General features: G+C 45.1%; 51 protein-coding genes (2 of these 51 cut by a window edge). 28 read left to right on the top strand and 23 right to left on the bottom strand.

The genetic code is table 11. The features are described 5' to 3' along the window. Both OCU46_RS00835 and OCU46_RS00830 read left to right on the top strand, forming a co-directional pair. On the top strand, positions 1-1,543 hold the 3' portion of the coding sequence (locus OCU46_RS00835; RefSeq protein ID WP_141272731.1) for a sodium:solute symporter family protein. Its footprint begins 185 nt before the window's first position; the window shows 1,543 of its 1,728 coding nt (coding positions 186-1,728); the start codon falls outside the window, past its left edge; its stop codon occupies positions 1,541-1,543. Positions 1,544-1,669: 126 nt separating this feature from the next. Beyond that, a complete protein-coding gene (locus OCU46_RS00830; protein ID WP_141272729.1) occupies positions 1,670-2,152 on the top strand; it encodes a hypothetical protein in 483 nt (160 codons plus the stop codon). On the opposite strand, the gene OCU46_RS00825 is transcribed toward OCU46_RS00830, so the two are convergent. Then, entirely contained in the window at positions 2,122-5,589 is a 3,468-nt protein-coding gene (locus tag OCU46_RS00825) for a hybrid sensor histidine kinase/response regulator (RefSeq protein WP_141272727.1), read from the bottom strand. The two genes, OCU46_RS00830 and OCU46_RS00825, sit on opposite strands and share 31 nt — an antisense overlap. Before the next feature lie 112 nt (positions 5,590-5,701). Beyond that, on the bottom strand, positions 5,702-6,886 hold the full coding sequence (locus OCU46_RS00820) for a 3-phenylpropionate MFS transporter (protein WP_141272725.1): 1,185 nt from the start codon (positions 6,884-6,886) through the stop codon (positions 5,702-5,704). Positions 6,887-7,059: 173 nt separating this feature from the next. On the opposite strand from OCU46_RS00820, the gene OCU46_RS00815 reads away from it, so the two are divergent. The 9 genes from OCU46_RS00815 to fis all read left to right on the top strand — a co-directional run bounded on the left by OCU46_RS00815 (position 7,060) and on the right by fis (position 16,800). Further along, on the top strand, positions 7,060-8,880 hold the full coding sequence (locus tag OCU46_RS00815; protein ID WP_141272723.1) for a DUF294 nucleotidyltransferase-like domain-containing protein: 1,821 nt from the start codon (positions 7,060-7,062) through the stop codon (positions 8,878-8,880). Positions 8,881-8,882: 2 nt separating this feature from the next. Then, positions 8,883-9,515 (top strand): 3'-5' exonuclease, encoded by a 633-nt coding sequence (locus OCU46_RS00810; protein WP_141272721.1) that lies wholly within the window; start codon positions 8,883-8,885, stop codon positions 9,513-9,515. Between the two features lie 192 nt (positions 9,516-9,707). Continuing rightward, positions 9,708-11,657 (top strand): acetate--CoA ligase, encoded by a 1,950-nt coding sequence (gene acs, locus OCU46_RS00805; protein ID WP_141272719.1) that lies wholly within the window; start codon positions 9,708-9,710, stop codon positions 11,655-11,657. 365 nt (positions 11,658-12,022) lie between these two features. Continuing rightward, the gene (aroQ, locus tag OCU46_RS00800) at positions 12,023-12,472 is read left to right on the top strand and encodes a type II 3-dehydroquinate dehydratase (protein ID WP_141272717.1); all 450 of its coding nucleotides are present in this window, start codon (positions 12,023-12,025) and stop codon (positions 12,470-12,472) included. Between the two features lie 54 nt (positions 12,473-12,526). Continuing rightward, positions 12,527-12,985 carry an acetyl-CoA carboxylase biotin carboxyl carrier protein gene (accB, locus tag OCU46_RS00795; RefSeq protein WP_141272715.1) on the top strand — a complete coding sequence of 153 codons (459 nt, stop codon included), beginning with the start codon at positions 12,527-12,529 and terminating at the stop codon, positions 12,983-12,985. A gap of 14 nt (positions 12,986-12,999) precedes the next feature. Further along, positions 13,000-14,343 carry an acetyl-CoA carboxylase biotin carboxylase subunit gene (gene accC / locus OCU46_RS00790; protein WP_141272713.1) on the top strand — a complete coding sequence of 448 codons (1,344 nt, stop codon included), beginning with the start codon at positions 13,000-13,002 and terminating at the stop codon, positions 14,341-14,343. Positions 14,344-14,470: 127 nt separating this feature from the next. After that, positions 14,471-15,361: a 50S ribosomal protein L11 methyltransferase gene (gene prmA, locus OCU46_RS00785; protein ID WP_141272711.1), complete on the top strand. Its 891-nt coding sequence runs from the start codon at positions 14,471-14,473 to the stop codon at positions 15,359-15,361. Between the two features lie 131 nt (positions 15,362-15,492). After that, positions 15,493-16,458, top strand: coding sequence for a tRNA dihydrouridine synthase DusB (gene dusB, locus OCU46_RS00780; protein ID WP_141272709.1), 966 nt, complete (start codon positions 15,493-15,495; stop codon positions 16,456-16,458). Between the two features lie 45 nt (positions 16,459-16,503). Beyond that, complete coding sequence (fis, locus tag OCU46_RS00775) at positions 16,504-16,800, top strand: DNA-binding transcriptional regulator Fis (RefSeq protein ID WP_017027299.1); 297 nt, start codon at positions 16,504-16,506, stop codon at positions 16,798-16,800. A 466-nt stretch (positions 16,801-17,266) separates the two neighbouring features. On the opposite strand, the gene yddG is transcribed toward fis, so the two are convergent. The 4 genes from yddG to zntR all read right to left on the bottom strand — a co-directional run bounded on the left by yddG (position 17,267) and on the right by zntR (position 20,398). Then, positions 17,267-18,145, bottom strand: a complete 879-nt coding sequence (gene yddG, locus OCU46_RS00770) for an aromatic amino acid DMT transporter YddG (RefSeq protein ID WP_208733571.1) — start codon at positions 18,143-18,145, stop codon at positions 17,267-17,269. A 106-nt stretch (positions 18,146-18,251) separates the two neighbouring features. Continuing rightward, complete coding sequence (locus OCU46_RS00765) at positions 18,252-18,662, bottom strand: hypothetical protein (RefSeq protein ID WP_141272705.1); 411 nt, start codon at positions 18,660-18,662, stop codon at positions 18,252-18,254. 204 nt (positions 18,663-18,866) lie between these two features. Further along, positions 18,867-19,973, bottom strand: coding sequence for an SO_0444 family Cu/Zn efflux transporter (locus tag OCU46_RS00760; protein WP_141272703.1), 1,107 nt, complete (start codon positions 19,971-19,973; stop codon positions 18,867-18,869). Then, the gene (gene zntR / locus OCU46_RS00755) at positions 19,973-20,398 is read right to left on the bottom strand and encodes a Zn(2+)-responsive transcriptional regulator (protein WP_244311450.1); all 426 of its coding nucleotides are present in this window, start codon (positions 20,396-20,398) and stop codon (positions 19,973-19,975) included. The genes OCU46_RS00760 and zntR overlap by 1 nt, the downstream gene beginning before the upstream one ends. Before the next feature lie 436 nt (positions 20,399-20,834). Here zntR and purH point away from each other — a divergent pair, with 436 nt between their 5' ends. The 4 genes from purH (at position 20,835) to OCU46_RS00735 (ending at position 25,273) form a co-directional block, all read left to right on the top strand. After that, entirely contained in the window at positions 20,835-22,427 is a 1,593-nt protein-coding gene (gene purH, locus OCU46_RS00750) for a bifunctional phosphoribosylaminoimidazolecarboxamide formyltransferase/IMP cyclohydrolase (RefSeq protein WP_141272699.1), read from the top strand. An 87-nt stretch (positions 22,428-22,514) separates the two neighbouring features. Next, positions 22,515-23,804 (top strand): phosphoribosylamine--glycine ligase, encoded by a 1,290-nt coding sequence (gene purD / locus OCU46_RS00745; RefSeq protein ID WP_141272697.1) that lies wholly within the window; start codon positions 22,515-22,517, stop codon positions 23,802-23,804. A 176-nt stretch (positions 23,805-23,980) separates the two neighbouring features. After that, positions 23,981-24,799 carry a helix-turn-helix domain-containing protein gene (locus tag OCU46_RS00740; RefSeq protein ID WP_244311449.1) on the top strand — a complete coding sequence of 273 codons (819 nt, stop codon included), beginning with the start codon at positions 23,981-23,983 and terminating at the stop codon, positions 24,797-24,799. 126 nt (positions 24,800-24,925) lie between these two features. After that, a complete protein-coding gene (locus OCU46_RS00735) occupies positions 24,926-25,273 on the top strand; it encodes a helix-turn-helix transcriptional regulator (protein ID WP_141272693.1) in 348 nt (115 codons plus the stop codon). Positions 25,274-25,290: 17 nt separating this feature from the next. On the opposite strand, the gene OCU46_RS00730 is transcribed toward OCU46_RS00735, so the two are convergent. After that, positions 25,291-25,986, bottom strand: a complete 696-nt coding sequence (locus tag OCU46_RS00730) for a DUF1481 domain-containing protein (protein ID WP_141272691.1) — start codon at positions 25,984-25,986, stop codon at positions 25,291-25,293. A 40-nt stretch (positions 25,987-26,026) separates the two neighbouring features. Further along, positions 26,027-26,299, bottom strand: coding sequence for an HU family DNA-binding protein (locus tag OCU46_RS00725; protein ID WP_017027289.1), 273 nt, complete (start codon positions 26,297-26,299; stop codon positions 26,027-26,029). A 256-nt stretch (positions 26,300-26,555) separates the two neighbouring features. On the opposite strand from OCU46_RS00725, the gene OCU46_RS00720 reads away from it, so the two are divergent. Next, positions 26,556-27,668 (top strand): CNNM domain-containing protein, encoded by a 1,113-nt coding sequence (locus OCU46_RS00720; RefSeq protein ID WP_141272689.1) that lies wholly within the window; start codon positions 26,556-26,558, stop codon positions 27,666-27,668. Between the two features lie 50 nt (positions 27,669-27,718). Here the strand turns inward: OCU46_RS00720 and OCU46_RS00715 are convergent, their stop codons facing one another. Next, positions 27,719-28,306, bottom strand: a complete 588-nt coding sequence (locus OCU46_RS00715; RefSeq protein WP_141272687.1) for a YjaG family protein — start codon at positions 28,304-28,306, stop codon at positions 27,719-27,721. A gap of 79 nt (positions 28,307-28,385) precedes the next feature. On the opposite strand from OCU46_RS00715, the gene OCU46_RS00710 reads away from it, so the two are divergent. Further along, complete coding sequence (locus tag OCU46_RS00710; protein ID WP_141272685.1) at positions 28,386-29,312, top strand: D-2-hydroxyacid dehydrogenase; 927 nt, start codon at positions 28,386-28,388, stop codon at positions 29,310-29,312. Between the two features lie 52 nt (positions 29,313-29,364). Here OCU46_RS00710 and pyrE read toward each other — a convergent pair whose 3' ends face one another. Beyond that, positions 29,365-30,006, bottom strand: a complete 642-nt coding sequence (gene pyrE / locus OCU46_RS00705) for an orotate phosphoribosyltransferase (protein ID WP_017027285.1) — start codon at positions 30,004-30,006, stop codon at positions 29,365-29,367. Positions 30,007-30,101: 95 nt separating this feature from the next. Beyond that, positions 30,102-30,818 carry a ribonuclease PH gene (gene rph / locus OCU46_RS00700; protein ID WP_141272683.1) on the bottom strand — a complete coding sequence of 239 codons (717 nt, stop codon included), beginning with the start codon at positions 30,816-30,818 and terminating at the stop codon, positions 30,102-30,104. A 188-nt stretch (positions 30,819-31,006) separates the two neighbouring features. On the opposite strand from rph, the gene OCU46_RS00695 reads away from it, so the two are divergent. The 5 genes from OCU46_RS00695 to trmH all read left to right on the top strand — a co-directional run bounded on the left by OCU46_RS00695 (position 31,007) and on the right by trmH (position 36,394). Further along, positions 31,007-31,873, top strand: coding sequence for a YicC/YloC family endoribonuclease (locus tag OCU46_RS00695; RefSeq protein ID WP_017027283.1), 867 nt, complete (start codon positions 31,007-31,009; stop codon positions 31,871-31,873). A gap of 719 nt (positions 31,874-32,592) precedes the next feature. Beyond that, on the top strand, positions 32,593-33,216 hold the full coding sequence (gene gmk, locus OCU46_RS00690; protein ID WP_141272681.1) for a guanylate kinase: 624 nt from the start codon (positions 32,593-32,595) through the stop codon (positions 33,214-33,216). A 59-nt stretch (positions 33,217-33,275) separates the two neighbouring features. Then, positions 33,276-33,548 carry a DNA-directed RNA polymerase subunit omega gene (gene rpoZ, locus OCU46_RS00685; protein ID WP_017027279.1) on the top strand — a complete coding sequence of 91 codons (273 nt, stop codon included), beginning with the start codon at positions 33,276-33,278 and terminating at the stop codon, positions 33,546-33,548. A 36-nt stretch (positions 33,549-33,584) separates the two neighbouring features. After that, positions 33,585-35,705 carry a bifunctional GTP diphosphokinase/guanosine-3',5'-bis pyrophosphate 3'-pyrophosphohydrolase gene (gene spoT, locus OCU46_RS00680; RefSeq protein ID WP_141272679.1) on the top strand — a complete coding sequence of 707 codons (2,121 nt, stop codon included), beginning with the start codon at positions 33,585-33,587 and terminating at the stop codon, positions 35,703-35,705. Positions 35,706-35,707: 2 nt separating this feature from the next. Beyond that, positions 35,708-36,394 carry a tRNA (guanosine(18)-2'-O)-methyltransferase TrmH gene (trmH, locus tag OCU46_RS00675; protein WP_141272677.1) on the top strand — a complete coding sequence of 229 codons (687 nt, stop codon included), beginning with the start codon at positions 35,708-35,710 and terminating at the stop codon, positions 36,392-36,394. Positions 36,395-36,412: 18 nt separating this feature from the next. Here the strand turns inward: trmH and radC are convergent, their stop codons facing one another. Continuing rightward, on the bottom strand, positions 36,413-37,087 hold the full coding sequence (radC, locus tag OCU46_RS00670) for a RadC family protein (RefSeq protein ID WP_141272811.1): 675 nt from the start codon (positions 37,085-37,087) through the stop codon (positions 36,413-36,415). Positions 37,088-37,263: 176 nt separating this feature from the next. Between radC and coaBC the strand changes: the two genes are divergently transcribed. From coaBC to lpxL (OCU46_RS00645), 5 genes are all read left to right on the top strand, one after another. Next, positions 37,264-38,466, top strand: coding sequence for a bifunctional phosphopantothenoylcysteine decarboxylase/phosphopantothenate--cysteine ligase CoaBC (gene coaBC, locus OCU46_RS00665; protein ID WP_141272809.1), 1,203 nt, complete (start codon positions 37,264-37,266; stop codon positions 38,464-38,466). 10 nt (positions 38,467-38,476) lie between these two features. Beyond that, positions 38,477-38,932 (top strand): dUTP diphosphatase, encoded by a 456-nt coding sequence (dut, locus tag OCU46_RS00660; protein ID WP_141272676.1) that lies wholly within the window; start codon positions 38,477-38,479, stop codon positions 38,930-38,932. A gap of 53 nt (positions 38,933-38,985) precedes the next feature. Continuing rightward, complete coding sequence (gene slmA, locus OCU46_RS00655; protein WP_141272674.1) at positions 38,986-39,576, top strand: nucleoid occlusion factor SlmA; 591 nt, start codon at positions 38,986-38,988, stop codon at positions 39,574-39,576. Between the two features lie 17 nt (positions 39,577-39,593). After that, a complete protein-coding gene (gene lpxL, locus OCU46_RS00650; protein ID WP_141272672.1) occupies positions 39,594-40,541 on the top strand; it encodes an LpxL/LpxP family Kdo(2)-lipid IV(A) lauroyl/palmitoleoyl acyltransferase in 948 nt (315 codons plus the stop codon). 185 nt (positions 40,542-40,726) lie between these two features. Next, positions 40,727-41,674: an LpxL/LpxP family Kdo(2)-lipid IV(A) lauroyl/palmitoleoyl acyltransferase gene (lpxL, locus tag OCU46_RS00645; RefSeq protein ID WP_141272670.1), complete on the top strand. Its 948-nt coding sequence runs from the start codon at positions 40,727-40,729 to the stop codon at positions 41,672-41,674. A gap of 50 nt (positions 41,675-41,724) precedes the next feature. Here lpxL (OCU46_RS00645) and hemE read toward each other — a convergent pair whose 3' ends face one another. Both hemE and nudC read right to left on the bottom strand, forming a co-directional pair. Further along, positions 41,725-42,792 (bottom strand): uroporphyrinogen decarboxylase, encoded by a 1,068-nt coding sequence (gene hemE, locus OCU46_RS00640; protein ID WP_141272668.1) that lies wholly within the window; start codon positions 42,790-42,792, stop codon positions 41,725-41,727. A 243-nt stretch (positions 42,793-43,035) separates the two neighbouring features. Then, on the bottom strand, positions 43,036-43,827 hold the full coding sequence (gene nudC / locus OCU46_RS00635) for an NAD(+) diphosphatase (RefSeq protein ID WP_141272666.1): 792 nt from the start codon (positions 43,825-43,827) through the stop codon (positions 43,036-43,038). A 172-nt stretch (positions 43,828-43,999) separates the two neighbouring features. Here nudC and rsd point away from each other — a divergent pair, with 172 nt between their 5' ends. Continuing rightward, entirely contained in the window at positions 44,000-44,494 is a 495-nt protein-coding gene (gene rsd / locus OCU46_RS00630) for a sigma D regulator (protein ID WP_141272664.1), read from the top strand. A 161-nt stretch (positions 44,495-44,655) separates the two neighbouring features. On the opposite strand, the gene rpoC is transcribed toward rsd, so the two are convergent. The 9 genes from rpoC to tuf all read right to left on the bottom strand — a co-directional run. Then, positions 44,656-48,864, bottom strand: a complete 4,209-nt coding sequence (gene rpoC / locus OCU46_RS00625; protein ID WP_141272662.1) for a DNA-directed RNA polymerase subunit beta' — start codon at positions 48,862-48,864, stop codon at positions 44,656-44,658. Positions 48,865-48,950: 86 nt separating this feature from the next. Beyond that, a complete protein-coding gene (gene rpoB / locus OCU46_RS00620; RefSeq protein WP_141272660.1) occupies positions 48,951-52,979 on the bottom strand; it encodes a DNA-directed RNA polymerase subunit beta in 4,029 nt (1,342 codons plus the stop codon). Between the two features lie 232 nt (positions 52,980-53,211). Beyond that, positions 53,212-53,580, bottom strand: a complete 369-nt coding sequence (rplL, locus tag OCU46_RS00615; RefSeq protein ID WP_119009355.1) for a 50S ribosomal protein L7/L12 — start codon at positions 53,578-53,580, stop codon at positions 53,212-53,214. Positions 53,581-53,637: 57 nt separating this feature from the next. Then, positions 53,638-54,132, bottom strand: coding sequence for a 50S ribosomal protein L10 (rplJ, locus tag OCU46_RS00610; protein WP_017026987.1), 495 nt, complete (start codon positions 54,130-54,132; stop codon positions 53,638-53,640). A gap of 276 nt (positions 54,133-54,408) precedes the next feature. Continuing rightward, the gene (gene rplA / locus OCU46_RS00605) at positions 54,409-55,113 is read right to left on the bottom strand and encodes a 50S ribosomal protein L1 (RefSeq protein ID WP_119009357.1); all 705 of its coding nucleotides are present in this window, start codon (positions 55,111-55,113) and stop codon (positions 54,409-54,411) included. Positions 55,114-55,117: 4 nt separating this feature from the next. After that, positions 55,118-55,546, bottom strand: a complete 429-nt coding sequence (rplK, locus tag OCU46_RS00600; RefSeq protein WP_141272658.1) for a 50S ribosomal protein L11 — start codon at positions 55,544-55,546, stop codon at positions 55,118-55,120. A 143-nt stretch (positions 55,547-55,689) separates the two neighbouring features. Then, the gene (gene nusG / locus OCU46_RS00595; protein WP_141272656.1) at positions 55,690-56,238 is read right to left on the bottom strand and encodes a transcription termination/antitermination protein NusG; all 549 of its coding nucleotides are present in this window, start codon (positions 56,236-56,238) and stop codon (positions 55,690-55,692) included. 12 nt (positions 56,239-56,250) lie between these two features. Further along, positions 56,251-56,628, bottom strand: a complete 378-nt coding sequence (secE, locus tag OCU46_RS00590; RefSeq protein WP_141272654.1) for a preprotein translocase subunit SecE — start codon at positions 56,626-56,628, stop codon at positions 56,251-56,253. Between the two features lie 257 nt (positions 56,629-56,885). Continuing rightward, positions 56,886-57,671, bottom strand: partial view of an elongation factor Tu gene (tuf, locus tag OCU46_RS00585; protein WP_337972447.1) — the 3' portion only. The gene runs 399 nt beyond the window's last position; the window shows 786 of its 1,185 coding nt (coding positions 400-1,185); its start codon lies off the right edge, out of view; it ends in the stop codon at positions 56,886-56,888.

Below are 57,671 nucleotides of genomic sequence, written 5' to 3'. Positions count from 1 at the left end.
GGCGGGTCTTATCGCCTTTATGGGGTACGGTGGTTCAGTATTCCTAATGGGCTGGACGGGTGGTTATGTACTTCTCGCATTACTACTTGCTCCTTACCTACGTAAATTTGGTAAGTTCACGGTTCCTGAGTTCGTAGGGGAACGCTTTTACTCCAAAACAGCACGCGTTGTAGCCGTAGCCTGTTTGATCATCGCATCGGTAACTTACGTTATCGGTCAGATGAAAGGGGTGGGTGTTGCATTTGGTCGCTTCCTTGAGGTGGACTACGCAACCGGGCTTGGCGTAGGTATGTGTATTGTATTCATCTATGCGGTTATGGGTGGTATGAAAGGCATCACTTACACCCAGATTGCTCAATACTGCGTACTCATTCTTGCTTACACTATTCCAGCGGTATTTATCTCTCTACAACTAACGGGTCACGCTCTTCCTCAAATAGGACTGGGTAGTACCATGACGGGGTCGGATGTCTATCTACTCGACCGGCTTGACCAGGTGGTGACCGAACTCGGCTTTACTGAATACACGACACATGTGCGGGGCGATACCCTCAATATGTTTGTGTACACCATGTCACTGATGATCGGTACTGCGGGTCTACCACACGTAATTATCCGTTTCTTCACTGTACCTAAGGTACGTGATGCTCGAACCTCAGCGGGTTGGGCACTGGTGTTTATCGCGATTCTATATACTACAGCACCAGCTGTAGCAGCTATGGCTCGCCTAAACCTAATGGAAACCGTAAACCTTCCATCTGGTCAGAATCTTGTTTATGACGAGCGTCCTGATTGGTTTAGAAACTGGGAGAAAACAGGTCTTCTAGGCTTTGAGGATAAGAATGCTGATGGTGCGATTCAATACACTTCTAGCGCAGAAACTAATGAGCTAAAAGTAGACAGAGATATCATGGTATTGGCAAACCCTGAGATTGCTAAGCTACCTAACTGGGTTATTGCTCTAGTAGCAGCAGGTGGTCTTGCAGCGGCACTTTCTACTGCAGCAGGTCTACTACTGGCTATCTCCTCCTCCATCTCGCACGATCTGATAAAAGGGGTAATAAACCCCAACATTTCAGAGAAGAAAGAACTGCTCGCCAGTCGGATATCCATGGCGGTGGCAATTGGGGTCGCGGGGTATCTGGGACTCAACCCACCGGGCTTTGCCGCCGGTACAGTAGCACTGGCATTTGGTCTGGCCGCCTCTTCCATCTTCCCGGCCTTGATGATGGGGATATTTAGTAAGAGCATTAACAAAGAAGGTGCGATTGCAGGTATGGTCGCAGGTATCGGTATTACTCTGTTCTATGTATTCCAGCACAAAGGCATCTTGTTTGTTGCGGATTGGAAATACTTAGAAAGCTGGGGTAGCAACTGGTTCCTAGGCATTGAGCCTAACGCATTTGGTGCGATTGGTGCAGCCTTCAACTTCATCGTGGCATTCGCTGTATCGAAAGTAACAGCCGAAACTCCACAAGAAGTGAAAGACCTTGTTGAGCACGTTCGAGTTCCAGCAGGAGCAGGTTCAGCTCAAGACCACTAATACAATCTATCCAATCTAGTCCACAAAAGCCCCTTCGGGGGCTTTTTTAATAAAGTAAGTCGAGTATTGTAAAGAGAAGAGTTTAAAACTCTCTCTAGAATTTTACATTGTCGCTAGGATGCAAAAATGTTCAAAAACAAACACTTTATCGTTGCTTTACTGGTTGCCCCTATATTAGCTGTAATCACTTATTTTGGTGTCGATATGGCCGTGAGTGAAAAACCTCATGCAGCCAAACAAGGCGAAAGCTACAAACTAATCAGTAAATCAAATTGTCGCTATACCAGTGGTTTGTGTGATTTTGAAAATGGTGAATTCAAGGTGCAATTTCGTTCAGAGAAACTCACTGCAGACACCCTAGATTTAACCCTAAGATCCAAATTCCCACTACAGGGTATCAAAGTCGCATTGGCTGAAAATGGCGATAGCCAACCTGTAGAGATGACACCGACTAACCAAGATATGCGTAACTGGGCTATCTCATTGCCCGCTAACAATATTGAAGCAAAGAATCTTCGTGTTGCTATTCAGGCTGAAGATACTCTCTACTATGGAGAGACTGAGACCACCTTTGTGGTTTACGAGACATTATTTACCGAAGATAAGTGACGTTCAAATTTATTGAGAAGGGTTCGAAGCTTTAATGGCTTAACCGGTTTAGGCAGAAACTCAAACCCTTCGCTCTTAACTTCTTCAACAATGTCTGGCGCTCTATCCGCACTGATAATGACACCATTGAATTCTGCTCCCATTACTTGTTTGAAGCGCTGCAAGACCTGCAAACCTGTTCTACCATTTTCCAAACGATAGTCGGAAAGAATCACATCAGGCTGCCAATGGTTATCCAACTGCAACAGGCTCTGCTCTAGATCCGTTGCCAATCTCACCTCGCAACCCCAACGCTGTAGCAAATGCTCCATTCCTTCCAAAATAGAAACCTCGTCATCAACGCATAGCACTCGCAAATTGCTGAGCGGAGTCGCCGTTGCAATAGGGGCTACTGGAGGAACCTCCTCAATCACCACCTTCTGTGCCATTGGCACAGTGATCGAAAAGACGCTTCCCCTGCTAGGCCAAGAACGCAGGGATATTGTGTGTCCCAAAAGCTGTGCGATCCCTTTTGAAATCGCGAGCCCCAAGCCTAATCCTTTATCTGAACGAATTTGGTTGGTGCGAGTAAACTCCTCAAATATCAATTGCTGCTTATCTTCTTCAACGCCAATTCCGTTGTCCCAAACCTGAATAGAAAGAGAGTTCCCCTCTCTTCGCGCTCCCAGTACCACCTTTCCTTGAGGGCTGTAGCGAAAAGCATTGGTTAAGAAGTTTTGGATTACCCTACGCAATAGCTTTGGATCTGATTCAACAAACAATGAAGTGGGTATCGTTCTAAAGTTAATACCTTGCTCCTCAGCAATCACACCAAATTCAGCATCAAGATTAAACAACACCTTACTCAACGCAAAGGACTGCACCTTTGCCTCTAGCTTGCCCGACTCAAGACGAGATATATCAAGCAAATCACTGATGAGTACTTCGGCGGCTTCCATCGCACTTTCTATATGACGTGCCACTTGCTGTGTTTCACTATCCTTCGCCACCTCTGATAATGATGAAGTAAACAATCGGGCCGCATTTAACGGCTGCATTAGGTCATGGCTCACCGCGGCAAGAAAGCGAGATTTAGATTGTGATTCTTGTTCTGATCGCTGGGTTGCGATCGTCAACTGGCGATTCAGTTGCTCTAACTCATGAGTTCGTTCTTGTACCCTTTCTTCTAGGGTGAAATTAGCATCCTTCAATGCCTGCTCTGCCTGACGGTAAACGGTAATATCACTAAAGCTCATTGCAAACCCACCACTAGGCATGGGGTTACCTTGCACTTCGATAACTCGCCCATCGGCACGCTGGCGAGAAGATGTGTGGCTAGTGCCTCTTTCTAAGTGCTCTATTCGGCGCTGAACATGAATCTCTGGATCTCCAGGCCCACACAGCCCCTTCTCTGCGTTATGACGGATAACATCAGCAATAGGCCTACCGACCTGAATTAAACCAGGAGGAAACTCAAATAATTCTAAATAACGCTGATTCCATGCCACCAGCCTCAGCTGTTTATCAACAACCGCTATCCCTTGCTCAATATGCTCAATGGCTCCTTGCAACAAGCTACGACTAAAGTCATACAGCTCTGAAGCCTCATCCACAATGGTGGCCACTTCTTCAAGCTGCATGTTTTTGCCCTGCAAAGCAGAAGTAAGCACTAACTTAGCTGAGGATGCACCAAATACACCAGCCAGCACCCGTTCGGTATGCCGTATCAAGGTTGAAGGGGCATACTGATTTGGCATCAGTACCTCTTCTTGCTGACTCCAAAACTGATTAAAGGCACTCCGAACCCTGTGCCTGCCGACAAATTTAGAAGCTACCAACTCAAGCTCTGCAACGGTGACCCGGCTTTGATAGAGGCTAATATTGTCCGATTCAGGTAATGGTGAGCCAACGAAAGCCGCGGATTGTAAGCGCTCACTAATGTTGGGACGCGTTAGTAACGACACGACGACATAACACACACTGTTGGCACTGATACTGAGTAGCATGCCCCAGTCAGAATTTTTGATATCTAGGCTTGCCAATAGCTCTGGAGGTGAAATCATCCAGATAAGAACGTTGCTGCCAGCATCTCCCGCAAGAATGCCGGTTTGGCTCATCAGAGTGACAAGCCACAGAACAAAACCTACCACCAAGCCAACGTACACCCCATTGCGGTTTCCGTGTCGCCAATACATTCCTCCAAGCAACGCAGGCGCGAACTGGGTAACAGCAGCAAAAGAAAGAAAGCCAATCGCAGACAAACTGCCGATACTATCCAACACTTGATAAAAGAACCACGCACCCACTATCAGCATGACAATTAGGATTCGACGGATCACTAATAAGCGTCCAGAGAAATGTCTAAAGTTGTGTTGAGACAACTTCATTCTGCGTAGAAGCAGCGGCATGACGAGGTCATTAGACACCATGATAGCTAAAGCAATAGTGGAAACTATCACCATGCCACTTGCTGCCGAAACACCACCAATAAAAGCAAACAAAGCAACGCTGTCTGCCCCTAATGCCAGTGGTAGACTAATGACGTAACTGTCTGCTGGACTGCCAGGTAATAAACTAGAGCCGACCCAAGCAATTGGCAGTACAAATAGCCCCATCAACATCAAATAGGCAGGAAAGACTCGCCTTGCGGTATGCAAATCATGAGCACGCTCATTCTCAACTACAGTGGTATGGAATTGCCTAGGAAGACAGAAGATAGCCATCATGGTCAGCAGAGTATGAATCAATAAGGTAGGGATGTTAGGTGATTCGTAGGTTTGCTTTGCCGCTTGCCAAAGCTCTATATCCGTTCGCTGTAGCACCACAAACATGACAAATAAGCCGACGAACAAAAAGGCCACTAGCTTAACGATGGATTCGAAAGCGATGGCCATCATCATTCCACGGTGATGCTCTGTATTATCGATATGACGGGTACCAAATAACACAGTAAAAGTAGCAAGGGCAGCCACCATCAACCAAGAAACCAGATACTTTTGATTGCCCCCCTCTCCTAGTACTTCTGGGGCTGCCAGCTCTAGCCCCATCATAATGCCCCGCATCTGCAATGCGATATAAGGCAAAATGCCGACGACAGAGATTAAAGTGACGAATACCGCCAAGCCTTGAGATTTGCCATAGCGAGCCGCGATAAAGTCAGCAATCGAGTTAATGTGCTCGCGTTTTGCCACTAAGATCATGCGCGCCAATACGCGCCAGAAAAAGACAAATACGATAATAGGGGCGAGATAAACGGGCAGGAATGCCCAAGGATTATTTGCAGCTTGGCCTACGGTGCCAAAAAAAGTCCAAGAGGTACAGTAAACCGCAATAGAAAGGCTATAAACCCAGGGGCGCCATGAGGCTAACCACTGAGGACGTTTATCCCCGTACCATGCTACTAAAAAAAGCAGTACTAAATAGAGCAGCGATGCGGGAACGACAACCCATCCTTGCATAAACAATCCTTAACCAGTCTTAGTTTTGAATGCACCTAATCCCTTGTTCTATTATCAAGAACGCATAGAATTAGATGCTATAAGACTAGTCAAAGATCGCTTTATAGCTCAATCAGTTAGCTTGTTTTTGTGGCTCAATCCCCACTTCTTCAACATTCCCTTTCTGAGGGTCCAATTTAACAAACATAGCGAGCACACCCATTCCTGCCATCACCCAGAAGACATTTGCCCCCCAAAGCTCATAACCCCAACCACTGAGTGCGGTCATCGTCGCCATAACAATACCAAGTGGTATAGCATTATAGAGAGCTTGCAGTGCCACCATCTTATGTTGCTCTGCATCTTGAATGTAGCGAATTGCAGCAATATGAGCTAGCGCAAAGGTAACACCATGTAGCAACTGAATAAGTACCAATGCGAATAACATGGTGGTTGATGCAGTTAGACCCCAACGTACGATGACGCCAATAGAAGCAACCAAGAACAGAGAGCGCAGCGTCCACTTACCAAACCAACGATTGCTGAAAGCAAAAATACATACTTCCGCCACAACACCTAGGCTCCATAAGTAGCCAATGATATCGGCACTGTAACCTGCTTCTTTCCAGTAGATGGTACTAAAACCATAGTAAGCCGCGTGACTTCCTTGGATCAGCGCAATCAAACCAATGAACTTAATCACTGACCATTCACGAAGCAAACTACTGAGTTTAGGTCTGACTGATTGTACATTGCCTTGAGTAACCGGCATTGGGTTTGGATTGCGCATTGATGCCACGATAGAGAATGCAATACCGGCCAAAGCCGTATACACAATGAAATCAATACCAAAGTGAGCAACTAGGAATCCGACTACTGTTGAGCCTGCAATAAAGGCTATCGAACCCCATAAACGAGTTCGACCATAGTCGAGCATCTTCAAGCGAGCGTAGTGATTGGCCATTGCATCTGAAATAGGAACAATCGGCCCGCAACAAGCATTAAAGAGGATGGTTGCCACAGCCATCAACCAGAAACTTCCACCGATAAAAAAGTGAAATGCAATGAACGCGAGCGAGGCCAAGCTAAGTACCCGAAGAGCTGGCATTAAGTGCTCAATTTTATGAATGCGAGGCGTAATAATAAGGTTTGCGGCGCATCGGGTAGCAAAGGCTATACCAAGCAACAGGCCAATATCTGAGGCAGAAACCCCTTGGTCTTTAAACCAAAGCGCCCAGAATGGGAGATAAACGCCATAGGCAAAAAAGAACCCCAGAAAATACTGAGATAGCCACGCGTATGGAGAGGGTTTCAACATTAAGCTGTCCTAGATTAAGCAATACTCGCGGCAATTATGAAGTGAACCTAATGGAATAAAAAGGGATAACTTCAATTTCACCTTTTCCTTATTAGACCAAAGTCGTCTGGAGCTTATTTGAGGATTTGTCACACTAGTAGGGTTAGGGTTTGTCGCCAAAGGATTACGTCTTCATGCCTGAAAAATTTAATACACAACACCCTCCCTTTGACCGCCTCACACCGCAAGAGGTAGAGCGGTTAAAGACGTCATTAGATATCGCCTACTTTCGCGCTGGTGATGTTATGCTCGATGCTGGACAGTCGACAACACACTTATTCGTGTTGATAAAAGGCTCGGTCGAAGAAAAGTATCAACAAGAAGTCTTTGCTCACTATGGTCACGACGACTTATTTGATGTGCGCTCATTGTTTGAAGGAAAGGTGCGCCATCAATACGTCGCACTTGAGGATGTACTGTGTTACCTGCTGCCAAGTGAGATTTTTCTCTCTTTATTCAATAGCAATCAATCCTTTGCCGAATACTTCGATAGCAGTCTATCCAAACGTCAACAACTGATCAAAGACGCTAAAAAGCAGCAAAATTTGGCTGAGTTCATACTCACCAAGGTCGACGACTCTATCTATCATCCTCCGCTAGTGTTGGCTCCTGATACCTCAATTAAAGAAGCTACCGCTCTTTTGAATAATGATGATATCGATGCCGCCTTAGTCAAACTCTCTGAGAGCGACCCGCGTTTAGAGCTGCATCCTTACCAATCACCGTATGCCATTGTTACCCGCACTAATCTCTTACATTCTGTTGTGCTTGAAGACAAAAGCATGCAAACACCAGTGTCTGAGATATCCACGTTTCCTGTATTTGAGGTGCATGAGGGCGACTTTGTATTTAATGCCATGCTCACCATGACTAGAAATAAGATGAAACGAGTAATGGTGGTCAATGAAAAGCAAGCTGTAGGCATGCTGGATCTGACCCAGATTTTAAGTGCCTTTTCCTCCCACTCTCACGTCCTCAGCTTGAGTATTGCCCGCGCTAAAAACATTGATGAACTGGCGCAAGCCTCTCAAAGGCAGCATGATTTTGTTAAAAGCCTACTGGTCAACGGCATCCGTACGCGATTTATCATGGAGCTAATTTCTGTACTCAATGAACAGATCATAGAGAAAGCTTTCCAGTTAGTCGTTCCCGAAGACGCTCAGCAGCATTGTTGCCTGCTTGTTCTTGGCTCAGAAGGGCGTGGAGAACAGGTTCTAAAAACAGACCAAGACAATGCTCTGATCCTTGAAGATGGGTTTGACTGGCCTGAATGTAGCGCAACAATGGATAAGTTCACCGAGACTCTGCTGGAGCTTGGTTACCCTCTCTGTCCTGGGAAGGTGATGGTCAACAATCCACTCTGGGTCTCTAGCCAAAGCGAATGGAAGAAAAAAGTGGCTAAATGGATTGAGGTCAGTAATGCCGATTCGGTGATGCAACTGGCCATCTTTTCAGACGCTTTGCCCGTTGCAGGTAATAAACTCTTAGTAGAGCCCGTTCTCAATTCACTGCACGATGCGCTAACGGGGCGTATGCTTACGCTTTCAGATTTTGTTAGACCAGCTCTACAATTCTCCGTGCCTTTAACCTTGTTTGGCAATGTTAAAGCTCGTAAAGAAGGGCTAGATATCAAGCAAGGGGGAATATTCTCCATTGTCCATGGTATTCGCGCGCTCGCATTGGAGCACGACCTTCGCCAACGGAACACCTTTGAAAGAATCGAAGCTCTACATGAACTAGGCTGCCTAGAAGATGATACTGCCGATAACCTCAGCGAATCTTTAAAACTATTCTTCAAGCTGCGTCTAGCACAGCAACTGGCTCATCAAGACTCTTCCAACAACTTAGATCTCAACTCACTCGATAGAACCGAGCGTGACTTACTCAGACACAGTCTGCATGTGGTGAAGAAGTTTAAGCAGTTCCTTAGCTATCACTACCAGATCAGGGACTGACCATGAACAGGCTAACGAGATACTACTGGCACTGGAAGCTAAAGGGCTCCCCTTTTCGATCACTATTTTCCGAAAGTGATAGCAACGAGTATGTGTCTATAGACTGCGAGACCACCAGCCTAGAACCAACACGAGCTGAGCTTGTGACGATTGCTGCAACCAAGATTATTAATAATCGAGTCATTACTAGCACTCCGTTTCATGTGAAACTCAAAGCGCCCCAATCATTGGATGAGAACTCCATCAAGGTGCACCAAATCCGTCATCAAGATCTCGGCGATGGCCTTGAAGAAAAAGAAGCCTTATTGCAATTACTCGACTTTATTGGCAACCGCCCTATCGTAGGGTATCACATTCGCTACGATAAGCGGATTCTTGATATTGCGTTCAAGAAACACTTTGGCTTTCCCCTTCCTAACACCATCATAGAAGTTAGCCATATCTATCAAGAGAAACTCGAAAAGCATCTACAGAACGCCTATTTCGACCTAAGCCTAGAGGCCATTTGTCGGCATTTAGACTTACCTATACGTGACCACCACAACGCCCTTCAAGATGCAATTACGGCAGCACTGGTATTCGTTCGCCTCACTAAAGGTGACCTTCCAAGCCTCAATATGCCACATATCAAGTAGCGATTTAGTTCTCAGTTATTGAAATAACCCTTTAATTTCACAGCGATAGTTACCTTCTCATCCTAAAGTCTAATTGTGGAAATTCCGCAGGTAATAGACAGTTATAACAGTTACTTCGAAATGCCAAACAGACCGTCAGATATTGAGCGACTGTCACAACGAATAGCGGCAGAGTTCACAAGGAGATCAGCAATGAGTGAAGCCCACATTTATCCGGTTAAACAGAACATCAAATCCGTAACCCATGCAGACAACGATACCTACCTAAGCATGTATCAGCAGTCCGTTCAAAACCCAGAAGCATTCTGGGCAGAGCATGGCAAGATCGTCGACTGGATTAAGCCCTTCACTAAGGTCAAGGAAACCTCATTTGATACTGGTCATGTCGGTATCAAGTGGTTTGAAGACGGCACACTAAACGTATCAGCCAACTGTATCGATCGCCATCTCGCTGATCGTGGTGATGAAGTGGCTATCATTTGGGAAGGCGATGACCCTGCCGATGACAAGACACTTACCTTTAACGAACTGCATAAAGAAGTGTGTTTATTCTCTAACGCTTTAAAGGCTCAAGGTGTCAAAAAAGGTGATGTAGTGTGTCTTTACATGCCGATGGTGCCTGAGGCTGCGGTTGCAATGCTAGCCTGTACACGAATTGGCGCGGTGCACACGGTTGTATTTGGTGGCTTCTCTCCAGAGGCACTTGCTGGTCGTATTGACGACTCTGATGCAAAGGTTGTTGTTACTGCCGATGAAGGTGTTCGCGGTGGTCGTGCCGTACCTCTGAAGAAGAATGTAGATGAAGCTCTACGTAATCCTAACGTTACAACCATTAGTAAGGTAATTGTATTCCAGCGCACTGGTGCGGATGTTGATTGGAACGCTGATGTTGATGTTTGGTGGCATGATGCCGTTGCCAATGTCGATGCCAACTGCCCACCAGAAGAAATGAGCGCTGAAGATCCACTATTCATTTTATACACCTCTGGCTCCACTGGTAAGCCTAAGGGTGTTCTGCACACCACTGGTGGTTATCTAGTGTATGCCACTATGACCTTCAAATATGTCTTTGATTATCAGCCAGAAGACGTGTTCTGGTGTACCGCAGACGTAGGTTGGATCACTGGTCACTCTTACTTGGTATACGGACCTTTATCCAACGGTGCTAAAACTATCCTGTTTGAGGGCGTGCCAAACTACCCAAATACCAGCCGTATGAGTGAGGTCGTCGACAAGCATCAGGTCACCATTCTTTACACTGCCCCAACAGCCATCCGTGCATTAATGGCAAAAGGCGACGAAGCAATTCAAGGAACTAATCGAAGTAGCCTTCGTATCATGGGCTCGGTAGGTGAACCTATTAACCCTGAGGCATGGGAGTGGTATTACAACACCATAGGCGACGCAAAATCGCCAATCGTAGATACGTGGTGGCAAACAGAAACAGGTGGAATACTGATCACTCCACTACCAGGTGCAACAGAGCTAAAACCTGGTTCTGCAACTCGCCCATTCTTTGGTGTACAACCAGCACTTGTGGACAACATGGGTAACATCATTGAGGGTGAAACTTCAGGCAACCTAGTCATCCTAGATTCTTGGCCGGGCCAAATGCGCACTGTATATGGTGATCATGACCGCTTTGAGCAAACCTACTTCTCAACCTTCCAAGGCATGTACTTTACAGGTGATGGAGCAAGACGAGATGAAGACGGTTATTACTGGATTACTGGTCGTGTAGATGACGTACTCAATGTTTCAGGTCACCGCATGGGGACTGCAGAGCTAGAATCAGCACTGGTGGCACACGATAAGATTGCCGAAGCGGCGATTGTGGGTGTACCTCATGACATCAAAGGCCAGGCAATTTACGCTTACATCACCCTAAATGCGGGAGAGTATCCAAGCGCCGAGCTACACAAAGAAGTGAAAGATTGGGTTCGCAAAGAAATTGGCCCTATCGCAGTACCGGATACTTTGCACTGGACTGACTCTTTACCTAAGACTCGTTCAGGTAAGATTATGCGAAGAATATTAAGGAAGATCGCAACAGGTGATACCAGTAATCTAGGCGATACTTCCACTTTGGCAGACCCAAGTGTGGTTGAAAAACTCATTTCAGAGAAAGGTGAACTGGTTTAGAACTAGCCCAGAACTGTTCCAGAACTGGTTTAACCACTTATTTCAAAATCATTAGCCGTCACATCGTGACGGCTTTTTTGTTTAAACACGGTTACAAATTAAACATAATGAAAATAGACAGTTAGCCTATATTCATTAGGTGAAGATTATTTAGTCGATTTAACATTAACCTAACATTAAATCGTCACTAGACTATCCCTCACCACCTGTGATTAGACCAGTAAATTGCTGTTAATTTCGCTGAATTAGCTATAATCATGCGCTAATTTGCTTTTTTACAGAAATCTGACTGGAAATTCTTCAGGATTCGTAAAATAATTAAAGGCAATAGTGAACAACTCACAATTACGGAAGATAGCGACAAGATGGCGACAAAATCACGCGTTCTACTCCTGAATGGCCCAAATCTAAATCTACTCGGTAAACGAGAGCCTGAGGTTTACGGTCACGCTACATTAAATGACATAGTCAATAACCTGCATAAGCAAGCAGAGCAATTGGATGTAGAACTCACTCATGTTCAATCGAATCGAGAATATGAGTTAATTGAAGCTATCCACGCAGGAATGGGAGAGATTGATTTTATCATCATCAATCCAGCCGCATTCACCCACACTAGTGTCGCTTTAAGAGACGCACTACTTGGGGTCAGTATTCCGTTTATTGAGGTTCACTTATCCAACGTACATGCTCGAGAGCCATTTCGTCACCACTCATATCTTTCAGATAAAGCAGTTGGCGTAATATGTGGGCTAGGAGCACAAGGTTACCAATTCGCATTGTCTGCAGCAGTTAATCAGCTTCAGGCAAAATAAATCTAAGCCATCTCGAACAATGCGAGAGGCCACACACAAGACAAGAGAAGAATCATGGATATTCGCAAAATAAAAAAACTAATCGAACTTGTAGAAGAATCAGGAATTGCTGAACTAGAGATTTCTGAAGGTGAAGAATCTGTGCGCATCAGCCGTCACGGCAATGCACCTGTAGCTCCAATTCAATACGCAGCAGCGCCTGCTCCTGCTGCAGCACCTGCCCCAGCGGCAGCTCCAGCAGCGGCAGTTGAAGCACCTGCGGCACCTGCAGAACCTGCAGGTCACAAGGTTCTTTCTCCAATGGTAGGTACTTTCTACCGTGCACCAGGTCCTGATGCAAAACCATTCGTTGAAGTTGGCCAATCTGTAACAGCTGGCGAAACTATCTGTATCGTAGAAGCGATGAAGATGATGAACCAAATCGAAGCTGATAAGTCTGGTGTTGTAACTGCAATCCTTACTGAAGACGGAAGCCCAGTAGAGTTCGACCAACCGCTTATCGTTATCGAATAATAGAGGTCGATATTATGCTAGACAAATTAGTCATCGCGAACCGAGGCGAAATTGCGCTTCGTATCCTTCGCGCATGTAAAGAGCTAGGTATTAAAACCGTAGCCGTACACTCAACAGCTGACCGTGACCTTAAGCACGTTCTACTTGCTGATGAGTCTATCTGTATCGGTCCTGCTCGTGGTATCGACAGCTACCTGAACATCCCACGTATCATCTCAGCGGCAGAAGTTTCTGGCGCTGTGGCGATTCACCCTGGTTACGGCTTCCTATCTGAAAATGCTGACTTTGCAGAGCAGGTAGAGAAATCAGGTTTCATCTTTGTTGGCCCCAAAGCGGAAACTATTCGCATCATGGGTGACAAAGTTGCGGCTATCAACGCTATGAAAAAAGCAGGCGTACCTTGTGTTCCTGGTTCTGATGGCCCTCTAGACGACAACGAAGCAGCCAACAAAGCTCACGCTAAGCGCATTGGTTACCCAGTAATCATCAAAGCATCTGGTGGTGGCGGTGGTCGTGGTATGCGTGTGGTTCGCTCTGAGCCTGAGCTAATCGAAGCCATTGCCATGACTCGTGCAGAAGCAAAAGCTGCCTTCAACAACGATATGGTTTACATGGAGAAATTCCTAGAAAACCCTCGTCACGTTGAGGTTCAGGTTATTGCTGACGGACAAGGCGGTGCTATCCACCTTGGTGAGCGTGATTGTTCAATGCAGCGTCGTCACCAGAAGGTTGTTGAGGAAGCTCCAGCTCCAGGCATCACTGATGATATGCGTAAGTACATTGGTGAGCGCTGTACTCGTGCTTGTCTTGAAATCAACTACCGTGGTGCAGGTACTTTTGAGTTCCTATACGAAAATGGCGAGTTCTACTTCATTGAAATGAACACCCGTATTCAGGTAGAGCACCCAGTAACTGAAATGGTTACAGGCGTTGACCTAATCAAAGAGCAACTTCGTGTTGCTGCAGGTCAGCCTCTGTCTTTCACTCAGGATGATATCAAGCTACGTGGCCACGCTATCGAGTGTCGTATCAATGCTGAAGATCCAGTACGCTTCCTACCTTGTCCAGGCAAGATCGAACGCTTCCATGCTCCTGGCGGCATGGGTGTTCGTTGGGAATCTCATATCTACACGGGCTACACAGTGCCACCTCATTACGATTCAATGATTGGTAAGCTGATCACCTTTGGTGAGAACCGTGATGTTGCGATTGCACGTATGAAAAATGCGTTGAGTGAAATGATTGTTGAAGGCATCAAGACTAACGTCCCTCTTCAACTAGACATCATGAACGACGAAAACTTCCAGCACGGTGGCGCAAACATCCACTACCTAGAGAAGAAGCTCGGTCTACAATAAGTTTTAAGACTTATTAAAAGGGTCAGAACCGGTCATGCTGGTTCTGACCCTTTTTGTTTGCATAGATGAAGTTGGTTAAATTTACTGCTAAAATCCACGCCAATTATTAATACTCAGAGTGAACTCCATGCCTTGGATTCAAATCAAGCTTAACGCCACTGACAAAAATGCCGAGCAAATCGGTGATATGTTGATGGAACAAACCGGTGCCCTATCCGTTACCTTTCTAGACGCTAAAGATACCCCTGTATTTGAGCCCCTGCCGGGTGAGACTCGTCTTTGGGGCGAAACCGATATCCTAGCTCTGTACGATGCAGAAGCAGACACACAGTGGATTTTAGAGCAAATGGCTTCTAGTAGCCTTCTAGAGCAAGGTTTCGCACACAAAGTTGAGCAGCTTGAAGATAAAGACTGGGAACGTGAGTGGATGGACAACTTCCACCCTATGAAGTTTGGTGAGCGTCTATGGGTTTGCCCAAGTTGGCGTGAGATCCCAGAGCCTGACGCAGTCAATGTTATGCTCGATCCAGGTTTAGCTTTTGGTACAGGCACACACCCTACTACTTCTCTATGCTTAGAGTGGCTAGAAGGACTAGACCTTGAAGGCAAGACTGTGATCGACTTTGGTTGTGGTTCAGGCATCCTTGCGATCGCAGCGATCAAACTAGGTGCCAAAAAGGTGATTGGGATCGACATTGATCCACAAGCGATCATTGCATCGAAAGCGAATGCAGAACGCAATGGTGTGAAAGACCAACTTGAGTTATACCTACCGCAAGATCAGCCTGAAAACCTAATTGCTGATGTTGTTGTCGCTAATATTTTAGCAGGTCCATTACGTGACCTTTCTGGTGTGATTAAGTCTCTAGTTAAAGACCAAGGCGAGCTAGCCATGTCTGGTGTGCTAGATACTCAAGCCGAAGATGTTGCTAACTATTACCGTGATCAGTTCGATATAGCTCCTATTGCAGAGATGCAAGAGTGGTGTCGTATCTCTGGAAAAAAGCACACTAGTTGAGACACGTCAAAATTTGAGCAAAAAACATTCGAATTATGAAATATTTTTTAAAATGCTCAAATATTAGGCTTTTCACCGGCCGAAAAAATGCGTAAAATGCGCGCCCTTGCTGTTAATAATGTGACCATGATTTGAAAATCGGAAATTACCAACTTAAGAATAATTTGATTGTAGCACCTATGGCTGGCGTTACAGACAGACCGTTTAGAGAGTTGTGTCTACGATATGGTGCTGGTATGGCTGTCAGTGAAATGATGCTAGCCAACCCTAAAACATGGAATACATCGAAATCACTGCAACGAAGAGTACATGAAGCTGAATCGGGCATTCGCTCAGTACAGATTGCAGGATCGGATCCAAAGTTAATGGCAGAGGCAGCGCAATTTAATGTTGATAACGGTGCTCAAATCATCGATATCAATATGGGTTGCCCAGCTAAAAAAGTGAACAAGAAACTAGCAGGTTCAGCACTACTTAAGCATCCAGAGATTGTTCAGCAAATTCTGAAAGCAGTAGTAGATGCGGTAGATGTCCCAGTGACACTAAAAACTCGAACCGGTTGGGATACAGAACATAAGAACTGTGTCGAAATCGCTAAAATGGCCGAAGACTGCGGCATACAAGCTCTCGCCTTACATGGTAGGACGCGTACTTGTATGTACAAGGGAGAGGCAGAATACGAAAGCATCAAAGCGGTTAAGCAAGCTATTTCGATACCTGTCATTGCCAATGGTGATATAGATAGTCCTGAAAAAGCGAAGCATGTACTGGAGTTTACCGGTGCAGACGCCTTGATGATTGGTCGCCCTGCCCAGGGTCGTCCATGGATTTTCCAAGAAATCCAACATTATTTAGAAAACGGCACCACGATGCCCGAGCCTCCTATGCAGGAAGTGAAAGACATCATGCTTGGTCACGTTCATGAACTTCATTTATTTTATGGTGAGTTCTTAGGTCCGCGCATTGCTAGAAAGCATGTGGGTTGGTACTTAAAAGAGCATGAACAAGCGCGTGAGTTTCGCCGTATCTTCAATGCTATCGAAGTTGCAGAAGAGCAATTAGATGCATTAGAAGAGTATTTCAATTCCTATCCTTGATAGGGATATGGTTGCATCATAATTACGAGAAGAGCTAGACTGAATATGTTCGAACAAAACCTGACTTCTGAAGCACTAACGGTTACTACTGTAACTGCTCAAGACCAAATCGCGCAAAAACCACTTCGCGACTCAGTAAAAGTTTCAGTAAAAAACTATCTTGCACAATTAAACGGTCAGGATGTAGACGACCTTTATGAACTAGTGCTAGCTGAGGTTGAACAACCACTACTAGACATGATCATGCAATATACTCGCGGCAACCAAACTCGCGCTGCATCTATGATGGGTATCAACCGTGGTACACTTCGTAAGAAACTTAAAAAATACGGCATGAACTAATATAAATTAGTTTAAGTATATGAATTGAAAAGGCTTACCATTATTTGGTAAGCCTTTTTTTATATCTAAACCATCAAAAATGATCACTATAATTACCACTTTTATAGTTATTGGGTTTATGCAGTCCAAAAGGGTGTAGACCTGTTCTATGGTCATATTCGATGCTAACCACAAATAAAAACTTTTTTATGCAGATTCTACAGAACTATCCACACCAGCACTTTAGCTATCATTTATGATCTCAACCCATTTCATAAATATAGTTATTGGGTTTGATATTACCAAAAGCTAGTACACCTGCTCAGAGAGAGTTGCGAGCTGAGTTACCTGATGTAGCTTTGATTTCTCTTTGAGAACATAAATCCATTAATGATCTCATAGAGTTTCATTTATATAGTTATTGAGCTCTGTAGTTCCAAAAGGGTACACACCTGTCAGCAAGTAAAATTCACTCTTATCAATACGGTTATTTGGTTACTCGCCAACACACCAATGAGCCAATCACAACCATAACAACCCCCTGCCAAAAGCTACCAGATAGTGCGACACCTAAGATAATTGAAGAAAATAAAGTAGAGAAGATAGGTGTAAAGTAGGACAAGGTAGCAAGAAGTAGCATATTGCCTTTCATGATGCCGCTGTTCCATAGCCCATAACCACTAGCCATGATCACGGCAGCAAGTAGCAAGTAAAAGCTAGACTCTAGATTAAGAGAGATAGCAGGTTCAGCGCTTAAGCCATAATGGATCCACAGCACAATGGCAGTCATAGCAAAGAATAAGGTAATTGCATTCTTACCATTTGAAAGGCGCTTGGTAATATTGCAGTAGATCGCCCACAGGAAGGCACCAATAAACGCCATTGCATAGGTTGCAGGGTTGCTTTGTACATTTTCAGCTAGCTGAGTAAAAGAGAGTGATTGATCGCCAGTGATCGCCCATGCAACGCCGATAAAGGCAAGCACCACACTTGGGTACACCCAAGGGTTGGTTTTCTTGCTACTGCTAATTACCGCAATCAGTACCGTTAGTGCTGGCCATAGGTAATTTATCACAGCCATATCAAGTGCCTGTTGCCTGTCATTCGCCATACCTATGGCTAAAGATAAGCACACTTCGTAGGCCGCAAATAAGCCACCAGCAACGATGACATACCGCTTAGATAATGTTTTCAGCTGTGGACTGCCAACAACAAACATTAAAATGATCGTAGCGACCGTATAAATGCTAGCCGCACCACCAATAGGTCCGAGTTGTTCCGCGACCTTTCGAGCAACGCCTATCACGCTACTCCATAAGAGAATGGCCGCTATACCATAGAGAGTGTATTTATGTTGGTTCACGATTGAATCATCAGTAATAAATGGACAATCGACTATATTATGACAAAAACAAAAAAGCGCGTATAACTCACTAATGAGTCATACGCGCTCTTTTAAGTCCGTTAAGAAATTATGCTCTCTTAAACTCAACTAAAATCTCTTCTACTCTTCCATTGTCATCACTAGCAGACACTGTGGAGTCAGCAAGAATCCAACCTTCATCTAAAATCTCTTGATAAGACAGTTCTTGAATATTCTTTTCACCTTGCTCTAAGCAGTCCAACGTTGTCGACTTGTCAGAAGCTAACTCCTGCACACTCTCGTCTGTAGCACACGTCAAGCGCTCTGAATCATCAACACTTGCTATCACATCTGACTCTTGGTTAACCGCTCCTGTATCAGGGAACAAGGGTTCAACTTCGATGAAATACTCATTTGGTTGCTCAACTGAATCCGTAGTTACATCAAAAATGTACTCAGACTCAGCAGCCAAAACAGGGAGTGCCATCAAGGCAGACAAAGCAATAATCGACTTCTTCATTAATTTTCTCGCTAGGTGTTAAACAGGAACGAGGCGGATTATAGACCGTTCAAAAATTAAACACCTACCATTTGACGCCAACGCGTACAATTGATGAAAGTAAGCCTATCTCAAATTAGCACTTTTTATTTGCACTAAGGTTATACACTCCAGAAAGAAAAAAGGCTTGCCTAGCGCAAACCTATGAGAATTTTAATTTATGAATCAATGGGCTATCTTAGCTTTCACTGTCATCTTAGAATACTTTTTCCAGTAATAACGCAGCATTAATCCTGCCAGTAACACCCCAGAACTAACAGATAACCAATATGGCAAGACTTCATGATTAATCGCAGACAATGGAGCTACACTCAAAGAAAACTCTTCAACTAAATAGTCGGTCAACAACCCAAACACAATAGCCATTCCAACAACTCCCACCAAATAAGCCACTAGCGAACGTTTACCAAGCTCCTTTCCTACCACGCCTAAAGTAGCAATATTGGTTGCAGGGCCCGCAAGCATAAACACTAGAATAGCGCCCGGGCTAATGCCTGACATCAATAGACCAGCTGCAATAGGCGTTGATGCTGTCGCACAGATATACATAGGCACGCTGATAGCAACCATCACTAACATACTCCAAATGCTTCCTCCCCACTCTGCGAGGAAGTCTGTTTCTACATAAGTTTGGATCAGAGCAGCAAAAAACAGCCCGATAAGTAACCAAGTACTAATATCTTTCACTAAATCCGTTGCCGCAAATTTAAGTCCACTTTGCAGTTTCTCAACCGCTGATTTGTTGAGCGGGGCTTGGGGCTTACTGGAACAGCAACTCGTTTTGACCTCCACTTTCTGCTGCACTCGTTTACTGCTACAACAGGATACTTCGGGCGTTTTTTCTCTGCTTATTGCTTGTTTCTTATCGAATTCTTCCTCTTCCTTGCCTACCAGCAAACCCGCTACAATTGCACTAGAAATAGCGGCAATAGGGCGAATGATTGCCATATATGGCCCAAGAAGCGCGTAAGAAACCGAAATAGAGTCGATACCTGTTTCAGGAGTCGCAACTAAAAAAGAGGTTGTGGCACTTTTCGAAGCACCACTGCGTCTTAACCCCATAGCTGCAGGAATGACACCACAAGAGCACAAAGGCAATGGAGCGCCAATAAATGCAGCTTTAATCGTTGTTTTAGGGCCTTTTCCACCAAGATGTTTTGTTAATAGGTCTGTTGGAATCCACTCTTTAAGCAGTCCTGCAATGACCAACCCTAGTAACATCCATGGTGCTGATTCTAAGAAAAGGTCTATAAAATTGAGTAATAAGCTCATCATGCCTCCTTCAAAGCATGGCTATCAGCACTTTCTAGTGCTTCTAGAATAGAACAATGGGTCGCAGGTTCACTTCCCCCACAACATGATGCACTGAGCTTTTGTAAAGAGTCCTGAAAAATTTGTAGCTCTTTAATACGCTGTTCAACCTGATGACATTTCATATCAACAATGTCACGCGCCTCTTTACAGCTATGGCTTTCTTTGTCGAGCTGAATAGAGAGTAAATCCGCTATCTCCTGCAATGAAAAGCCTACTCGTTTCGCACGGATGATAAAGCCAAGCTTATCGGCATCCTCATGGGTGTATACGCGATAGCCTGATTCACTGCGTGAACTAGGCTTCAACAGTCCATGTTTTTCATAGAAGCGTAATGTGTCTGGCTTTATATCAAATCGATTAGCCAGCTCCCCAATCTTATACATTCCAATACCCACTCAATATTTTGATACCCTATTAGTATAAACCTTGGATATAACTCCAAGGTCAAGGGCTTACTGCAACATATTTGCTAGAAAAATCTAAGTTACTTTTTTCTACCTTCATCGTCTTAACTTTCCCAAATGACACTTTTTTGACAATAAAATGCAAATGCCAAACGATTGCGCGAGCTTTTTAGAAAATTATTCGCTAGAATACGCGCCATTCGAATTGATGTTTTTTTGCACGCCGAAGATTTTTGTCAAAGTTGTTTCATGGTCATGATGCAGACTCAACTTTGACAAACATCTTTTCATCCAACTTGATTCCAAAATCAGCAGAAGTTGTGAGTATGCACCAGACGATCGAGCTAATGATTCGGGGCTTCTCATTTATTCTGTCGGTAGCGGATAATCTTAAGTACTTGAGGAATATGGAAGCATGAGTAACGCTCGCCCAATTCGCCGCGCTCTTATCAGCGTATCTGATAAAACTGGCATCGTAGAATTTGCTAAAGCCCTAGCTGAACGCAATGTTGAACTTCTTTCTACTGGCGGTACAGCTCGCCTACTTGCAGAACAAGGCCTAGCAGTCACTGAAGTGTCTGACTACACTGGCTTCCCAGAAATGATGGACGGTCGTGTTAAGACCCTTCACCCTAAAGTACACGGCGGTGTACTTGGTCGTCGTGGACAAGACGATGATGTGATGGAAAAGCACGGCATCAATCCTATCGATATGGTTGTTGTTAACCTATACCCATTCGCTGAAACCGTAGCAAAAGAAGGTTGTACCCTTGCTGATGCAGTTGAGAACATCGATATCGGTGGCCCAACAATGGTTCGTTCTGCAGCGAAAAACCACAAAGACGTGACCATCGTTGTAAACGCTCATGATTACGATCGCGTAATTGCAGAAATGGATGCAAACGAAGCATCTCTGACTCTTGAGACTCGTTTTGACCTTGCGATTGCAGCGTTTGAGCACACTGCTTCTTACGATGGCATGATTGCTAACTACTTTGGCACTATGGTTCCTTCTTACGGTGAAAACAAAGAAGGTGACGAAGAGTCGAAATTCCCTCGCACGTTCAACCAACAGTTCGAGAAAAAGCAAGACATGCGCTATGGCGAGAACAGCCATCAAGCAGCTGCATTCTATGTTGAAGCAAACCCAGAAGAAGCGTCTGTATCAACAGCTCGCCAAATTCAAGGTAAGGCACTGTCTTACAACAACATCGCTGATACTGACGCTGCTCTTGAGTGTGTGAAAGAATTTGACGAGCCAGCATGTGTTATCGTTAAGCACGCTAACCCATGTGGTGTAGCGCTAGGCGAAAACATCCTAGAAGCTTATGACCGCGCGTTCAAAACAGACCCTACTTCTGCATTTGGTGGCATCATCGCATTCAACCGCGAGCTAGACGCAGCTACAGCAACCGCTATCACTGAGCGTCAATTCGTTGAAGTTATCATTGCACCTTCTGTTTCTGCTGAAGCAGTAGAAATCGTTGCGGCTAAGAAAAACCTTCGCCTACTTGAGTGTGGTGAGTGGACAAGCAAGACCACAGGCTTTGACGTTAAGCGTGTGAACGGTGGCCTGCTAGTTCAAGACCGTGACCAAGGTATGGTGTCAGCAGAAGATCTTAAAGTAGTGTCTAAGCGCCAACCAACAGCTGAAGAGCTAAAAGATGCTCTATTCTGCTGGAAAGTAGCGAAGTACGTGAAATCTAACGCGATCGTTTATTCGAAAGGTGACATGACTATCGGTGTAGGCGCAGGCCAAATGAGCCGTGTTTACTCTGCGAAAATCGCGGGTATCAAAGCCGCTGATGAAGGTCTACAAGTTGAAGGTTGCGTAATGGCATCGGATGCTTTCTTCCCATTCCGCGATGGTATCGATGCTGCTGCTGACGCAGGTATCAAGTGTGTGATTCAACCAGGTGGTTCAATGCGCGATCAAGAAGTTATCGATGCAGCTGACGAACATGGCATGGCGATGATCTTTACTGGTATGCGTCACTTCCGCCACTAATCACTTCGTATTACTTAGACGATTAGCAAATTATCAAGCCTCTCAACTATGAGGGGCTTTTAAGAATTTAAAACTTGAGGATTAAACATGAACGTATTAATCATCGGTGCTGGCGGTCGCGAGCACGCACTTGGTTGGAAAGCAGCACAGAACCCAAACGTTGAAACTGTCTTCGTTGCTCCAGGTAACGCGGGTACAGCTCTAGAGCCTAAACTAGAGAATGTAAATATCGGTGTTGAAGACATCGACGCTCTTGTTGCGTTTGCAAAAGAAAAAGCCATTGAGCTGACTATCGTAGGCCCGGAAGCACCATTAGTTATCGGTGTTGTCGATGCCTTCCGTGAAGCAGGGCTACCTATCTTTGGTCCAACTCAAGCTGCAGCTCAGCTTGAAGGTTCTAAAGCCTTTACTAAAGACTTCTTAGCTCGCCACGATATCCCAACAGGTTCTTACGCAAACTTCACTGAAATTGAGCCAGCAATTGCTTACGTTCGTGAACAAGGCGCACCTATTGTTGTTAAGGCGGACGGCCTTGCAGCAGGTAAAGGCGTTATTGTTGCAATGACCCTTACTGAAGCTGAAGACGCAATCAAGGACATGCTTGCAGGCAACGCATTCGGTGAAGCGGGAAGCCGCGTAGTTATCGAAGAATTCCTAGAAGGTGAAGAAGCAAGCTTCATCGTTATGGTTGACGGCGCTAGCGTACTACCTATGGCAACTAGCCAAGATCATAAACGTGTTGGCGATAAAGATACTGGCCCTAACACTGGCGGTATGGGTGCTTACTCACCGGCTCCAGTAGTAACGCCAGAGATCCACAATCGTATTCTAGAAGAAGTTATCTACCCTACTGTACGTGGCATGGACGCTGAAGGCGCACCTTACACAGGCTTCCTATACGCAGGTCTAATGATTGCAGAAGATGGCACTCCTAAAGTGATTGAGTACAACTGTCGCTTCGGTGATCCTGAAACTCAACCTATCATGATGCGCATGGAGTCTGACCTTGTTGAGCTTTGCCTAATGGCAATCGATGAGAAGCTAGACGAAGCAGAATCTAAGTGGGATCCACGTGCTTCAATTGGTGTTGTACTAGCAGCAGGTGGTTACCCAGCTGATTACGCAAAAGGCGATGTGATTTCACTGCCATCAGTTGATGCGGAAGACCAAAAGATTTTCCATGCAGGCACTGCTAATAATGAAGCTGGCGAAGTTGTCACAAACGGTGGCCGTGTTCTTTGTGCTACGGCACTAGGTAACACAGTTTCAGAAGCGCAGCAGCAAGCTTACGCTCTAGCCATACAAGTTAGCTGGAATGGTATGTTCCACCGCAATGATATTGGTTATCGTGCGATTGCTCGCGAGCAGCAAAAGTAATTACGCTCTAAGCCGAAAAATACTGGAGCCACTTCAATTTATGAGGTGGCTTTTTTCATATTCATACACTGCGTTTATACATTCCCTAAAGGTTTCTTTCTATTTCATTGAAGACCAAAATGGTATAATGGTCTTACCAGTTTTACGAATACCTACCTCAAGCGTTATCAATAATCATGAACAAGCAAAACTTTCACGAGCGACTTAGATATCTAAGAGTAGAAGCAGGCCTATCCCAAGGAGAACTTGCCAATCAACTCAGTGAACAACATCGTGTATTTGCTAACGTCACTCAATCAATGATTAGCTTATGGGAACATGGCAAAGTAACACCATCAATACTGCGTCGTGTAGGTCTCGCACATTTTTTCTACGTTGATTACGAATACGCCCCTGCAGAACTGCCACTCATTAATCGGGCAAAAAGCAATCAGATGCTGATTGAGAAGCAGAATACATTCTTCGACTATCCTGTTACTGACGAAGTTGCTGTTAAATACTCTCGATTGACTGACTACCAGAGAGACTGGGTGCAAAGTTCTCACTCACACATTCTGCAAGACTCAATTAGCCTAGATGAGCTAATGAACTTGCTCAATGTTAGCGATCCATGGGTACGAATTTTCTATCATCAAGGGGCTATTGTCTCAGCCTATGTCTATGAGAAATCAGACAACAAACTAACGATCGTCAGCCTATCTGCGATAAATCTGTTCATTTGGAAGCATGTGCATGAGTACATCGCTACGCTACCTTCAGGTACGATATTCAAAGCCCCTGTCCACGAAGCTAGCCTATCTCTATTGTTTAGGGATCTATATATAGAACCAGAGATCTTGTTTGAGAATGGCGCTATCTACGAAACAACCATTGGTCACCTCTATCACAACGCCTTTGTTAGGAATATGCTCGACAATGATGCCTATGATTTTCGACTTTTAAGATATGAACTCAACAAAAGCGAAGAAGCACAGATTCTGAACGAAGCGATTTAAACCCGTCTCAATTTTATTGCAAATTAGTGCAATATATTTCATTTTTGCACATATCAAAAAATATCGAATAGCCTGCCCTTTCCAACTCCATTACCTTGGTTCATCTACCATACAAGGAAAGGGACTATGACCAAGATCGAAAAAGCAGTGGACTATGTAAACCAACACTTCACAGCAGCTTTAACCGCAGAATCTGTAGCTGAAGCGTGCGACTGCTCAGTGTTTTATCTCCCAAAGCTATTTCGAAATAATTTAGGGATGTCCTATCAACAGTATGTGATGTTTAAAAGAGTCGAGCGCGCCAAAAATCTATTGGTGAATAGAAGGCATTATAAGGTAGCGACAATAGCGGTAGAATCTGGCTTTTTAGATGACACTTATTTCTGCCGAGTCTTCAAAAAACAGACAGGCATGACACCAATGGCGTATAGAACTAAGCACATCAATATACAGAAGCTTCAACCAGTCTATTAATTCTCTAGCCTGAATCGTTAGCTTTGCAAGGACGGTCGCTCAATGCATTCATAACCGCCGTTCTTGAGCATTAGCATTTTATCAACGACAATTTTCTTGGCTTTGTACTCACCGATAAATGCTGCAAAGTGGTCTTCGTCAATTAATCGTTCAATGACGAATGATGGCAATTGTTCGTTGAACTCGATACTGGTGAATGTCTTTCCTTCACAAGTAACAAATTCACCTTCTTCCCAATAGCCTTGTATCAGCTCTAACCCCTGTTTGTGCTGGTCTTTCCCTTTGGCTATCAAATCACTTGCCTGTTGCTTAACATCATCAATTTGTTGCTTACGCATAGGCATAACCTTGCCATTGATTCGCAATCTTTGATAAACCGCTTCTCCAGTACCACTGAAGCGCAAAGTCATTTGAAAAGGAACTAGATCACCAGAGCTAGATAGCCTTTCACCTGTGCGAGATATTTCTCGAAGGTTGTCGCTATCCCAAGTGTAATTACTTTTGTACCAAGTGTTATCTTTGAAAATCACGTCATCAGAGCTTGATTCTGGCGAATCAAAACGCTCAGTGAGCCAAAATAGAGAGGTTTTTGTGTCATCAATTTCGCCACCCGAATATTCAGTAATCTGGGCAGATTGACGTAGAGGAGTCGTAGCAGAAGAACAACCCGCTAGGGTTAGAATAGCTAAAGCAGAAGCAATGAAGTGTTTCATAAAAAAATACGCCGAGCGATGTCACTCGGCGTATTTTACATTAATTAACTGAATCTTTCAGTGCTTTACCAGCAGTAAATGCAGGAACATTTGCAGCTGCAATTTGAATCTCTTCACCAGTCTTAGGGTTACGACCAGTGCGTGCATTACGGTGAGATACTTTAAATGTGCCAAAACCAATTAGTTGAACTTGGTCGCCCTCTTTAAGAGCATCGGTTACGCCTTCAAGAGTAGCTTCAAGAGCTGCTTTTGCTTGTGCTTTTGATAGATCCGCTTTTTCAGCAATTGCATCGATTAATTGGGTCTTGTTCATTGGGGTTTCCCTTCTAAAGTGTTTGAAAACAAGGTCACTCTAAATCATAAAGCCCCCATCTGGCAAAGGGTTGCGGGCGTTCTTTAGGTTCAAGCGAACATTTTTTAGCTCATTCTGCAATTCAACTCACAAATTGACCTAATCTGAAGGGGTTGATGCTTGTATTTTCAACACTTTCAACCTATTCAGCAGGCTATCATTTACTGAAAATGACTGTCATAATCCGCTTGTTTCATAAACAATTCACTAGGGTACCATGTTACTTCTTACAATCTATGTCTCCGTTGCTATCGGAGTCTCGTTCATTTGCTCAGTTTTAGAAGCTGTGCTTTTGAGTATTTCACCAAGCTATATTGCTCAGCTACGACAGCAAGGACACCCTGCTGCCGACAAGCTAAGTAAGCTTAAGTCTGATATCGATCGTCCACTGGCTTCGATTCTGACGCTAAATACTATCGCTCACACCATCGGCGCAGCTAGCGCAGGTGCACAAGCGTCTGTGGTATTTGGAAGCCAATGGCTAGGTGTATTTTCTGCAGTGCTTACGCTTGGCATTCTGATTCTGTCAGAGATTGTGCCAAAGACTATTGGTGCGACCTACTGGCGCCAACTAGCACCCGCTTCTGCAGGAGTACTAAATTGGATGGTATGGATGTTGCGACCTTTCGTTTGGTTCTCTGAGCAGATAACCAAGCGTCTATCTCGTGGCAACGTAGAGCCAAAGCTACGTGACGAGATCTCAGCGATGGCTATCCTAGCGAAGGATTCAGATGAGTTTGGTGAGGATGAAATTCGAATCCTTAACAACCTACTGAATTTGCCAAATGTACCGGTAACTAAGGCAATGACACCGCGACCTGTGGTATTTCGTGTTGATGCAGCACTCTCTATTAATGAGTTCTTGGCAACCCACCACGATACGCCTTTCTCGCGCCCACTGGTTTATATAGAGCAAAAAGACAATATCTGCGGCTTTGTACACCGATTGGAGCTGTTTAAGCTACAACAGAAGGGCAGAGGCACAGAGGCTCTTGGCAGCGTAATGCGCCCTATTCACGTATTCTTGAACAATAGCGCCCTGCCTAAGGTATTTGCGAACATGCTAGCTCAAAGGCTGCATATCTCTTTGGTTGTCGATGAATACGGTACAGTGCAAGGCATAGTAACCCTTGAAGATATCTTTGAGTTTCTATTAGGAAAGCAAATCGTCGACGAAGCAGATAAAAACCGCGATATGCAAGTACTGGCTCAGGAGCGTTGGGAGCAGTGGACCAAGAAAAAAGGCGTAATCATCAATACCGATGAAGAACCTATTGAAAAAGCAAAAGCTGAGGAGAAGCAGCCACCGGCTGAGCCTACAGAAAAATAAATAAAAAACGGGAGCCATAGGGCTCCCGTTTTGTTAACTGGGCCATCAGTTTATAACTGAACGCCAATGTTGCTGACGCTTTCTTCGCGAAGTTCAGCACGTAAATCTTTAATCAAGTCTACATCGCGCTCTGTGCATTCACGTAGAGGGCGGAAGATAGCCCACTGCACATCCCACTCATCGCACACAGCTTCATTTTCTTTCTGGTTGTCGTTGGTGATCTCTTCACTGCCCTGAGCAACTTCAAGATCGGCCACTGTCATTACCGAGTTCTGGCTAATTTTCTGTACTGACTCAGGTAATAGGTCACGATCAAGCAGAGAGTGGAGTAGCTCAGCCAATCCCATGCAAGCATCAATGGCAGGGTAAACGCCGTAGAAATCGAACTCTTCTGAGTTAGGGACTAGCTCTTCTAGCTTCTCTAGTTGACGTTCAAAGTTTACCTTTGCGCTCTTAACTGTAAGTAGCTCCCAAATGCTATCGAGAATATCTCGGTAGATTCGTGCCTCGGCAAATTCCGTTGTCTGACAAAACATGGCATAGTTTGGATACATACGTTCACACAAACTGACCATAAAAGTGATTTGTTGCCAAGGTTCTAGCTTATCAATACGAACCTGAAGAGGATTCTGTAACATAACGACTCACAATTGTGGGAAAACAGCAAAAGTGTACTTGATAACACCCAAATAACAAAGAAACAGGGACGCGCTTTCAATGAAAACTGCCACTCAATACCTATATGTATTGTCTAAAAACAAGCAAGAGTACCTAGAACTGCTAAAAAGTGCCGATTTGCCACAACTTGAGATTACCGAAGATCCATCGCTGGCGAATATTCTACTTGCTTCCCCACCGATGGCGTCTGAAATAATTAACGATTTCCCGAACCTTGAATGGGTGCAGTCCATCTACGCCGGTGTGGATGCGTTAACTCAGCCTGCACCACGCAGTGATTATCAACTCACTAACGTTAAAGGTATCTTCGGGCAGCCAATCAGTGAATATGTTTTAAGCTACTCCATTGCATACTTTCGTCACTTTGCTACCTATAAACAACAGCAAGCTGAGCAAGTGTGGCAACCTTACCCATACGCTTGCTTGAACGAAAAAACCATAGTAATCCTAGGGACTGGCTCTATTGGAGCCCATCTTTCCAACGTAGCAAAAGCATTTGGCCTAACCACTGTTGGTGTGAACTCTAGCGGTAATGCTCCTGATAATAGTCAGTTTGATTCTGTCTTTCCGATATCAGAGCTTAACCATGCATTAAGTTTGGCAGATATTGTTGTGTCCGTATTGCCTAAGACTGCACAGACTAAGGGTGTGCTCAACAAGCAGAGTTTGAGCCATTGCAAGCAGGCACTGTTATTTAACGTCGGCCGGGGTGATGCCATTGAAACAGAAGGGCTACTTAGCACTTTAGAGGATGGTTACCTTGAGCACGCGTATTTGGATGTGTTTATCAATGAGCCTATCTCTCAGCAATGCCCCTACTGGCAAAACCCGAAGGTGACTGTTACACCCCACATTGCGGCGCACAGCTTCCCAAATCAGGTGATGGGGCTTTTTAAAGATAACTATCAGCGTTGGTTAAATGAAGAACCTCTGAAGGCTATCGTCGACTTTGATAAAGGCTACTAAAACAAAAAACGCCACTCGAGAGTGGCGTTTTAGACTTTAACTTATGGCTCGATTAGATGCCGTATTGAGCGCGGTAAGCTTTTACTGACTCAAGCTGTTCAGCATTGTCACCTTTCTCTTCAAGAAAAGTGATTAGGTCAGTCAGGCTAACAATCGAAATGATAGAACAACCGAAATCACGTTCAACCTCTTGGATTGCTGACAGCTCACCCTTACCTTTTTCTTGGCGGTCAATAGCAACCAAAACGCCTGCTAGATCTGCACCGTTTGCTTGGATGATTTCCATTGATTCACGGATTGCTGTACCCGCGGTAATCACGTCGTCCACCAGCATGATACGGCCTTCTAGTGGGCTACCTACTAGGTTGCCACCTTCACCGTGATCTTTTGCTTCTTTACGGTTAAAGCAGTATGGCTTATCTGTATCGTGATGGTCAGCTAGTGCTACTGCTGTCGTTGTAGCGATTGGAATACCCTTGTACGCAGGGCCAAATAGCACATCATAATCAATGCCAGAATCCGCAAGTGCAGCTGCATAAAAACGACCTAGGCGCGCCAAATCACGACCAGTATTGAACAGGCCAGCGTTAAAGAAGTAAGGGCTAGTGCGGCCAGACTTCAGAGTAAACTCACCAAACTTAAGAACCTGTTTCTCAAGTGCAAACTCAATAAATTCACGCTGGTATGCTTTCATTCTTCTCTCTCTTTATTACTATTAAATCATTTTCATTTATAAATATATCCCCTTTCGGAGACAAAAAAATAGCCCCGAAAGGAGCTATTTAAAAACTATTCTGCCAGTGCAGCCTTCTGCACTTCGATGATGTCTGCAATGCCCTTTTGAGCCAGAGACAGCAACTCCATCAATTCTTCATGAGAGAACGGTTCGCCTTCTGCGGTGCCCTGAACCTCAATCATTTTACCTTCTTCAGTCATGACAACGTTCATGTCTGTATCAGCAGCTGAATCTTCAACATATTCTAAATCACACAGGCCTTGACCATCAACGATACCTACTGAAACGGCAGATACGTGACCCTTCATAGGGTTAGCTTTTAGTTTGCCTTGTGCTACTAGCTTTTGGAACGCATCAGCCATAGCAACACTTGCACCTGAGATAGATGCCGTGCGAGTTCCGCCATCAGCCTGAATGACATCACAGTCAACAGTGACCATGATCTCGCCCATTGCTTCTAAGTCAACAACAGCACGAAGGCTACGTGCGATAAGACGTTGGATTTCCATTGTACGGCCACCCTGCTTACCACTTGCTGCTTCACGACGGTTACGCGTATGCGTTGCGCGAGGTAGCATGCCGTATTCTGCTGTTACCCAACCTTTTCCTTTGCCTTTCAACCAACGCGGAACATTCTCTTCTACAGAGGCGTTACACAATACCTTGGTATTACCAAACTCCACTAATACAGAACCTTCTGCATAAGCGGTATAGTTGCGAGTCATTTTAATAGGACGAACCTGATCTACTGCACGATCGTTTGGACGCATTGAGAGTCACCTGAATAATTGGGTATGGGATTGGGTCGAGATTATATAGGATCATGCAACAGGATGCGACCATACCGGGAAGCTTGCTTTTGTATCAACAAGCGCGGTTTTGTGCGAAGAAGTGCGGATATGTGCTAAGATTGCCCGCAATATAGACGCACACCTATGTGATGAATAAAGGTATTTTAATGATTTACAGCATGACCGCTTACGCGCGCAAAGAAGTTAAAGGCGACTGGGGCAACGCAGTATGGGAAATTCGCTCAGTTAACCAACGTTACCTAGAAACCTATTTCCGCTTGCCTGAACAGTTCCGTGGCTTAGAGCCAATCCTTCGCGAGCGTTTTCGTAAGCGCTTAGCACGCGGTAAAGTAGAATGTCACCTACGCTTTGAAGCAAACCCAAGTGCTAAGGGTGAGCTAACCATCAACGAAGACCTAGCAAAGCAGGTTATCAACGCGGCAAACCAAGTAATGGCAATGACAGGCGAAACCAGCCGCATTAACCCATTCCAAGTAATGCAGTGGCAGGGTGTGATGGAAACACCTGAGCAAGACATGGACACAGTAAACAAAGACCTACTGGCTGGCTTTGAGGGTGCAATTGCTGACTTCATCGAAGCACGTGCAAGTGAAGGCGAAAACATGAAGGCTCTGATCGATCAGCGTCTAGAAGCGATCACAGCAGAAGTGGTTCGTGTACGTGCGCGCATGCCAGAAATTCTACAGTGGCAACGTGACCGCCTACTAAGCAAGTTTGAAGAAGCGTCTATCGAGCTAGATTCATCTCGCGTAGAGCAAGAGCTTATTGTATTGGCTCAAAAATCTGACGTTGCAGAAGAACTAGACCGCCTAGACTCTCACGTAAAAGAAACCACCAGCATAATGAAAAAAGGTGGTGCTGTTGGCCGCCGTCTAGACTTCATGATGCAAGAGTTCAACCGTGAGTCGAACACCCTAGCCTCTAAATCTATCAGCACAGACATCACCGCTTCTGGTGTTGAACTTAAAGTTCTGATTGAGCAAATGCGCGAGCAGATTCAGAATATTGAGTAGTCGACTTTAAGTCACTCAATATCTTTAAGGCCCATTTATGGGCCTTTTTTATGCGAGATAATACAACTCATTGTTGCTAATGATTCTTCGTTCGAACAACGAATAAAAGCGTATATATTCCAACACCAGCTATAACCAGATAGCGAAATAGATAGTTATAAAAATTAATCTCGACACCGGTTCTAGTTGTCTGAGGTTGCCCAAAGTCATTCGCAAGAAGATCTATCGCCACATAGGATGACCACGCCACAAGTAGAATGACAAAAGCTCTATAAAAAAATGCAGTTTTAGGGCGTAAATAGATTTTTTTTATTTTCAACAGTCAGGTTCCTTATCAGGATGTGAGATAACCCTCCATTAAATACAAATTTGGCAAATTCGCGATTCCTTCAAACCAATTGACAACACAAACACCAACAACAGACTAAACCGTTTTTTCATACTCGACCTAAGACGCTAAAGCGATTTGCTTGTTAGTGTATGAATCACGGGATATTTGCAGGTTTGATTCGTTTGGAGCTAGGTTCCAGATTCTCTCCGTTAGCCACATTGAATCTTACAGGCTATCGTTCTGAATATTATTCGCAGTTGTGATCTGGCGTTTTTCCGTGCTATCCTTCGCAACCATTTTTCTAGGGTTATCGAGATGTTAACTCTAGTGCTATCTTTATTGATGCTTATTCAATAACACTGTTCATCACTATTTCGGAGCTCTACGAATGGGAAAAGGCACCCTATATATCGTTTCTGCACCTAGCGGAGCGGGCAAATCTAGCCTGATATCAGCTATGCTGGAAAAAAACCCGGTGTACGCAATGAAGGTTTCTGTTTCTCACACCACGCGCGGAGCTCGCCCTGGTGAAGAAGATGGTGTTCACTATCATTTTGTTGAGCGCAATGAATTTGAAACATTGATAGAGCAAGGTGTCTTTTTAGAACACGCTGAAGTATTTGGTAACTACTACGGTACGTCTCGTGTTTGGATTGAAGAGAACCTAGAAAGAGGCATTGATGTGTTCTTGGATATTGACTGGCAGGGTGCTCGTCAGATTCGCTCACAGATGCCACACGCGAAAAGCGTCTTTATTCTTCCACCATCGAATGGTGAGCTTGAGCGCCGCCTAAATGTGCGCGGTCAAGACAGTTCAGAAATTATCGCTAAGCGAATGAGTGAGGCGAAATCGGAAATGTCACACTATGATGAATATGACTACATCATAGTTAATGACGATTTCGACGCTGCTTTGATGGATTTTAGAGCCATTCTGCGTGCAGAACGCCTTAAACAAGACAAACAAACAGCAAAATACAGTGGAATGCTATCAGCTTTACTAGCAGAGTAATCTAGAAAGCTGTATAATTTCCCGTCATTTAAAATAGTAATTTAGTAATTGGAGTCCTCATGGCACGCGTAACTGTACAAGATGCTGTTGAAAAAGTTGGTAACCGTTTCGACCTTGTTCTAATTTCTGCTCGTCGCGCACGTCAAATGCAAACTGGCGGTAAAGATGCACTTGTGCCAGAAGAGAACGATAAGCAAACAGTAATCGCTCTTCGCGAAATCGAAGAAGGTTTGATTACTAAGGAAATCTTGGACGCTAAAGATCGTCAAGAACAACAAGAGCAGGAAGCAGCAGAATTAGCAGCAGTAAGCAGCATCGCTCACACTCGCTAATCTGCACAACACCTCGTAACCTTTTGGGCCCGTAATTTGTATCTATTTGATAGCCTTAAAGATGTTGCCAAAGAATATTTAACAGAGCCTCAAGTTGAGGCTCTACGTCATTCTTATTCGGTAGCAAAAGAAGCACACGAAGGGCAAACGCGCTCTAGTGGCGAACCTTACATTATCCACCCAGTGGCCGTTGCAAGAATCCTTGCAGAAATGCGCCTCGATCTTGAAACCCTCCAAGCAGCACTTCTTCATGATGTTATTGAAGATACCGAAGTCACCAAAGAAGAATTAGAAGATCTATTTGGTACCGCGGTAGCTGAACTCGTTGATGGTGTTTCGAAACTCGACAAGCTAAAATTCCGAGACCGTAAAGAAGCTCAAGCGGAAAACTTCCGTAAGATGGTTCTAGCTATGGTTCAGGATATTCGCGTTATCTTGATTAAGCTTTCTGACCGCACGCACAACATGCGTACGCTTGGCGCGCTTCGCCCAGATAAACGTCGTCGCATTGCTCGTGAAACTCTAGAGATCTACTCACCACTGGCTCATAGATTGGGTATCCACAACATCAAGACTGAGCTTGAAGAGCTTGGCTTTGAGGCGCTCTATCCAAACCGTTATCGCGTTTTGAAAGAAGTGGTGAAAACCGCTCGTGGTAACCGTAAGGAAATGATCCAACGCATTCACTCTGAAATCGAGGGACGCTTGGATGAGTGCGGTATCCAATTTAAGGTCTTAGGTCGCGAGAAGAACCTTTACTCTATCTACAACAAGATGAAGACCAAGGAACAGCGTTTCCATACCATTATGGATATTTACGCGTTCCGAGTGATTGTTGATAGTGCCGACACCTGCTACCGAGTACTAGGCCAAGCACACAGCTTGTATAAGCCTCGTCCTGGCCGAATGAAAGACTACATTGCGGTACCAAAAGCCAACGGCTATCAATCGCTACACACCTCAATGGTTGGTCCTCACGGTGTTCCTGTTGAAGTACAGATTCGTACTGAAGACATGGATCAAATGGCGGACAAGGGTGTTGCCGCACACTGGTCATACAAAAATAATGGCCAACGCTCTGGTACTACTGCTCAAATTAAAGCTCAGCGCTGGATGCAGAGTCTACTTGAACTTCAGCAAAGCGCCGGTAACTCTTTTGAGTTCATCGAGAACGTTAAGTCTGACCTGTTCCCAGATGAAATCTACGTGTTCACACCTAAAGGTCGCATCGTAGAGCTTCCTGTAGGCGCGACTGCTGTCGACTTTGCTTATGCCGTGCATACCGATGTAGGAAATACCTGTGTGGGTGCGCGCGTTGACAGAAATCCATACCCTCTGAGTAAATCCCTGAAGAACGGTCAAACGATCGAAATCATCAGTGCACCTGGGGCAAGACCTAACGCGGCTTGGCTTAACTATGTAGTAACTTCTCGTGCTCGCACTAAGATCCGTCAGGTTCTTAAAACCATGCGCCGTGAAGAGTCTATTGCACTGGGCCGTCGCTTGTTGAATCACGCTTTAGGTCGCCACTCTATCGATACTATCTACCCTGAGAATATCGCTCAGGTGCTTAGTGACCTCAAACTAGAGTCAGTGGACGATATGCTAGCGGCTATCGGTCTAGGCGAACTGATGAGTATCATCATTGCACGCAGACTGTTAGGTGATGCTGATTTGCTTACCGAGACTAGTTCTGTAGAGCCACGCTCAGATAAGAAACTTTCTATCAAGGGCGCAGACGGAATTCTTCTGACTTATGCTAACTGTTGTCACCCAATTCCTGGTGACCATATCTTGGCACACGTATCCCCGGGTAGAGGCTTGGTTATCCATAGAGAAACCTGTCCAAATATCCGTGGTTATCAGAAAGAACCTGATAAGTACATGGCAGTTGAATGGTCAGAGAACCACGAGCAAGAGTTCATTACCGAGCTACAGATTGATATGCAAAACAGCCAAGGTGCACTTGCAGAGTTAACCAATGTTATCTCTCGCACTGGGTCGAACATCCATGGTATTTCTACTGAAGAAAAAGATGGCCGTTTGTACACAGTGACCGTTGCCTTAACTACTAAGGACAGGGTTCACCTTGCTGGCATCATGAAGAAAATTCGAGTGATGCCACATGCGCTTAAAGTTCGTCGTCGTCGTAGGTAAAAATGAGTCCAGAACGTTATCAAAAAATTGTTTCCGTTCTTAAAGCTCGACAGCCGGATTTAACCCTCTGCTTAGAGGAAGTGCACAAACCCAACAACGTATCTGCAGTGATAAGAACTGCAGATGCGGTTGGGTTGCATAAGATACATGCTGTTTGGCCCAACGAAAAAATGCGTACCTTGAGCCACACTTCCGCCGGTGCCCGCAACTGGGTGGAAGTAGAGACGCACGACACCACAGAACAAGCTTACCAAACGCTAAAAGCACAAGGGATGCAAATCCTTGTGACTAACCTGTCAGATACCGCTGTCGATTTCCGAGAAGTCGATTACACCAAACCGACTGCTATCGTCCTCGGTGGCGAAAAAGACGGAACCAGTAAAATGGCTGTAGAGATGGCCGACCAAGACATCATTGTTCCTATGGTAGGAATGGTGCAGTCCCTGAATGTTTCAGTGGCAAGCGCATTGATCTTATTCGAGGCTCAGCGTCAGCGCCAAAACAAAGATATGTACAACAACCCACCCCAACCACTCTCCGACAGCATTATTCATAGGACACTGTTTGAACGCGGTCATCCTGTGCTAGCCAAGGTCGCAAAAAGGAAAGGTCTACCTTATCCTGAGCTTGATGATGCAGGGCAAATTGTCGCTGACTCAAATTGGTGGGCAGAGATGCAGCGTCGATAGTTCAGCGGTGTAGCTTGGCTACATCCATCCTCTCTCTGCAAACGACACTACTTCGCCATCCCCGACGACAAAATGATCCAGTATTTGAATATCCACCAGCGCAAGTGCATCGATTAAACGACGCGTTATGCGTTTATCGGCCTGACTAGGCTCAGCAACACCCGAAGGATGATTGTGTGCGAGAATCAAAGCACAGGCATTGTGTTGCAGTGAGCGTTTAACCACCTCTCTAGGGTAAACGTTCGCCGCATCTATAGTACCTTCAAACAGGCTTTCATGATTAATGATTCGATGCTGATTATCGAGGAACAACACATAAAAAACCTCACGTTGTTTATCGCGCAATAAACTCAGCAAAAACAGCTTTGTCTGTTGGGGGCTAGTCAGTGCGTCACCCTTTTCTAGAGTCTCGGCCAGATAGCGCTGGGTCATTTCAATAAAGGCCTGCAATTGCACATATTTGGCCTGCCCTAGTCCTCTGTGCTGGCAAAACTTATCTTGAGGTGCGGTTAATATGTGCCGTAATGAACCAAAGGACTTTAACAAGTGATCGGCCAGTTCTAAGACATTCATCCCCGGGCATCCAGTTCGCAAGAAAATAGCCAGCAATTCAGCATCTGTTAACGAGCTCGGACCATGGTTGATTAGCTTTTCTCGAGGAAGCGACTCTTTAGGCAGTGCTTTTAATGTCATCTCATCCCCTTGCTGATCATGGTTAGCGTTGAAGTATTGATGCAAAATCGCCATACCGAGAGTGAGGCAAAACAAAAATTGCATCCAAATCGCAAGCAATCAGTCGACTTGTCAAACTCTAACTCCAGCCCAATATATGGTATGGTTACCTTATTAATTTAATTGAGAAAATGAGCATGCAACCTCTTGAAGGGAAAAAAATAGTTCTCGGTATCAGCGGTGGTATCGCAGCCTACAAATGTGCTGAATTGACTCGACGCTTGTCTGAACGAGGCGCTCAGGTCAAAGTTGTCATGACCAAAGCAGCCAAAGAATTTATCACACCATTGACCATGCAAGCCGTCTCGGGGCAGCCTGTATCTGAAAGCTTATTAGACCCAGCTGCAGAAGCGTCTATGGGGCATATCGAAATTGCAAAATGGGCCGATTTGGTACTACTTGCTCCTGCAACCGCAGACCTTATTGCACGTATGGCTGCTGGTATGGGTAATGACCTACTGACAACAGTGGTGTTAGCCACTGATGCGCCAGTTGCTGTTGCTCCAGCGATGAATCAGCAGATGTACAAGAACGTTGCGACGCAAGAGAATATCGCCACACTACAACGCCGAGGAATGACCATCTGGGGTCCAGCTTCTGGCGAACAAGCCTGTGGGGATATTGGTGCAGGTCGAATGTTAGAGCCAATGCAGTTGGTTGAGCGATGCATTGCTCAATTTCAGCCTAAACTATTGCAAGGTAAGAAGATTGCAATTACCGCTGGACCAACTCAAGAGGCCATTGATCCTGTGCGATTTATCTCTAATCACAGCTCAGGAAAGATGGGTTATGCATTGGCAGAGCAAGCAGCCAGATTAGGTGCAGAGGTGACGCTAATCAGTGGCCCTGTAAATCTAGCGACACCCGCTAATGTAACGCGCGTTAATGTATTGAGCGCAGAAGAAATGCATCACGCTGCTATGGAACAAGCTCCTCTGAGCGATGTGTTTATCGGTTGTGCTGCGGTGGCAGATTATCGACCTGCTGAGATCGCCGACCAGAAGATGAAAAAAGTCGATGGCAGTGATGAGCTTGTCGTTCGTATGGTGAAGAATCCCGATATTATTGCGGGTGTTGCTAGCCTTAAGCAAAACAGACCATTCACCGTAGGTTTTGCCGCTGAAACGCAAGATGTTGAGAAATATGCAATGGATAAGCTATCGAGAAAGAACCTCGACCTCATCTGTGCCAATGATGTTTCTCAAGCAGGTATCGGCTTCAACTCAAACGACAATGCGTTGAATTTATACTGGCCAAACGGCCAAAAGAATTTCCCTCTAGCGAGCAAACAAGCATTAGCTCAAAGCATACTAGAGCAGATTAACGAACTTACTCAATAAGCATCAAGCAATGAAAAAAATCGATTTAAAGATCCTAGACTCTCGTATTGGCAAGCAATTCCCATTACCTCAATACGCTACTGAAGGCTCAGCAGGTTTAGACCTTCGCGCCTGCCTAGATGAGGCTTTAATTGTCACCCCAGGCCAAACCCACCTTGTGCCGACTGGACTAGCGATTCATATAGGCGACCCAAGCCTAGCGGCGACTATTCTGCCTCGTTCAGGTCTTGGACATAAACACGGCATAGTATTGGGCAACCTCGTTGGCTTAATTGATTCAGACTACCAAGGGCAATTGATGGTCTCTGTTTGGAACCGTGGACAAGATACCTTTACCATAGAACCAGGGGATCGCATCGCTCAGTTAGTTTTTGTTCCTGTGGTACAGGCCGAGTTTAACTTGGTTGAAGACTTTGATGCCTCTAATAGAGGTGAAGGTGGCTTTGGTCATTCTGGTAAAAACTAACACCCTAACGTAATTACTACAGTCAAAGAATAGACAGAAAAAGGACGTGATTAATGACAGGCAAACGTAGTTCAAATCGTCGCGACGAGATTTTACAAGCACTTGCTTTGATGTTGGAATCCAGCGATGGTACTTCCAGAATTACTACTGCTAAATTAGCGCAACAAGTGGGCGTATCAGAGGCAGCTCTCTATCGACACTTCCCAAGTAAAGCTCGCATGTTTGAAGGGTTAATCGAGTTTATAGAACAATCAGTTTTAGCTCGTATTAACCAGATCATGGACCAAGAAAAGGACACCATGAATCGATTGCATGAAGTGCTGCGATTCATTCTTCTTTTTGCCGAGCATAACAAGGGTCTCTCTCGCATCCTTTCCGGTCATGCGCTAATGTTTGAAAATGAAAGACTTAGAGAACGCATCAACCAGCTTTTTGGTAAAATCGAAAGCCAACTTAAGCAAATTCTAAGAGAAAGAATGCTGCGCGAAGGCAAAGGCTTTGCTGTGGATGAGAAAGTCCTAGCTGCTATCGTGCTCAGTTACGTTGAGGGTCGCTTAAATCGCTTTGTACGCAGTGACTTTGAAATTAAACCATCCGCTGATTTTGACGAGTATTGGACACTGTTAAGTCAGCAACTAGCTTAATATCCTGGAAGAGGATCATGAATAAATACGCTCCGCCTAAGTTTTCATTCAAATTGCTCCACCCTAAATACTGGGGTGTTTGGATTAGTTTTGGTGTTTTAGCCCTACTTGTAAATCTGCTTCCTTATGCCGTTCTTTATAAATTGGGACGCGCGTTTGGTAAATACTCAAGCAAACTGGCAAAAAGCCGAGTTAAGGTTGCAAGGCGTAATATTGAACTCGCCTTTCCAGACAAAACGGCTGAAGATGTTGAGCGTATTGTAGAAGAGAATATAAAGAATACTGGGCTCGCCTTTATTGAAATGGGCATAACTTGGTTCTGGCCAACTTGGCGACTCAAGCGCCGCATACGCACGGTTAACTTGCAGCAAGCAATTGATTTTGAAGATGAAGGGCGTGGTGTACTGCTGTGTCACCCGCATACTTTAAACCTAGAAATCAGTGCCCGCGCTTTTGCTGTATTAGGCTATCCAGGTAGCGGCGTATATCGTCCAAATAACAATCCCGCCTATGACTTTATCCAATATTGGGGAAGGACTCACAACGGCAATACCCTAGTCGACCGCAAGAATGTAAAAGAGATGATTCGTGTACTAAAGCGTGGCGAACGTCTATTTTACTTAGGCGATCATGACTATGGTCGAAATAAGTCTGTATTCGTCCCCTTCTTTGCTGTAAAAGACGCTTGTACAACGACTGGAGCCAATATGCTATTCAGTCTAACCAATTGCGCCATGATCCCTGTAACAGGCTTTAGAGACGACAAGGGGCACTATGAATTGAACCTTGCAGATTCAATTCATGAAGGTTTCCCCAAGAAAGATCTTGAAGCGGGTGCTACGTTAATGAATCAAGCTTACGAGCAAGTCATCTTACGTCAAGTTGATCAATGGATGTGGGTACACAAGCGTTACAAGACAATGAAAGATGAAAGCCTACCGAAAGGCTATCGATACAAGAAATAACACAAGCTCAATGTATTAATCGTATTTAAGAGCTGCACAATCACTGGTAGTGAGCACATTAGGCTTCACTTACAATGCCTCGCTATTAGTGATGATTCATACTACTCCATTTGAATTTGCCCATAATTCCGTGGCTTATTGGATCGGTAAATCTAGTAACTAACAAATCAGCTTTAAAGGAATTTATGAGTAAATACGACGGTCCCACCTTTAGCATCGCGCTTCTGCACCCTAAATACTGGGGTGTATGGTTTGGGTTTGGGCTTTTAGCTCTGCTGGTTAATGTTCTTCCTTTTCGTGCCCAGTTGTTATTAGGCCGAAGCTTAGGAAGAATGGCGATGCCGTTTGCAAAGAGTCGAGTAAAAGTAGCTCATAGAAACCTTGAGCTAGCTTTTCCTACTATGCCTCAGGACGAGATACAGCGCACTGTAATCGAGAACTTCAAGAACACAGGCTTCGCTCTGTTTGAAACAGGCATCACTTGGTTTTGGCCTACGTGGAGGCTGAAGCGCCATCTTAAGGTGCATAATGCAGAGCCAATCAAAGCTTTTGCCGCACAGAAGAGAGGTGTGTTAGTTTGCCACCCTCATGCCCTCAACCTTGAAGTGAGTGCGCGTGCCTTTGCCGTTTTAGGGTACCCTGGCCACGGCGTCTACCGCCCACATTCAAATCCTGCGTACGATTTTATTCAGTACTGGGGCCGCACACACAATGGCAATAAGGTTATCGACCGTAAAAACCTCAAAGAGATGATCCGTACTCTGAAAAGCGGTGAGCGCCTTTTCTATTTGGGAGACCACGATTACGGCCCGAATAAGTCAGTATTTGTGCCCTTCTTTGCCATTGAAGATGCTTGCACAGTAACCGGAGCCAATATCCTGGTGAAAATGACCGACTGCGCCATTATTCCCATGACGGGCTTTCGTGACACTGATGGGAAATGGGAGCTGTACTTCGATAACCCGATTCATGAGAACTTCCCGAAAGACGATCTCGAAGCGGGTGCAACCTACATGAACCGAGCTCTAGAAAAAGCGATTCTCCGAAAGCTTGATCAATGGATGTGGCTGCACAAACGCTACAAGACAATGAAAGATAAAAGCTTGCCTAAAGGCTGTCGTTATCAAAACTAAACACCACCAGCCCTAGATGCAAAAAGCCCCTCAGTTGAGGGGCTTTTTAGTTATTTGTGGTATGGCTTGGATAGCTCATGCACTGCTTCAACAAACACACCTGCGTTTTCAGGTGGTACGTCTAGGTGAATACCATGACCCAAGTTAAACACATGGCCTGTACCTCCTTCACCAAAGCCTTCAAGAATTGTCCCAACTTCTTGGCGGATGCGCTCTGGTTGTGCATAGAGCATTGATGGATCCATGTTGCCTTGCAGAGCAACCTTGTCACCAATACGCTTCTTTGCATCGGCAATATTAATGGTCCAATCAAGACCAACAGCATCACAGCCAGTTGCAGCAATAGACTCTAACCACATGCCACCATTCTTAGTGAATAAGGTCACTGGCACACGACGGCCCTCATTTTCACGAATCAAACCATCCACAATCTTGTGCATGTAACGCAATGAGAACTCGTTGTAGTCGCGAGGGGTCAATACGCCACCCCAAGTATCAAAGACCATCACAGACTGCGCTCCAGCCTTGATTTGAGCGTTTAAGTACTCAATCACGCTATCTGCTAACTTATCTAACAGTAGATGCAATGTCGCAGGCTCTGCGTACATCATCTTTTTGATCTTAGTGAATGCTTTAGAGCTTCCGCCTTCGACCATGTAAGTCGCCAATGTCCAAGGGCTTCCAGAGAAACCAATCAGAGGCACTTCACCTTGTAGATCTTTACGAATCTGACGAACCGCATTCATTACATACTGCAATTCACCTTCAGGATCAGGCAGACCGATCTTCTCTACATCTGCTTTGCAGGTGATCGGACGCTCAAACTTAGGCCCCTCGCCTGCTTCAAAGTACAAACCTAGCCCCATAGCATCTGGGATGGTAAGGATGTCAGAGAATAGAATCGCGGCATCTAAAGGAAAACGACGCAGCGGTTGTAAAGTCACTTCAGAAGCAAGTTCAGCATTTTTGCACAGGGACATAAAGTCTCCGGCAACAGACCTTGTTGCACGGTATTCTGGCAGGTAGCGACCTGCTTGACGCATCATCCATACAGGCGTGTAATCAACAGGTTGCTTCAATAAAGCACGCAGGTAGCGATCATTTTTTAATTCAGTCATTTTCTAGGTCTTAGTCCCTTACTACGAAAGCGCTATCTTAACACTTTTTACTTATTGGCAATATTTGAGGATTGAGCGGTTGATCATGTTCTGCACACTTAGACAAAGGAAATCCTTTGCTCAGTTTGCAACCACATGTTAATAATTTGTTCTCTAGCGAAGAATACAACAATCTAGAATAAGAGCAGCGCTTGCTCATAACAGTTTACCGTTGCCCTCCACTTGTGGAGGGTATTTTTTTGCCTACTGTTCTGAGGATATAGAATCTACGGTTGATTGAATCAAAGCCCTCGCGATGGTTCCTTCTGGAGCCACTTCAGGTAATGCATCGATGTTAAACCACTTTGCATCACTTAATTCTGTGTAATCAGGCTTAATATCGCCCTCTTTATAATCGGCTAAAAAACCCATCATCATACTACTTGGGAACGCCCACGGCTGACTTCCAAAGTAGCGGATGTTTTGCACATCAATACCCGTCTCTTCTTTTACTTCTCGCGCGACACACTGCTCTAATGTTTCACCAACCTCAAGGAATCCGGCAATAACGGTATACATATTTCCTTTATGCCTTGGATGCTGTGCGAGAAGTATCTGCGATTCTTTGCGAACAGCTACAATAATGCACGGAAAAATACGCGGATAATGCAAAGTTCGGCATTGCTGACACTGCATGGCCAGTTGGTTGTGATTGAGGCTGTTTCTCCCCCCACACTGGCCGCAGAAACGCATCGTTTGCGTCATATGGCCATATTGTACCGCTTTGCTTACCAGCAAGAATAAGTCGTCTGCTAGATGTAACAGCTCGCGCAAAGAGACCATAGATAACGAGGCTTCAACATCTGAATCATTCAACCAGTACACTGGATGTCCTTCATAGCGTCCAATTTCAATGGCACTCTCAGTTGGCAATGAAAACCCTTGGCCTACATCATCAGCTCTGCCAAAAGGCAGTTGGTCATCTTTCAACCATACATCGCTACCATTGACCACTAACCAATAGCCAACCGCTTGATGTTTACTTTTTTTTAACATCCCGTTATCTCTTTGCTTGCAGTTCTACCATTTTACTGGCAATCTAAATCTATACCAGTCGTATAGACGAATTGATTCAAAGCTATTGGTATAACACACAATTTTGCTATTAATATGGAACCCTCTCGTTGTGTTCGAGAGCTTTACCTGACCGGTAAAGGATCATGAGGACATGGTCATGCTAAAGAAATTCAAACAAGTACAACAAGAATGGGGTGGCTCTAGTGAAGTCATTGACCATTGGCTAGAGACGCGCCAAGCATTGCTTGTCGAATATGTAAAACTAGCAGCATTGCAACCTTCTTCATCTCCATCCAACGTCATCACGCTGCCCACTAAAGATGAGCTTCAAAATTTCTCTCAACATCTTGTAGATTATATTTCTGAAGGTCACTTTAAGATCTATGACATGGTAATGGATAAGTGGAACTCCACGGGTTTTCAAACCACAGAAGAGATCAGCCAAACTTACGCGAAGATTGTGCTCACAACTGAACCGCTTCTCAGCTTTACTGATAAATATGCAGAAATTGGTGAAGACGAGGAACTCGAATCATTTGAAAGCGACATGTCTAAAGTCGGAGAAGTCCTAGAGCTTCGCTTTGAAGTAGAAGATAAGCTAATTCAATTGATTGCCGATAGCTTAGCAATGCCTCCTGGCGCTTAGCTAACTGCGCTCTGTATATTACCTAGGGAGCCTCGACAGCTTTCTAGGTTTTCTCGATTAAAATATTCTCACAAGTGACTGGCTTTCTGAAAAATTCGTAATCTACAGATATTAAAAAAGGCACCCTAGGGTGCCTTTTTGCTATCAGCTATACAGCTCGATTACTCGTCAGAGAAACCTGCGTTTAGAAGTGCAGCCAAGTTGTCCGTTGCTTGTTCAGCAGATGGACCAGCTTGCTCTTCACGGCTAGCTTGACGGTTTTGGTGGTAAGCGAAACCTGTACCCGCTGGGATCAGACGACCCACGATTACGTTTTCTTTCAGACCACGAAGCTCATCACGCTTACCAGAAACAGCAGCTTCTGTTAGTACGCGAGTTGTCTCCTGGAACGATGCCGCAGAGATGAACGACTCAGTTGCTAGAGATGCTTTAGTGATACCTAGTAGCTCACGCTCAAAGCCTGCTGGCTCTTTACCTTCTGCTTCTAGTGCACGGTTAGCAATCTTAACTTGTGAGTATTCCACTTGCTCGCCAGGTAGGAACTCAGAGTCACCAGCGTGTGTAATAGTACACTTACGTAGCATTTGACGAACGATAGTCTCAATGTGCTTATCGTTAATCTTAACGCCCTGTAGTCGGTAAACTTCTTGTACTTCGTTAGCGATGTACTGAGTCATAGCATGGATGCCACGTAGACGTAGGATATCATGCGGAGTCTCAGGACCGTCGGCGATTACATCACCGCGCTCAACCTTCTCACCTTCGAATACGTTCAGCTGGCGATGCTTAGGAATCATCTCTTCGTAAGCGTCTCCGCCTTCACGAGTGATTACTAGACGACGCTTACCTTTCGTTTCTTTACCGAACGACACAGTACCTGTGTGCTCAGCAAGGATCGCAGGCTCTTTAGGCTTACGAGCTTCAAACAAGTCAGCAACGCGTGGTAGACCACCGGTGATATCTTTGTTTCCGCCAGATTTCTGAGGGATACGTGCAAGAGTGTCACCAACGCCTACTTCAGCGCCATCTTCGATGTTTACAATCGCTTTACCAGGTAGGAAGTATTGAGCTGGCATATCAGTACCAGGGATCATTACATCGTTACCTTTCGCATCAACAAGTTTGATAGCTGGACGCATGTCTTTACCAGCAGCAGGACGTGCTGCAGGGTCAGTTACTTCGCTTGAAGATAGACCTGTAAGGTCATCTGTTTGACGAGAAACTGTTACGCCATCAATCATGTCAACGTACTGGATGCTACCTGCCACTTCAGTGATGATTGGCAGTGTGTGCGCTTCCCAGTTTGCAATTACAAAGCCAGAATCTAGCTTCGCTGATTCAAGATCGCTTTCTTTAATGTTAAGAACTGTACCGTAAGGAAGTTTGTGCTTCTCTTTTGTACGACCCAACTCATCAACGATGGTTAGTTCAGACGCACGAGAAGTGATTACAAGCTTGCCTTCTTTGTTCACAACGTACTTAGCATTGTGAAGGAAAGGTGTACCGTCGTTCTTAGTCTGGATGCTGTTTTCAGCAGCCGCTGTCGATGCCGCACCACCGATGTGGAACGTACGCATGGTAAGCTGTGTACCTGGTTCACCGATAGACTGAGCAGCGATAACACCTACTGCTTCACCTTGGTTCACTAGGTGACCACGTGCTAGGTCACGACCGTAACACAGTGCACAACAACCGAAGTCTGCATCACAGGTAACTACTGAGCGCACTTTCATGCTGTCTACAGAGTTTTCTTCCATGATCTGACACCACTTCTCATCAATTAGAGTATTACGTGGGATCAGTACTTCTTCAGTACCAGGCTTAATAACATCTTCAGCTACAACACGACCTAGAGCTAGCTCAGAAAGTGCAACTTTAACGTCACCACCTTCGATATGAGGCATCATTTCAACGCCTTCATGAGTGCCACAGTCATGTTCGTGAACTACTACGTCCTGAGCAACGTCTACTAGACGACGCGTTAGGTAACCAGAGTTCGCTGTTTTCAGTGCTGTATCCGCAAGACCCTTACGAGCACCGTGCGTTGAGATAAAGTACTGAAGTACGTTTAGACCTTCTTTAAAGTTCGCTGTGATTGGCGTCTCGATGATTGAACCATCTGGACGTGCCATCAGACCACGCATACCAGCAAGCTGACGAATCTGAGCAGCAGAACCACGAGCACCGGAGTCAGCCATCATGTAGATGCTGTTAAACGACTCTTGTTGTTCTTCTTCACCGTCACGGTTAACCACAGTTTCAGAAGATAGGTTATCCATCATCGCTTTCGCAACGCGGTCGTTCGTAGACGCCCAGATATCGATAACTTTGTTGTAACGCTCACCCGCTGTTACCAGACCTGATTGGTACTGGTCTTGGATTTCACGTACTTCTTCTTCAGCTGATTCGATCTCATCGTACTTAGCTTGAGGAACAACCATATCGTCGATACCAACAGATACGCCAGATAGTGCCGCGTAAGCAAAACCTGTGTACATGATTTGGTCAGCGAAGATAACAGTGTCTTTAAGACCAAGCTTACGGTAAGCCTCATCTAGAAGCTTAGAAATCTGCTTCTTGCCTAGCTTCTGGTTTACTAGTTCAAACGGTAGGCCCGATGGAACGATCTGCCATAGCATTGCACGACCGACAGTAGTGTCTACCATCTTAGTTTCTGTCGTGCTATTACCGTCTTCATCTTTGATGGTTTCAGTAATACGAACTTTTACACGTGCGTGAAGTTCAGCGCTCTTAGTGCGGTATGCCTTCTCAGCCTCTTCTGGGCCAGCAAGGTACATGCCTTCACCTTTCACGTTGATCTTGTCACGAGTCATGTAGTAAAGACCCAATACAACGTCCTGAGAAGGTACGATGATAGGATCACCTGACGCTGGCGACAGAATGTTGTTTGTCGACATCATCAGTGTACGTGCTTCAAGCTGAGCTTCCAGAGTTAGAGGTACGTGTACCGCCATCTGGTCACCATCGAAGTCGGCGTTGTACGCTGCACACACAAGTGGGTGTAGCTGAATCGCTTTACCTTCGATTAGTACTGGTTCGAACGCTTGGATACCTAGACGGTGAAGTGTAGGTGCACGGTTCAATAGTACTGGGTGTTCGCGAATAACTTCGTCTAGGATATCCCAAACTACCGCTTCTTCACGCTCTACCATTTTCTTAGCCGCTTTGATCGTTGTCGCTAGACCACGAAGCTCAAGCTTGCTGTAGATGAATGGCTTGAATAGCTCAAGTGCCATCTTCTTAGGAAGACCACACTGGTGCAGACGAAGGTATGGACCTACTGTGATTACAGAACGGCCAGAGTAGTCTACACGCTTACCAAGAAGGTTCTGACGGAAACGACCTTGTTTACCCTTGATCATATCAGCAAGAGATTTCAGAGGACGCTTGTTAGAGCCTGTAATGGCACGACCGCGACGACCGTTATCTAGAAGCGCATCAACAGACTCTTGCAGCATACGTTTTTCGTTACGTACGATGATGTCCGGAGCAGATAGCTCTAGTAGACGCTTCAAACGGTTGTTACGGTTGATAACACGACGGTATAGGTCGTTCAGATCAGAAGTCGCAAAGCGACCGCCATCTAGTGGTACTAGAGGACGTAGATCTGGCGGAAGAACTGGAAGTACAGTCAGAATCATCCACTCAGGGTTGTTACCTGATGCTACGAATGCTTCAACCAACTTCAAGCGCTTAGTAACTTTCTTACGCTTAGTTTCAGAATTAGTTGTTTCTAACTCTTCGCGCATTAGTTCAGCTTCTTGCACAAGATCCATGGTAGAAAGCAGATCTTTGATCGCTTCTGCACCCATCTTAGCAGTGAACTCGTCACCCCACTCTTCTAGTTTGTCTAGATACTCTTCTTCAGTAAGCATCTGACCTTTTTCTAGATCAGTCATACCCGCTTCTGTTACTACGTACATTTCGAAGTAAAGAACGCGTTCGATATCACGCAGTGGGATATCCATTAGTAGACCGATACGAGACGGTAGTGATTTTAGGAACCAAATGTGCGCTACAGGCGACGCTAGCTCGATGTGGCCCATGCGGTCACGGCGAACTTTAGTTTGTGTAACTTCTACGCCACACTTCTCACAGATAACTCCGCGGTGCTTCAGACGCTTGTATTTGCCACATAGACATTCGTAATCTTTAACTGGGCCAAAGATACGTGCACAGAACAGACCATCGCGCTCAGGCTTGAACGTACGATAGTTGATTGTCTCAGGCTTTTTAACTTCACCAAAAGACCATGAACGAATCATGTCTGGTGAAGATAGACCGATTTTGATTGCATCAAATTCTTCAGTCTTATGCTGTGCTTTTAGAAAGTTTAATAAGTCTTTCACGATCAGCTCCTGTAAGGAGTTAAAAGGAGCTCACCTGCCGGTGAGCACCTTCTTACCAATAACCACATTTCTTTAAAAGAAAGGGATTACTCTTCGTCTTCTAGCTCGATGTTGATACCTAGCGAGCGAATCTCTTTCAACAATACGTTGAACGATTCAGGCATGCCTGGTTCCATCGCGTGGTTGCCATCTACGATGTTCTTATACATCTTAGTACGGCCATTCACGTCATCCGACTTAACGGTTAGCATTTCTTGAAGGGTGTAAGCAGCACCGTATGCTTCTAGTGCCCATACTTCCATCTCACCGAAACGCTGACCACCGAACTGAGCTTTACCACCAAGTGGCTGCTGAGTTACTAGGCTGTAAGAGCCCGTCGAACGTGCGTGCATCTTGTCATCAACAAGGTGGTTCAGTTTCAGCATGTACATGTAACCTACAGTTACAGGGCGCTCAAACGAATCACCAGTACGACCATCAAACAGAGTTAGCTGACCAGATTCTGGTAGGTCACCCAGTTTAAGTAGATCTTTGATGTTTCTCTCAGATGCACCGTCAAATACTGGAGTCGCGATTGGTAGACCGCCACGTAGGTTCTTGATAAGCGTGCGAACTTGATCGTCCGATAGCTCAGCAATATCTACATCTTGACGAGTGCCACCTAGATCATAAACCTTCTGCAAGAACTCACGGAACTTAGCAAGCTCCTGTTGTTCTTTAACCATCTGGTTGATCTTGTCGCCGATACCTTTCGCAGCTAGACCCAAGTGTACTTCTAGGATCTGACCGATGTTCATACGCGAAGGTACACCCAGTGGGTTAAGAACGATATCGACCGGTTGACCTTTCTCATCGTAAGGCATGTCTTCAACAGGGTTAATCTTAGAGATAACACCCTTGTTACCGTGACGACCCGCCATCTTATCACCAGGCTGGATACGACGTTTAACCGCTAGGTAAACCTTAACAATCTTAAGAACGCCAGGTGCTAGGTCATCGCCTTGAGTGATCTTACGACGCTTAGTTTCAAACTTCTTATCGAAGTCAGCTTTAAGCTCGTCGTTCTGCTCTGCAAGTTGCTCAAGTTGAGATTGCAGTGCGTCATCTTCAAGAGTCTGCTCTAACCACTGTTTGCGGTTAATGCTGTCAAGTTTCGCTTCCGAGTAACCACCAGCGATCAATACAGCGCGAACACGGTTAAGAAGGCCACCCTCAAGAATCTGGAATTCTTCAGTAAGGTCTTTCTTCGCTTCTTTCAGCTGCATTTGCTCAATTTCTAGAGCACGCTTGTCTTTCTCAACGCCGTCACGTGTAAACACTTGAACGTCGATGATGGTACCTGAAACAGAGTTAGGTACACGTAGTGAAGTATCTTTAACGTCAGATGCTTTTTCACCGAAGATTGCACGTAGCAGTTTTTCTTCAGGAGTTAGCTGAGTTTCGCCTTTCGGAGTTACCTTACCAACTAGGATGTCGCCACCCTTAACTTCAGCACCAATGTAAACGATACCTGACTCATCTAGTTTAGATAGAGCAGCCTCACCTACGTTTGGAATATCAGCAGTGATCTCTTCAGAGCCAAGCTTAGTATCACGAGCCACACAAGATAGTTCTTGGATGTGGATAGTAGTAAAGCGATCTTCTTGTACTACACGCTCAGAAACTAGGATTGAATCCTCAAAGTTGTAACCGTTCCAAGGCATAAATGCGATACGCATGTTCTGACCAAGAGCCAGTTCACCAAGGTCGGTAGAAGGACCATCTGCTAGAACGTCACCTTTTGCTACTGGTTCGCCAGGTAGCACGGTAGGACGTTGGTTAATACAAGTGTTCTGGTTAGAACGCGTGTATTTAGTTAGGTTGTAAATGTCGATACCGGCTTCGCCTGGTACCAATTCATTTTCGTTAACCTTAACTACGATGCGAGATGCGTCTACAGACTGAACCATACCGCCGCGCTTAGCTACTGCAGTAACACCAGAGTCAACCGCAATGTTGCGCTCAACACCAGTACCTACTAGTGGCTTATCAGCACGTAGCGTTGGAACTGCCTGACGTTGCATGTTTGCACCCATCAATGCACGGTTTGCATCATCGTGCTCTAGGAATGGGATCAAAGATGCAGCGATAGATACTACCTGGTTCGTAGCAACGTCCATATAACTCACGTTTTCACGTGGGTGCAGACCTGATTCACCCTTCAAGCGGGCAGTGATCAGTTCGTCTGTAAAGGTGTTGCTTTCAGTCAGTACTGTGTTCGCCTGAGCGATAACGTATTGACCTTCTTCGATAGCAGATAGGTAATCAACGTCTTCAGTTACTACACCATCAACAACACGACGGTATGGAGTTTCTAGGAAACCATACTCATTACAACGTGCGTAAGCAGATAGTGAGTTAATTAGACCGATGTTTGGACCTTCAGGAGTTTCGATCGGACATAGACGACCGTAGTGCGTAACGTGAACGTCACGAACCTCAAAGCCAGCACGCTCACGAGTTAGACCACCAGGACCTAACGCAGAGATACGACGTTTGTGAGTAACTTCTGAAAGCGGGTTGTTCTGATCCATAAACTGAGACAACTGAGAAGAGCCAAAGAACTCTTTCACTGCCGCAGAAATTGGCTTAGCGTTGATCAGGTCTTGAGGCATGATTGCATCAAGATCACCAAGGCTCAAACGCTCTTTAACAGCACGCTCAACACGAACTAGACCAACACGGAATTGGTTTTCAGCCATTTCGCCCACAGAACGAATACGACGGTTACCAAGGTGGTCGATATCATCAACTTCGCCTTTACCATTACGAATAGAGATGAGTTTCTTCATCACTTCAATGATATCAGTTTCGTCAAGAATACCTTGCTCACCTGCGTCTTCACGCATGATAGAGCTGTTGAACTTCATACGGCCTACAGTTGATAGGTCGTAGCGCTCTTCAGAGAAGAACAAGCTTTCGAATAGAGCTTCAGCAGCTTCTTTCGTTGGCGGCTCACCAGGACGCATCATGCGGTAGATTTCTACCAATGCAGAGATACGGTCTGTAGTGCTGTCGCTGCGAAGCGTGTCTGACATGAATGGACCGTGATCTAGGTCATTCGTGAACAGAACTTCTAGCTTAGTGTGACCTGCTTGCGCAAGGTTAGCTAGGCTTTCTAGGCTGAACTCTTGGTTCGCGCCAACAACGATTTCGCCAGTGCTCTCGTCAATGTAATCTTTTGAAGCCACTTTGCCTACGATGTAGTCAACTGGTACTTCAATGAACTCAACGCCATCTTTTTCAAGAGAGCGGATATGACGAGCTGTAACACGGCGGCCAGCTTCAACGTAAGTTTTGCCGTTTGCTTCAACATCAAATGAAGCAGTTTCGCCACGCAGACGCTCAGGAACCAACTCCATCATTAGAGTTTGGTTTTGAACTTCAAAGCGTACTTTTTCGAAGAACAGATCTAGGATCTCTTCAGTCGATTTACCCAATGCACGTAGGATAATAGACGCTGGAAGCTTACGACGACGGTCGATACGAACGAACAAGTTATCCTTAGGATCGAACTCAAAGTCTAACCATGAGCCACGGTAAGGAATAACACGTGCGTTATATAAAACTTTACCAGAAGAGTGGGTCTTACCCTTATCGCTGTCGAAGAATACACCTGGGCTTCTGTGCAGCTGGGATACGATAACCCTCTCGGTACCATTGATCACGAAGGTACCATTGTCTGTCATGAGTGGAATTTCACCCATGTAGACTTCTTGTTCTTTAATATCTTTTACAGTACCAGCTGGTGCATCTTTATCGAATACAACTAGACGCAGTTTAACGCGCAGCGGTTTTGAATAAGTGACACCGCGGATTTGACATTCTTTAACATCAAATACTGGTTCACCAAGACGGTAGCTAACGTATTGCAGCTCAGAATTGCCGTTGTAGCTCTGAATTGGAAAAACAGAACGAAAAGCAGCTTCTAGACCGTATTGTCCTTCAGGATCCTGCTCGATAAATTTATCGAAAGAATCAAGCTGGATCGATAGCAGGTACGGGACGTCCAAAACTTGTGGACGAGTACCAAAATCCTTACGGATGCGCTTTTTCTCGGTATAAGAGTAAACCATGGGGTTCCTCAGCTCGCTGATAAGTGACCCAACTGTCTAATATTCGCTCAAAAATAAAAGACAGAGACTAACAACTGTTTAATATACAAACACTTCGACAAAATAATCGAAGTGTTATGCGCGGATACAGGTAGCTAAACAGAGAAAAAACACCCGTGCCCTACAGCGCAAAAAGGCCGGTGGTTAATAAACCACCAGCCATTAGCCATTCGGCTAAGAAATTAAGTAATAATTACTTAACTTCAACAGAAGCACCAGCTTCTTCTAGAGTAGCTTTAAGAGCTTCTGCTTCTTCTTTAGAAACAGCTTCTTTAAGCGGTGCTGGAGCACCATCAACTAGAGCTTTAGCTTCTTTAAGGCCTAGACCTGTAGCGCCACGTACTGCTTTGATAACAGATACTTTGTTACCGCCGATAGCAGTAAGAACTACGTCAAATTCAGTTTGCTCTTCAGCAGCGTCGCCGCCAGCTGCGCCGCCAGCAACTACTGCAGCTGCAGCAGATACGCCGAATTTTTCTTCCATAGCTTCGATAAGCTCAACAACTTGCATTACAGACATTTCTGCAACTGCGTCTAGGATTTGCTCGTTAGTAATAGACATAACAATTCTCTTTTAAGTCAACAATAAGTTTATTTTGCAACCAGTAAAAAGCAAGGCTTAAGCCGCTGCTTCTTCTTTTTGATCGCGTAGTGCAGCGATAGTACGTACCAGCTTGCCTGCAGAAGCTTCTTTCATGCACATCATTAGGCGTGCGATAGCTTCGTCGTAAGTTGGTAGTGTCGCTAGTACGTCTGCGTCAGTAACCGCGCCTTCAAATGCAGCAGCTTTGATCTCGAAATCTTTGTTCTCTTTAGCGAAGTCTTTGAAAAGACGCGCTGCGGCACCTGGGTGCTCGTTAGAGAATGCAACTAGAGTAGGACCAGTGAAAGTGTCAGTTAGACACTCATACTCAGTACCTTCTACTGCACGGCGTGCTAGTGTGTTACGCACAACTCTCATGTAAACGCCAGCTTCACGAGCTTGTTTACGTAGAGAAGTCATTGCGCCAACAGGAACGCCACGAGAATCAGCTACAACTGCAGAAAGTGCACCACTGGCAGCTTCGTTGACTTCAGCAACAATTGCTTTTTTGTCTTGAAGGTTTAAAGCCATTTTGGATTTACTCCTGGTTGTCGTTACACCACTCACCAAAATTGGTGAGAGTAAAAACGGTGCAGTCCCAGAAGAAAGGCAATCTTTTGCAAGTTTGGCTTTCTGTCAGTTCGGGCACCATCTACGTAGGTTTACTATTAAGTTACATAGCTAAAAATAACTTGTAACACCTACGGTCTTGGACGGAGACTCACTCTTACATCGAGATGTTTGAGTCAGCCCCAACCACAAATATTAGGCGCGAAATTATACACCAATTCCGCGCCTAAGCAAGTATTAGCTTGCTTGAGTGTTCAGGCTAGCCTGATCAACAGCAACACCAGCACCCATAGTAGTAGAGATGCTTACTTTCTTCAGGAAAGTACCTTTCGCTGAAGACGGCTTAGCTTTCTTAAGAGCAACTAGAAGTGACTCTAGGTTCTCTTGAAGCTGTGCAGCTTCGAAAGATGCTTTACCGATAGTAGTGTGGATGATGCCGTTTTTGTCGTTACGGTAACGAACCTGACCAGCTTTAGCGTTCTTAACCGCTTGAGCAACGTTAGGAGTTACAGTACCAACTTTAGGGTTTGGCATTAGACCACGTGGACCTAGGATAGTACCTAGTTGACCAACTACGCGCATTGCATCTGGAGAAGCAACAACTACGTCGAAGTTCATTTCGCCCTTTTTAACTTGCTCAGCTAGGTCTTCCATACCAACGATGTCAGCACCAGCTTCTTTAGCAGCTTCTGCGTTTGCACCTTGAGTGAACACAGCAACGCGAATTTCACGACCAGTACCGTGAGGTAGTACAGTTGCACCACGTACGTTCTGATCTGATTTACGAGCGTCAATGCCAAGGTTAACAGCAACGTCAACACTTTCATTGAATTTAGCAGTTGCTAGTTCTTTTAGAAGAGCAACAGCTTCGTTGATTTCGTACTCTTTAGTTACGTCAACTTTTTCGCGAATAACGCGCATACGCTTAGTAAGTTTTGCCATCTTATTAACCCTCTACCACTAGGCCCATTGAACGAGCAGTACCCGCGATAGTACGCTTCATCGCTTCGATGTCAGCGCCAGTCATGTCTGCAGCTTTAGTTTCTGCGATCTCTTGAACTTGAGCGTCAGTTACAGTACCAACTTTCTCAGTGTTCGGACGACCAGAACCAGACTTAATGCCAGCTGCTTTAAGCAGAAGAACTGCAGCAGGTGGAGTCTTAGTTTCGAACGTGAAAGAACGGTCGTTGTATACAGAGATAACAACTGGGATTGGTAGACCTTTCTCAACAGATTCTGTTTTTGCGTTGAACGCTTTACAGAATTCCATGATGTTCACACCGTGTTGACCTAGAGCAGGACCAACCGGTGGCGACGGGTTCGCCATACCTGCTGCAACTTGCAGTTTGATATAAGCTTCAACTTTCTTAGCCATGATATTTCCTAATTTTGGGTAGTAACGCTGCCTTACGGCCAGCTCCCCGTAGTTTTTAAAAACGCTTTACTTCACGTAAGGAAGTAAAGAGGCGCGAATTATAGATACAATTCACGCCTCAAACAAGCCCTAAAGCCTATTTTTTAGTCAACTTTTTCAACTTGACCGAATTCGAGTTCTACCGGTGTTGCACGACCGAAGATCGATACAGACACTTTTAGACGGCTCTTCTCATAGTCCACTTCTTCAACAGTACCGTTGAAGTCAGCAAATGGACCATCGTTTACACGAACAATCTCACCCGCTTCGTACATTGTACGAGGACGAGGAGCTTCACTTGCTTTCTCAAGACGATTCAAGATAGCGTCAGCTTCTTTGTCCGTGATAGGTGCAGGTTTATCTGAAGTTCCACCAATAAAGCCCATAACGCGTGGAACGCTACGTACTAGGTGCCATGACTCATCGTTCATAATCATTTGAACAAGAACATAACCTGGGAAGAATTTACGTTCACTCTTACGACGCTGACCAGCGCGCATCTCGACAACTTCTTCAGTTGGTACCAATACTTCGCCAAACAGTTCTTCCATATCATGCATTCTGATATGTTCACGAAGAGAGTTTGCTACGCGGCCTTCAAAACCAGAAAAGGCTTGAACCACGTACCAACGTTTCTTTGGAGCTTCACTCATGAATTAAAACCCTCACACCCCAGTCGCTAGAGCAACAAGACGAACCATAATTCCGTCAATGCCCCAAAGCGCTAGAGCCATAACAATACTTACAGCCAATACGATCAAAGTAGTTTGCATAGTTTCTTGGCGAGTTGGCCAAACAACCTTGCGGATCTCCATACGAGATTCACGTGCAAATACGATCGCAGCTTTACCTTTAGTAGTCGTAGCGGCTACACCTAGAGCGATTGCAATTAATACAACCACACCAGCAGCGCGAGCTACTACAGACATTTCACCATACAGGTAATTTCCCACAACAGCAGCGGCTAGCAGAGCAAAAGCGACAATCCACTTGAAGATGTCTGCTGCACTTGAGCTATCAGGAGTTTCTGCATTTGCTTTCATAAAACTAACCTGTGACAAGTCTTACTATAGACGACAATAACCCCGCTGTTGCAGGGCCTATTCATTAGTGTTGAAAATCAACACCTTCTTTCCGAACTTTCTTTCTAATACAGGCTATAAAACCCACAATAGAAATGAAAATTCTCAAAATTCTTTGCTTGTTAGACGATAAAAAGACCAATTTATCTTCTAATCATAAACAGTAGCGCAGAAAAAGGGCATCAAATGATGCCCTTTTGTTTAGATTTCGTCAATTATTAATCGAAAATCTTAGCAACAACACCAGCACCAACGGTACGGCCACCTTCGCGGATTGCGAAACGTAGACCTTCGTCCATTGCGATTGGAGCGATTAGCTCAACAGTCATTTGAACGTTGTCACCTGGCATTACCATTTCTACGCCTTCAGGTAGAGTGATGTCGCCTGTTACGTCAGTTGTACGGAAGTAGAACTGTGGACGGTAACCTTTGAAGAAAGGAGTGTGACGGCCGCCTTCGTCTTTAGAAAGTACGTATACTTCAGACTCAAACTTAGTGTGTGGGTTGATAGAACCTTTAGCAGCAAGTACTTGGCCACGTTCAACGTCATCACGCTTAGTACCACGTAGTAGTGCACCAACGTTCTCACCAGCACGACCTTCGTCAAGCAGTTTACGGAACATTTCAACACCAGTACAAGTAGTCATTGTGGTTTCTTTGATACCAACGATTTCTACTTCGTCACCTACGCGTAGGATACCGCGCTCGATACGACCAGTTACAACAGTACCACGACCTTGAATTGAGAATACGTCTTCAATTGGTAGTAGGAACGGTTGGTCAACAGCACGCTCTGGCTCTGGGATGTAAGAATCTAGTGCTTCTGCAAGCTCAACGATCTTGTCTTCCCACTCTTTCTCGCCGTTTAGAGCGCCAAGAGCAGAACCCTGGATAACTGGTAGGTCATCACCTGGGAAGTCGTATTCAGAAAGAAGTTCACGAACTTCCATTTCTACTAGTTCTAGTAGTTCTTCATCATCAACCATGTCACATTTGTTCATGAA

The sequence above is a fragment of the Vibrio comitans genome (assembly GCA_024346835.1).
GTDB classification, from domain to species: domain Bacteria; phylum Pseudomonadota; class Gammaproteobacteria; order Enterobacterales; family Vibrionaceae; genus Vibrio; species Vibrio comitans.
The sequence above is the reverse complement of the archived record's forward strand: the minus strand, read 5'-3'. Positions and strand labels throughout refer to the sequence as shown.

What these genes read in the sequence shown, in the direction of transcription:
- OCU46_RS00830 (WP_141272729.1), top strand. Translation starts at nt 1,670, where the DNA reads ATGTTCAAAAACAAACACTTTATCGTTGCTTTACTGGTTGCCCCTATA.
- OCU46_RS00825 (WP_141272727.1), bottom strand. Translation starts at nt 5,589, where the DNA reads ATGCAAGGATGGGTTGTCGTTCCCGCATCGCTGCTCTATTTAGTACTG.
- OCU46_RS00820 (WP_141272725.1), bottom strand. Translation starts at nt 6,886, where the DNA reads ATGTTGAAACCCTCTCCATACGCGTGGCTATCTCAGTATTTTCTGGGG.
- OCU46_RS00815 (WP_141272723.1), top strand. Translation starts at nt 7,060, where the DNA reads ATGCCTGAAAAATTTAATACACAACACCCTCCCTTTGACCGCCTCACA.
- OCU46_RS00810 (WP_141272721.1), top strand. Translation starts at nt 8,883, where the DNA reads ATGAACAGGCTAACGAGATACTACTGGCACTGGAAGCTAAAGGGCTCC.
- acs (WP_141272719.1), top strand. Translation starts at nt 9,708, where the DNA reads ATGAGTGAAGCCCACATTTATCCGGTTAAACAGAACATCAAATCCGTA.
- aroQ (WP_141272717.1), top strand. Translation starts at nt 12,023, where the DNA reads ATGGCGACAAAATCACGCGTTCTACTCCTGAATGGCCCAAATCTAAAT.
- accB (WP_141272715.1), top strand. Translation starts at nt 12,527, where the DNA reads ATGGATATTCGCAAAATAAAAAAACTAATCGAACTTGTAGAAGAATCA.
- accC (WP_141272713.1), top strand. Translation starts at nt 13,000, where the DNA reads ATGCTAGACAAATTAGTCATCGCGAACCGAGGCGAAATTGCGCTTCGT.
- prmA (WP_141272711.1), top strand. Translation starts at nt 14,471, where the DNA reads ATGCCTTGGATTCAAATCAAGCTTAACGCCACTGACAAAAATGCCGAG.
- fis (WP_017027299.1), top strand. Translation starts at nt 16,504, where the DNA reads ATGTTCGAACAAAACCTGACTTCTGAAGCACTAACGGTTACTACTGTA.
- OCU46_RS00765 (WP_141272705.1), bottom strand. Translation starts at nt 18,662, where the DNA reads ATGAAGAAGTCGATTATTGCTTTGTCTGCCTTGATGGCACTCCCTGTT.
- OCU46_RS00760 (WP_141272703.1), bottom strand. Translation starts at nt 19,973, where the DNA reads ATGAGCTTATTACTCAATTTTATAGACCTTTTCTTAGAATCAGCACCA.
- zntR (WP_244311450.1), bottom strand. Translation starts at nt 20,398, where the DNA reads ATGTATAAGATTGGGGAGCTGGCTAATCGATTTGATATAAAGCCAGAC.
- purH (WP_141272699.1), top strand. Translation starts at nt 20,835, where the DNA reads ATGAGTAACGCTCGCCCAATTCGCCGCGCTCTTATCAGCGTATCTGAT.
- purD (WP_141272697.1), top strand. Translation starts at nt 22,515, where the DNA reads ATGAACGTATTAATCATCGGTGCTGGCGGTCGCGAGCACGCACTTGGT.
- OCU46_RS00740 (WP_244311449.1), top strand. Translation starts at nt 23,981, where the DNA reads ATGAACAAGCAAAACTTTCACGAGCGACTTAGATATCTAAGAGTAGAA.
- OCU46_RS00735 (WP_141272693.1), top strand. Translation starts at nt 24,926, where the DNA reads ATGACCAAGATCGAAAAAGCAGTGGACTATGTAAACCAACACTTCACA.
- OCU46_RS00730 (WP_141272691.1), bottom strand. Translation starts at nt 25,986, where the DNA reads ATGAAACACTTCATTGCTTCTGCTTTAGCTATTCTAACCCTAGCGGGT.
- OCU46_RS00725 (WP_017027289.1), bottom strand. Translation starts at nt 26,299, where the DNA reads ATGAACAAGACCCAATTAATCGATGCAATTGCTGAAAAAGCGGATCTA.
- OCU46_RS00720 (WP_141272689.1), top strand. Translation starts at nt 26,556, where the DNA reads ATGTTACTTCTTACAATCTATGTCTCCGTTGCTATCGGAGTCTCGTTC.
- OCU46_RS00715 (WP_141272687.1), bottom strand. Translation starts at nt 28,306, where the DNA reads ATGTTACAGAATCCTCTTCAGGTTCGTATTGATAAGCTAGAACCTTGG.
- OCU46_RS00710 (WP_141272685.1), top strand. Translation starts at nt 28,386, where the DNA reads ATGAAAACTGCCACTCAATACCTATATGTATTGTCTAAAAACAAGCAA.
- pyrE (WP_017027285.1), bottom strand. Translation starts at nt 30,006, where the DNA reads ATGAAAGCATACCAGCGTGAATTTATTGAGTTTGCACTTGAGAAACAG.
- rph (WP_141272683.1), bottom strand. Translation starts at nt 30,818, where the DNA reads ATGCGTCCAAACGATCGTGCAGTAGATCAGGTTCGTCCTATTAAAATG.
- OCU46_RS00695 (WP_017027283.1), top strand. Translation starts at nt 31,007, where the DNA reads ATGATTTACAGCATGACCGCTTACGCGCGCAAAGAAGTTAAAGGCGAC.
- gmk (WP_141272681.1), top strand. Translation starts at nt 32,593, where the DNA reads ATGGGAAAAGGCACCCTATATATCGTTTCTGCACCTAGCGGAGCGGGC.
- rpoZ (WP_017027279.1), top strand. Translation starts at nt 33,276, where the DNA reads ATGGCACGCGTAACTGTACAAGATGCTGTTGAAAAAGTTGGTAACCGT.
- trmH (WP_141272677.1), top strand. Translation starts at nt 35,708, where the DNA reads ATGAGTCCAGAACGTTATCAAAAAATTGTTTCCGTTCTTAAAGCTCGA.
- radC (WP_141272811.1), bottom strand. Translation starts at nt 37,087, where the DNA reads ATGACATTAAAAGCACTGCCTAAAGAGTCGCTTCCTCGAGAAAAGCTA.
- coaBC (WP_141272809.1), top strand. Translation starts at nt 37,264, where the DNA reads ATGCAACCTCTTGAAGGGAAAAAAATAGTTCTCGGTATCAGCGGTGGT.
- dut (WP_141272676.1), top strand. Translation starts at nt 38,477, where the DNA reads ATGAAAAAAATCGATTTAAAGATCCTAGACTCTCGTATTGGCAAGCAA.
- slmA (WP_141272674.1), top strand. Translation starts at nt 38,986, where the DNA reads ATGACAGGCAAACGTAGTTCAAATCGTCGCGACGAGATTTTACAAGCA.
- lpxL (WP_141272672.1), top strand. Translation starts at nt 39,594, where the DNA reads ATGAATAAATACGCTCCGCCTAAGTTTTCATTCAAATTGCTCCACCCT.
- lpxL (WP_141272670.1), top strand. Translation starts at nt 40,727, where the DNA reads ATGAGTAAATACGACGGTCCCACCTTTAGCATCGCGCTTCTGCACCCT.
- hemE (WP_141272668.1), bottom strand. Translation starts at nt 42,792, where the DNA reads ATGACTGAATTAAAAAATGATCGCTACCTGCGTGCTTTATTGAAGCAA.
- nudC (WP_141272666.1), bottom strand. Translation starts at nt 43,827, where the DNA reads ATGTTAAAAAAAAGTAAACATCAAGCGGTTGGCTATTGGTTAGTGGTC.
- rsd (WP_141272664.1), top strand. Translation starts at nt 44,000, where the DNA reads ATGGTCATGCTAAAGAAATTCAAACAAGTACAACAAGAATGGGGTGGC.
- rpoB (WP_141272660.1), bottom strand. Translation starts at nt 52,979, where the DNA reads ATGGTTTACTCTTATACCGAGAAAAAGCGCATCCGTAAGGATTTTGGT.
- rplL (WP_119009355.1), bottom strand. Translation starts at nt 53,580, where the DNA reads ATGTCTATTACTAACGAGCAAATCCTAGACGCAGTTGCAGAAATGTCT.
- rplJ (WP_017026987.1), bottom strand. Translation starts at nt 54,132, where the DNA reads ATGGCTTTAAACCTTCAAGACAAAAAAGCAATTGTTGCTGAAGTCAAC.
- rplA (WP_119009357.1), bottom strand. Translation starts at nt 55,113, where the DNA reads ATGGCAAAACTTACTAAGCGTATGCGCGTTATTCGCGAAAAAGTTGAC.
- rplK (WP_141272658.1), bottom strand. Translation starts at nt 55,546, where the DNA reads ATGGCTAAGAAAGTTGAAGCTTATATCAAACTGCAAGTTGCAGCAGGT.
- nusG (WP_141272656.1), bottom strand. Translation starts at nt 56,238, where the DNA reads ATGAGTGAAGCTCCAAAGAAACGTTGGTACGTGGTTCAAGCCTTTTCT.
- secE (WP_141272654.1), bottom strand. Translation starts at nt 56,628, where the DNA reads ATGAAAGCAAATGCAGAAACTCCTGATAGCTCAAGTGCAGCAGACATC.